General features: G+C 50.0%; 42 protein-coding genes and 2 riboswitches (1 of these 44 running past the window's edge). Of the genes, 32 read left to right on the top strand and 10 right to left on the bottom strand.

The annotated features are described in order from the left end of the window. The 4 genes from GT1_RS17150 to GT1_RS17135 form a co-directional block, all read right to left on the bottom strand. Window positions 1–2438: the 5' portion of a phosphoenolpyruvate synthase gene (locus GT1_RS17150; protein WP_188399720.1), read on the bottom strand. Its footprint begins 199 nt before the window's first position; 2438 of the gene's 2637 nt are visible here — the first part of the coding sequence; the start codon lies at window positions 2436–2438; its stop codon lies off the left edge, out of view. A gap of 376 nt (window positions 2439–2814) precedes the next feature. Beyond that, window positions 2815–5901: an efflux RND transporter permease subunit gene (locus tag GT1_RS17145; RefSeq protein ID WP_188399719.1), complete on the bottom strand. Its 3087-nt coding sequence runs from the start codon at window positions 5899–5901 to the stop codon at window positions 2815–2817. Further along, window positions 5898–7025, bottom strand: coding sequence for an efflux RND transporter periplasmic adaptor subunit (locus tag GT1_RS17140; RefSeq protein WP_188399718.1), 1128 nt, complete (start codon window positions 7023–7025; stop codon window positions 5898–5900). Before GT1_RS17140 ends, GT1_RS17145 begins: the two co-directional genes overlap by 4 nt. A 342-nt stretch (window positions 7026–7367) precedes the next feature. Continuing rightward, complete coding sequence (locus tag GT1_RS17135) at window positions 7368–7994, bottom strand: TetR/AcrR family transcriptional regulator (protein WP_188399717.1); 627 nt, start codon at window positions 7992–7994, stop codon at window positions 7368–7370. Window positions 7995–8849: 855 nt separating this feature from the next. On the opposite strand from GT1_RS17135, the gene GT1_RS17130 reads away from it, so the two are divergent. Continuing rightward, window positions 8850–9188 carry an RNA-directed DNA polymerase gene (locus tag GT1_RS17130; RefSeq protein ID WP_188399725.1) on the top strand — a complete coding sequence of 113 codons (339 nt, stop codon included), beginning with the start codon at window positions 8850–8852 and terminating at the stop codon, window positions 9186–9188. 27 nt (window positions 9189–9215) lie between these two features. On the opposite strand, the gene GT1_RS17125 is transcribed toward GT1_RS17130, so the two are convergent. After that, a protein-coding gene (locus GT1_RS17125) for an IS3 family transposase (protein WP_188399716.1) occupies window positions 9216–10567 on the bottom strand; the annotation gives its coding sequence in 2 pieces (ribosomal slippage) (window positions 9216–10111 and window positions 10111–10567; 1353 coding nt in all). Window positions 10568–10970: 403 nt separating this feature from the next. On the opposite strand from GT1_RS17125, the gene GT1_RS17120 reads away from it, so the two are divergent. The 4 genes from GT1_RS17120 to GT1_RS17105 all read left to right on the top strand — a co-directional run bounded on the left by GT1_RS17120 (window position 10971) and on the right by GT1_RS17105 (window position 18343). Next, complete coding sequence (locus GT1_RS17120) at window positions 10971–12140, top strand: efflux RND transporter periplasmic adaptor subunit (protein WP_188399715.1); 1170 nt, start codon at window positions 10971–10973, stop codon at window positions 12138–12140. A gap of 18 nt (window positions 12141–12158) precedes the next feature. Then, the gene (locus tag GT1_RS17115; protein ID WP_188399714.1) at window positions 12159–13130 is read left to right on the top strand and encodes an NHLP bacteriocin system secretion protein; all 972 of its coding nucleotides are present in this window, start codon (window positions 12159–12161) and stop codon (window positions 13128–13130) included. Between the two features lie 2 nt (window positions 13131–13132). Next, window positions 13133–15292, top strand: a complete 2160-nt coding sequence (locus GT1_RS17110) for an NHLP family bacteriocin export ABC transporter peptidase/permease/ATPase subunit (RefSeq protein ID WP_188399713.1) — start codon at window positions 13133–13135, stop codon at window positions 15290–15292. 111 nt (window positions 15293–15403) lie between these two features. Then, window positions 15404–18343: an NHLP bacteriocin export ABC transporter permease/ATPase subunit gene (locus tag GT1_RS17105; RefSeq protein WP_188399712.1), complete on the top strand. Its 2940-nt coding sequence runs from the start codon at window positions 15404–15406 to the stop codon at window positions 18341–18343. An 86-nt stretch (window positions 18344–18429) separates the two neighbouring features. Here GT1_RS17105 and GT1_RS22570 read toward each other — a convergent pair whose 3' ends face one another. Further along, window positions 18430–21543: a hypothetical protein gene (locus tag GT1_RS22570; protein WP_250729129.1), complete on the bottom strand. Its 3114-nt coding sequence runs from the start codon at window positions 21541–21543 to the stop codon at window positions 18430–18432. Between the two features lie 96 nt (window positions 21544–21639). Between GT1_RS22570 and GT1_RS22565 the strand changes: the two genes are divergently transcribed. The 5 genes from GT1_RS22565 to GT1_RS17080 all read left to right on the top strand — a co-directional run bounded on the left by GT1_RS22565 (window position 21640) and on the right by GT1_RS17080 (window position 24752). Next, window positions 21640–21765: a hypothetical protein gene (locus GT1_RS22565; RefSeq protein WP_255430460.1), complete on the top strand. Its 126-nt coding sequence runs from the start codon at window positions 21640–21642 to the stop codon at window positions 21763–21765. A gap of 89 nt (window positions 21766–21854) precedes the next feature. Further along, window positions 21855–22415, top strand: coding sequence for an RNA polymerase sigma factor (locus tag GT1_RS17095; RefSeq protein ID WP_188399711.1), 561 nt, complete (start codon window positions 21855–21857; stop codon window positions 22413–22415). Then, window positions 22415–22786 (top strand): hypothetical protein, encoded by a 372-nt coding sequence (locus GT1_RS17090; RefSeq protein WP_188399710.1) that lies wholly within the window; start codon window positions 22415–22417, stop codon window positions 22784–22786. Before GT1_RS17095 ends, GT1_RS17090 begins: the two co-directional genes overlap by 1 nt. Window positions 22787–22992: 206 nt before the next feature. After that, window positions 22993–23229, top strand: a complete 237-nt coding sequence (locus tag GT1_RS17085; RefSeq protein WP_188399709.1) for a Nif11-like leader peptide family RiPP precursor — start codon at window positions 22993–22995, stop codon at window positions 23227–23229. A 110-nt stretch (window positions 23230–23339) separates the two neighbouring features. Then, on the top strand, window positions 23340–24752 hold the full coding sequence (locus GT1_RS17080) for a radical SAM family RiPP maturation amino acid epimerase (RefSeq protein ID WP_188399708.1): 1413 nt from the start codon (window positions 23340–23342) through the stop codon (window positions 24750–24752). A 46-nt stretch (window positions 24753–24798) separates the two neighbouring features. On the opposite strand, the gene GT1_RS17075 is transcribed toward GT1_RS17080, so the two are convergent. Both GT1_RS17075 and GT1_RS17070 read right to left on the bottom strand, forming a co-directional pair. Beyond that, entirely contained in the window at window positions 24799–25701 is a 903-nt protein-coding gene (locus GT1_RS17075) for an alpha/beta hydrolase (RefSeq protein ID WP_223226329.1), read from the bottom strand. A gap of 322 nt (window positions 25702–26023) precedes the next feature. Beyond that, window positions 26024–26512 carry a PepSY domain-containing protein gene (locus tag GT1_RS17070; protein ID WP_188399706.1) on the bottom strand — a complete coding sequence of 163 codons (489 nt, stop codon included), beginning with the start codon at window positions 26510–26512 and terminating at the stop codon, window positions 26024–26026. 137 nt (window positions 26513–26649) lie between these two features. On the opposite strand from GT1_RS17070, the gene rppA reads away from it, so the two are divergent. The 8 genes from rppA (at window position 26650) to GT1_RS17030 (ending at window position 36092) form a co-directional block, all read left to right on the top strand. Next, complete coding sequence (gene rppA / locus GT1_RS17065) at window positions 26650–27324, top strand: two-component system response regulator RppA (protein ID WP_188399705.1); 675 nt, start codon at window positions 26650–26652, stop codon at window positions 27322–27324. Beyond that, window positions 27321–28691, top strand: coding sequence for a cell wall metabolism sensor histidine kinase WalK (locus tag GT1_RS17060; protein ID WP_188399704.1), 1371 nt, complete (start codon window positions 27321–27323; stop codon window positions 28689–28691). The genes rppA and GT1_RS17060 overlap by 4 nt, the downstream gene beginning before the upstream one ends. Before the next feature lie 217 nt (window positions 28692–28908). Beyond that, complete coding sequence (locus GT1_RS17055) at window positions 28909–30876, top strand: methyl-accepting chemotaxis protein (protein WP_188399703.1); 1968 nt, start codon at window positions 28909–28911, stop codon at window positions 30874–30876. Window positions 30877–31061: 185 nt separating this feature from the next. After that, entirely contained in the window at window positions 31062–32774 is a 1713-nt protein-coding gene (locus GT1_RS17050) for a glutamine--tRNA ligase/YqeY domain fusion protein (RefSeq protein ID WP_223226328.1), read from the top strand. Window positions 32775–32853: 79 nt separating this feature from the next. Beyond that, on the top strand, window positions 32854–33606 hold the full coding sequence (locus tag GT1_RS17045; RefSeq protein ID WP_188399702.1) for a YdcF family protein: 753 nt from the start codon (window positions 32854–32856) through the stop codon (window positions 33604–33606). Window positions 33607–33632: 26 nt separating this feature from the next. Further along, window positions 33633–34904: a phosphoribosylamine--glycine ligase gene (gene purD / locus GT1_RS17040; protein WP_188399701.1), complete on the top strand. Its 1272-nt coding sequence runs from the start codon at window positions 33633–33635 to the stop codon at window positions 34902–34904. 68 nt (window positions 34905–34972) lie between these two features. Beyond that, window positions 34973–35485: a DUF456 domain-containing protein gene (locus tag GT1_RS17035; RefSeq protein ID WP_188399700.1), complete on the top strand. Its 513-nt coding sequence runs from the start codon at window positions 34973–34975 to the stop codon at window positions 35483–35485. A 16-nt stretch (window positions 35486–35501) separates the two neighbouring features. After that, entirely contained in the window at window positions 35502–36092 is a 591-nt protein-coding gene (locus GT1_RS17030; RefSeq protein WP_188399699.1) for a TetR/AcrR family transcriptional regulator, read from the top strand. A gap of 47 nt (window positions 36093–36139) precedes the next feature. Here the strand turns inward: GT1_RS17030 and GT1_RS17025 are convergent, their stop codons facing one another. Beyond that, window positions 36140–36961 (bottom strand): MetQ/NlpA family ABC transporter substrate-binding protein, encoded by an 822-nt coding sequence (locus tag GT1_RS17025; RefSeq protein WP_188399698.1) that lies wholly within the window; start codon window positions 36959–36961, stop codon window positions 36140–36142. 139 nt (window positions 36962–37100) lie between these two features. Further along, a riboswitch (SAM riboswitch) is annotated at window positions 37101–37205 on the bottom strand. A 190-nt stretch (window positions 37206–37395) separates the two neighbouring features. On the opposite strand from GT1_RS17025, the gene GT1_RS17020 reads away from it, so the two are divergent. From GT1_RS17020 to GT1_RS17010, 3 genes are read left to right on the top strand one after another with little or no spacing between them, the layout of a single operon-like run. Next, window positions 37396–37701 carry a YerC/YecD family TrpR-related protein gene (locus GT1_RS17020; RefSeq protein ID WP_188399697.1) on the top strand — a complete coding sequence of 102 codons (306 nt, stop codon included), beginning with the start codon at window positions 37396–37398 and terminating at the stop codon, window positions 37699–37701. A 14-nt stretch (window positions 37702–37715) separates the two neighbouring features. Continuing rightward, entirely contained in the window at window positions 37716–38897 is a 1182-nt protein-coding gene (gene hisZ / locus GT1_RS17015) for an ATP phosphoribosyltransferase regulatory subunit (RefSeq protein ID WP_188399696.1), read from the top strand. Next, window positions 38890–39417, top strand: coding sequence for an HDOD domain-containing protein (locus GT1_RS17010; RefSeq protein ID WP_075756637.1), 528 nt, complete (start codon window positions 38890–38892; stop codon window positions 39415–39417). Before hisZ ends, GT1_RS17010 begins: the two co-directional genes overlap by 8 nt. Before the next feature lie 12 nt (window positions 39418–39429). Here GT1_RS17010 and GT1_RS17005 read toward each other — a convergent pair whose 3' ends face one another. Further along, on the bottom strand, window positions 39430–40386 hold the full coding sequence (locus GT1_RS17005; RefSeq protein WP_188399695.1) for a D-2-hydroxyacid dehydrogenase: 957 nt from the start codon (window positions 40384–40386) through the stop codon (window positions 39430–39432). A gap of 209 nt (window positions 40387–40595) precedes the next feature. On the opposite strand from GT1_RS17005, the gene hisG reads away from it, so the two are divergent. The 11 genes from hisG (at window position 40596) to GT1_RS16950 (ending at window position 57189) form a co-directional block, all read left to right on the top strand. Continuing rightward, complete coding sequence (gene hisG / locus GT1_RS17000) at window positions 40596–41261, top strand: ATP phosphoribosyltransferase (protein WP_075756639.1); 666 nt, start codon at window positions 40596–40598, stop codon at window positions 41259–41261. Further along, window positions 41258–42598 carry a histidinol dehydrogenase gene (gene hisD / locus GT1_RS16995; RefSeq protein WP_188399694.1) on the top strand — a complete coding sequence of 447 codons (1341 nt, stop codon included), beginning with the start codon at window positions 41258–41260 and terminating at the stop codon, window positions 42596–42598. Before hisG ends, hisD begins: the two co-directional genes overlap by 4 nt. A gap of 1 nt (window position 42599) precedes the next feature. Next, window positions 42600–43643, top strand: coding sequence for a histidinol-phosphate transaminase (gene hisC, locus GT1_RS16990; protein WP_188399693.1), 1044 nt, complete (start codon window positions 42600–42602; stop codon window positions 43641–43643). After that, entirely contained in the window at window positions 43640–44227 is a 588-nt protein-coding gene (hisB, locus tag GT1_RS16985) for an imidazoleglycerol-phosphate dehydratase HisB (RefSeq protein WP_188399692.1), read from the top strand. Before hisC ends, hisB begins: the two co-directional genes overlap by 4 nt. 13 nt (window positions 44228–44240) lie before the next feature. Further along, window positions 44241–44873, top strand: a complete 633-nt coding sequence (gene hisH, locus GT1_RS16980) for an imidazole glycerol phosphate synthase subunit HisH (RefSeq protein WP_188399691.1) — start codon at window positions 44241–44243, stop codon at window positions 44871–44873. Window positions 44874–44877: 4 nt separating this feature from the next. Beyond that, window positions 44878–45615 carry a 1-(5-phosphoribosyl)-5-[(5-phosphoribosylamino)methylideneamino]imidazole-4-carboxamide isomerase gene (gene hisA / locus GT1_RS16975; protein ID WP_188399690.1) on the top strand — a complete coding sequence of 246 codons (738 nt, stop codon included), beginning with the start codon at window positions 44878–44880 and terminating at the stop codon, window positions 45613–45615. Beyond that, window positions 45615–46373 (top strand): imidazole glycerol phosphate synthase subunit HisF, encoded by a 759-nt coding sequence (gene hisF / locus GT1_RS16970; protein WP_188399689.1) that lies wholly within the window; start codon window positions 45615–45617, stop codon window positions 46371–46373. Before hisA ends, hisF begins: the two co-directional genes overlap by 1 nt. Beyond that, window positions 46370–47023 (top strand): bifunctional phosphoribosyl-AMP cyclohydrolase/phosphoribosyl-ATP diphosphatase HisIE, encoded by a 654-nt coding sequence (hisIE, locus tag GT1_RS16965; protein WP_188399688.1) that lies wholly within the window; start codon window positions 46370–46372, stop codon window positions 47021–47023. The genes hisF and hisIE overlap by 4 nt, the downstream gene beginning before the upstream one ends. A 193-nt stretch (window positions 47024–47216) precedes the next feature. After that, window positions 47217–47298, top strand: a riboswitch (cyclic di-GMP riboswitch). 90 nt (window positions 47299–47388) lie between these two features. Beyond that, window positions 47389–49086, top strand: coding sequence for a ShlB/FhaC/HecB family hemolysin secretion/activation protein (locus tag GT1_RS16960; RefSeq protein WP_188399687.1), 1698 nt, complete (start codon window positions 47389–47391; stop codon window positions 49084–49086). 37 nt (window positions 49087–49123) lie between these two features. Next, window positions 49124–56527, top strand: a complete 7404-nt coding sequence (locus GT1_RS16955) for a hemagglutinin repeat-containing protein (RefSeq protein WP_188399686.1) — start codon at window positions 49124–49126, stop codon at window positions 56525–56527. An 8-nt stretch (window positions 56528–56535) separates the two neighbouring features. Beyond that, the gene (locus GT1_RS16950) at window positions 56536–57189 is read left to right on the top strand and encodes a hypothetical protein (RefSeq protein WP_188399685.1); all 654 of its coding nucleotides are present in this window, start codon (window positions 56536–56538) and stop codon (window positions 57187–57189) included. Window positions 57190–57671: the final 482 nt, after the last annotated feature.

Raw genomic sequence — 57671 nt, 5'->3', positions numbered from 1 at the left:
GTCCAGCCCGGGTCGGTATGGGGAGCGACAAGAATCTCACCGGCGTTCAACACGGCCTCCTCCGGTCTGAGAATGACGCGGGCTATCCCCTCGGCGACCCCGGCCGATACCGGGCTGCCCAGCAAGGCTCCTGCCGGAACATGATCTCTGCGTGGCGGAACTATGACAATCTCGCCTTCGCTTGTCATAACGCGCGGTGGTTTTAACTCCTGATATCGCTGGTATTTTGCCTTGCGCCGGGCAATCAATTCAGTAACCGGTTTAGCCATATTGCCTTGCAAAAGCTGGTGCAATTCGTCCAAGGTCAGGTAATAGCTATCTTCTGCCTGTTCCAGCATGCCTGTCGCCGCCATTTGCCGGGCTTCCGCCAAAATGGCTTGCTTGCATTCTCCCATGACGCTAATCAGCAGGAATTTGTGATGTTCCCTGAGTCCGCCTAAATTCCGGTATACTGTAATCAGCCGGGAAACCGGTTTCGAGGTTAATCTTCCTTCTTCGGCCTGTAAAATCCGCCGGGCGGCTTCTGCCGCTTCCTTTTCCCCCCGCGCAAACCGCTCTCTGTGTTCACCGGGCTTTAGGCTTTGGATATTGCTGAAAATAGCGGAGGTCAGGCGTGTCGGTGTTTCATACCAGCGAGGTGTGGTAATGTCAATTTCGCCGGGGCATCTCATGCCATATTTATCAATAAATACTGCAAACTCGGCTTTGCATTGTTTGCCGCCCGGCACCTCATCCAGTCCGCTAAAAAAGCTCTGGTCCTCGGCCACCTTAAGATATTCCTGAACGTCCGGCAAGTCCCGCACTTTGTCGGCCAGGTCCCCAAGCGCCAGTCCCATCTCGCTCGTGACATTGCCGGGAAGCGATTTATTTAATAGATCCACCTCGGTCTGATTGCCAAACTTACGGATGCAGATTTTTTTCAGTAAGACATTGGCAAGGAGGCCTGCCAGCAGATAAGGCCCAATGTTGGGAATCAGCTCAGTGAAAATAGAATCAAATTGTTTTTTTACCGCTTTAATCCGTTCTGCCCCCTGTACTCCGCATAGCGCCTGACGAGTATGGGCCATATGCTGTTGCATGAATTTGTCAACATGCTCTCTGCCTGCTTTCGGGTCGCCGCTGCGAAGGATGGTCCAAACCTGCTTCATGACCGGCATCAATATTTTTCCCACGGTGGAAGCGTTTACTGCATCTGCCTCCCGCAGTTGTCTTCCTTTAAGAAACTCGGGGCGTTTAACGACGGCATCAATTGCACGGCTCATGGCTTCATCGGCATTGCTCAATACCTTCGGGACAATCAGGCGGGCCAGTTTATTGTGAAGAATATCCGACAGATCAAGGAAGATTCTGCCACCCGCAGCTTTGAAGAGCCGCTGTGAGACCATGTTTTTTAATACCGACAGCCCCAACGGCTTAAAGGCATCGGTCATCATTTGGGCATGGCCGAAGGACAGCATAACACGCACCGGCTGCTGGGGCATATCCGGCAAGGGATACAGCGTGGTAATGGGCCGGCTTTGCACAATATAACATTCATTTTGGGCAACACAGAATTCGATATCCTGCGGCTGGCCATAGTGCTTTTCAATTTTTTTGCCTAATCCGGCCAAGTCAATGATTTGACTATCTGTCAGTACTTGCTGCTCTTGCTGCGCGGCTGACAGTTCTTGCGTGACGGTGCCGCCCTCCGGCACGGCATAAATGGCCAATTTCTTCCGTGCTATTTTCTTGCTGAGAATGGCATGATTTTTTACTTTATATAAATCGGCCGTTACCAGGCCGGACACCAGCGCTTCGCCCAAGCCAAAACTCGCGTCGATGGACACAACGGTCCGATTGCCGTTCACCGGGTCAGCGGTGAACATGATCCCGGAAACTTCCGGAATCACCATTTGTTGAATGACAATCGACAGATATACTTCCCGGTGGTCAAAGCCATTTTTGGCCCGGTAAACAATGGCCCGGTCGGTAAATAACGAGGCCCAGCATTTGCGGACATGTGTCAGCAGTTCTTCCTGGCCTTTAATGTTCAAATAAGTATCTTGCTGTCCGGCAAAAGAAGCGTTGGGCAAATCTTCGGCTGTCGCACTGGAACGGACGGCATAGTAATTTCCCGTCCCTGCTTTTTCCCAGGCACGGAGAATTTCAGCCGTAATTTTTTCCGGGATTGCTACCTGCTGCAAATGCTCCCGTATACCCTGGCCTATTTCCCTGACTTGATGTAAGTCGGAGGCGTCGATATTACTTAACTTCGTAAAAAATGCCTCCATTGCCGGGCTTGTGGCAACAAAGTCCCGGTACGCAAAAGTGGTAACACAAAAACCACTGGGAACAGGAAAACCAGCCTGTGTCATCTCGCCTAAATTTGATCCCTTTCCACCCACTAAAGGCAGACTGGAACGGTTAATCTGGTTAAAGAAGATTACATATTGCTGCATAGCCAATCATCCTTTGCCAAGTTTCATATCTTATGAGCGCAGTAGTTACGGTAAGCTTTTTTCCGGACATCAATTCCACCTGTAATTGAACAATGGTTCAGTTTGCTTTTAGTTTGCTATATAATCTTACATTCTATCAAAGATACTTAGCAGAACTGAAGGTTTCCGCAGTTCTTGAGTATCTTAGCGGAGAACATTCGCAGAAAAAATCATAAAAAATACAAACCATAGTTCGGAACTAGTGAATGCAATGGACGAGGAAGAATTATTCGATTCAAAGGTTTTACGATACTTTCGTAAAGCCTTTTTTATCAGCTTAAGCCGGTAGAGCGCGTGGATTTGGCGCTCCAAAATCTGATTATTGGTGAGCTGCTCTCTAGCCGTGAAGCTGCTGTTTATTCGCCGGATTATCCCGGGCAAGGACAGGCTCAGCCTTATACCAGGCTGCATACATCGTTGGCAGTACTAGTAATGTTAATATCGTTGCTCCCAATAAGCCACCAGCGATGGCTACTGCCATGGGTCCCCAGAAAATGCTGGATACCAAGGGGAGCATGCCCAAAATAGCGGCGGCTGCTGTCAGCATGATAGGGCGGAAGCGGGTAACGGTAGCATGAATAATAGACTCCCACATGGATTCACCCGCCTTTAGATGCTGCTCAATTTGATCAATGAGGATAACCGAGTTGCGCATGATGATACCGGCCAAGGCCAGCAGGCCTAATTGTACAACAAAACCAATCGCCTTACCTGTGATTAGCAGGGCTAAACTGGCACCGATGACTCCTAATGGAGCAGTTAGCAGGGTCAGAACCATTTTGGGGATATTCTGCAATTGGAACATCAGCAGTGTGACAATAATAATCACCATAACCGGCACCGGCTGCAGCAGCCAGCGAGTTGCTTTTTCACTTAATTCCGTCGTGCCGCCAATCTCAATAGTGTAGCCGGGAGGCAGGGAAGCCTTCAGTTCTTTTAATTTGTCATAGGCTTCATAGGTTGCATCGTTACCGGTAATTTTGTCGGTAATATTGGCTTGCACGGTAATGGTCGGTTTTAAATCCCGCCGCCAGATACTGCCATCTTCTGCGTCATAGCTGATCGTGGCAATTTGGTCCAGGGGAATGTATTTGCCGTTACCGGTATAAATAGTTAAGTTTTTAATTTGCTCAAGATCGCTGCGGTCATGGGCTGCAATCCGGAACACAATTCCGACAGTCTTGTCTTTTTCGCGAAACTCGGATACTTTTGTTCCCGACAGCAGGGCTTCGAGACTTGAGGCCAAGGTCTGGCTGTTCAGGCCCAGCATTCTTACCTTATCCTGATCGATAGTCAAACGCATGACTTTGCCTTTTTCCGTCCACTCCAGATTGACATCATACAAATGGGGGTTGGCCGCGAGTATTTCCTGCGCCTGCTGGGAAATGGCGCGAACCTTGTCATGGTCGTAGCCGCTGACCCGGAGCATGACCGGGTAGGGGTCGGATGGACCGGTAGTGACTACCTTGACATTGCCGCGTACATTGGGAAACTGTGTGGACAGAAGTTTTTCCGCCTTTTCCCGGAGGTGTTCGCGGGCTTTCAGATCTTTACCGACAAAAACAAATTCGGCAAAATTTGTGTCGGCGTCAGGCGGAAACGCAGTAAGCACAAACCGCGGCGCTGCTTGCCCGGTATAATAAGTAAAATTGGCTATATTGTCATCCTGGGCAAACTCTGCCGCAAAACGTTTGGCTTCTTCTTCTGTTGCTGTTAACGAAGAACCCGCTGGCAAGCGTAGCTCCACCAGCAATTCGGGACGGGTGGATGGAGGGAAGAACTCCTGCTTGATAGCAGTCATTAGAACCATGGAGCCGATAAACAGGGCGGTGGTAATTCCCAGAACCAGAGGGCGGTGCGTCAAACACCAATGTAGCACCTGTTTAAATTTCCGGTAAAATTTTGTATCGTATATATCATGACCAGGCATAGCCGGGGCGACTTTTACCAGGTGGTAGCCAAACAAGGGTGTTATCATGCCTGCTACTACCCAGGACAGTAGCAGGGCTATGGTTACTACCGAAAAGATGCTGCCTACATATTCGGAAGCGCTGCCCTTGGAAAACCCGACTGGGACAAAGCCGGCACAGGTGATAAGTGCGCCGGTCAGCCTGGGAGTAGCAGTAGAGGTGTAGGCGTGGCAGGCGGCGTCAAAACGGCTCCAGCCCTGCTCTAGTTTTACAATCATCATTTCGATGGCAATGATTGCATCGTCCACCAAAAGGCCCAGGGCAATAATCAAAGCGCCGAGAGAAATTTTGTGCAGGTCAATGCTAAATACTTTCATAAAAATGAAGGTACCTAAAATAACCAGGGGAATGCAAAAGGCGACAACCATTCCAGAACGCATTCCCAGGCTTAAAAAGCTGACGATCAGTACAATGACTACCGCTTCTGTCAGTGACTTTACGAATTCGTTAATGGATTCCTTTACAACCTTTGGCTGGTTGGAAACGGTATTCAACTCCAGACCCAGTGGCAGGTCTTTTTTGATTTGCGCGGCTGTCTTGTCTAAGTTTTCACCGAGGGTAAGAATATTGCCGCCGTTTTCCATCGACAGAGCAATGCCGATTGCCGGCTGGCCGTTGTAAAACAGTTTTGGTTCTGCCGGATCAATATAGCTGCGTTCAATTTTGGCAATATCTCCAAGCCTAAAGGTATGCCCGTTGGACCGTATCGGCAAATTTTTCAGATCGTCCATATCTTCAAAAATACCGGAAATACGCACATAGACATTGTCGGAGGCAGTTTCTATCATTCCGGAAGCAGTCATGGCATTTTGCGCCTGGACAGCACCGGTGATATCGGAAGGGGCCAGCCCCAGTTGCGATAATTTGGTGGTTTCTATTTCAATAAATATTTTTTCGGATTGAACACCAACTAAATCTGCCTTGCGGACACTGGGCACACCAAGAAAAATACGACGGATGTTCTCTGCTTTTCCCCGTAAATCTTCGTAACTGTAGTCGTCTCCGGTCAGCGCGTAAATGCAACCGAATACATCATCAAAGCGGTCATTGAAATACGGTCCCTGGACACCTTCCGGCAAAGTGGGTTTAATGTCATTGACCATATTGCGCACCTCCAGCCAGGTGGGCCTAAGCTGGGCACTGGTAACGACATCATATTTCAAATTGACGTAAATGATTGCCTTGCCTGGTCGAGAATAGCTGCGCAGAAAATCCAAGCCAGGAGTATCCTGCAACTTCTTCTCGATTTTATCCGTGACTTGTTCTTCGACTTGGCGAGCGGTCGCTCCGGGCCAATCAACAGTAACAACCATTTGGCGAATTGAAAAATCGGGGTCTTCCATGCGGCCAACATTTTGGTAGCAGAAAATTCCTCCTGCAATCAGCAGGGCAATAAAGAAATAAACAATCTGTCTATGGTGCAGTGCCCATTCTGTTAGATTAAACTGTTTCATGGAGTATTTCCCTCCATTAGTTGTACAGTCTGTCCCTCCCGCAGTTTATGTACACCTGCTGTTACGATCGTATCGCCGGGATGCAGGCCGTCGATAATCTGAACTTGCCCATTGCCGAAACGGCCGATTTGTACCGGGCGCAAAGTGGCGGTATAATTGTTGATGACCCAGACGCAGGGGGTGGTATTGGTTTGATAAATCGCCGAAAGAGGAACCATGGTTATGGACTGATTGCCTGAGCTGGGCAGATGGACGCTGGCCGTCATTCCCAGCTTGACCTGGGGAGGAGGGTCAATTAGACTGATGCGAACTTTGTAAGTGCGTGTTATTGCATCCGCCACAGGAGCGATTTCTCTGAGCTTGCCTGCTACCGTTGCCTGCGGGAGCGCCCAGAAAGTAACAGTAAGCTGGCTGGCATTGCGGATTTCCTCTATGCGATTTTCTGGTACGCTGATCGCGGCTTCCCGTTCTCCTTCCTGAACAATGGTGATGACAGGCTGACCGGCACTGACTACCTGACCGGCTTCCGCAGTAATGGCGGAAATCACGCCGTCTTTGTCGGCGTAGAGTAAACTGTAATCCAGTTGGTTGGCGCCCTGCACATGTTGAGAAGTTGCTTGGCGTAAGGCTGCCTGGGCGACCTCACAGGCATTTTCATATTGATCTAACTGTGCCCGGCTAATCGCGTTCTGTGCATATAATTGCCGATAGCGGTGCAGGTTGCTTACCGCTAGCTTAAGCTGGGATTGGGCGGAGGAGACTTGTGCAGATGTAGTGTTGACCGTTTGCTCAAGGTCGCGCGGGTCAATTTGCATAAGAACATCGCCGGCTTTTACCGTACTGCCAAGCTCTACATTGCGTCTGCTGATTTTTCCGGTTACCTGGAAAGCCAGCTGGCTTTCATAACGGCCGCGCACTTCCCCGGAATAAAGGTAGTTTTGCGAGGCATTGGCAGCGCCTATCACCGCGGTCCGCACCAGCGGAATCTCTTCCGCAACGGCTGGGGGCTGGCTGTGAAGTTTCCAGAACCCGAAGCCGATGATGCACAATCCTGCGATTGCCGCAGCCAGGCCGTAATACAATCTCTTTCCCGATAGTTTTGTAATTGGATATAATGGCGGCATAGTATTCACTCCTTGATATGATTTTTGTCTGCTCTCCCAAAAGCTATGACCGACTGATGTCATATAATAGAGTTGTAATTTCCTCGTGTGATAAAGAGGGGGACGCTTCAACAGGAATATTGTCAATGAGAAAATGACACATGGTGGTTTGCACGTTGCACCTCACAATGTTTTAAAAATTGAACTGTTCAATTAATGGATATGAAAAATCATCCAAACAGCTCGATTGGATGGGACGAAGAAGGTTTAAAAAATAATGGCAACTACTATTCTTTGAACAATTCAATTAATGGGCAAAATTTATCCAGACCGTAGTAAACGGTTGGATAATCATGTGCCGTGTCAGGCAGTAACTAAAGATAAGTGCAAGGTATTCTCAGGCACTCCCAGTGCTTTTTCCATAAGCGAGCTAGCCATTTGCAGGTGGTAGGTCATTTCTTCATCCGGAATTTTTTCACACAGCGTGTCGGCCAAACATAGCATGATAGACATGATGAACGTTAGCGCAACCGGAAGATGAGTAATAGCAAAATATTGCTTGCGGACCCCTTCCTCGATAATTCTCAACAATGAAGGCTTCAGCAAAAGGGCTGCCTGTTGAAAGATTTTATTCTTTATATGCAGATGTTTTTCGTCATGGAGAAAGTCAAGAAAAAGACCGTCCTTATAGTGTGCTGTCCGGAAAAAGGTATGTACAACGAATTCAATTTTACGGGGCGGAAGCATATCGGCAGACGATGCCATAGTGCTGATATCAGCCCAAAAATGGGCGATTTGCCGGTTGATAAGGGCTTCCAGGATTTCTTCCTTGGATTTAAAGTAATAATAGAGCAGCCCCTGTGCGCCGCCTAGCGCTTTGGCAATGTCACGGATGGTTGTTTTCCGGTAGCCGTTAGCGGCAAACAGTGGTTCGGCTACATCCAGGATTTCATCCATTTTAATCTTTGCATCTTGGGGCGGCCTGGCCAAAAAAATCACCTCATTACATTAATTGAACAATTCAAATTATATTGTGTATAGCTGATATTGTCAAGAATATAGGCAAAAAAATGATAGTTTTATACGTGGGCAGTTTTAACAGATATGATGTGGCTGTTATTGATAATAGGCAATGTGCTTAGAATTTGTGAGACGCAATCCGTTTATTGGAATATGCATATACCTTAGGGCTAGCTAGAAGCGGGAAAAATAAAAGTGCAGCTTCAGTTGACAATGAAGCCGCATTAATGTCTATTTCACTTTGGAAAAATATGTTATACTAACCTTACAGGCTGCTCGGGGGACGGTTAGCCCACACCCTTTTTAGAAAGGGGGTGGTTTTTATGACTACATATGGTGCGGACAGGCAATTGCGTTTATCTTAGTGGATGGAATCTCCACCTAACAAATCCGGTTGGGAAGTTAGTAGCGAGTCTTGGAGCGTTAGGAGTAATCCCAACGCTTAAGCGTAGACAGTCAGGTATCAGGCCTGAAAGTGATTGAGCCTCTTAATGTCATAAAACAGGGAAAGTTGACTGGGTCGTATGCCAGGAAAACAGCATCGTCTCAAACGAGGAAACACCAGCAAGGATGAGATGATTTCCCAGGGGTCTTAGAGCCAGGCATGATATACAATGGATAAACGGAAACCTGTGAGACCCTGTAGGTTCTCTGCACCGCAGAGTATGGGTAACGACGATCACAAGAAGAAACTCAAATGACCTGCAGGGGGTCGGATACCCTCATAGTATTAATGATAGCAGGTAATGCTGCTGGAGAAAAGGAGGGTACATAACATTGACTTTACCACAGGAAACACATACTGTGCACAGGAACAGAGAAAATGTGAGAACGCAATTGGTAAAGATAGCAGAAAGGTCGAAACATAAGCCCCAAGAAGCATTTACCTCACTCTATCACTTGTTAAACGAAGAAATGTTGAAGGAATGCCACCAAGAGCTACAGGCCAATAAAGCGACAGGAGTAGACCAGATTACTAAGCAAGGATATGCAGGGAATTTGGATGAAAATATAGCCGAGCTAGTCGCGAGACTGAAAAGCCATAGCTATAAGCCTCAACCGGTAAAACGGGTATTCATCCCCAAGGGCAACGGAGAGCAACGGCCTCTCGGAATTCCATCCTATGAGGACAAGCTTGTGCAAATGGGGATAAGCATGATCTGACCCCAAAAAGTTAGACAAAAATTGATATTAAGCAACTAACGAGGATTGAATCCTGTATTGTACAGGACTCAGTCCTTTTAGTTTGCTCTTAATCCGTTTGTTGTTATAGTAATCAATATATTTTTCTAGTTCAATCCTAAATTCGTCCATAGAACTGAATTCCCTCAGATAAAGCAGTTCTGATTTTAATAATCCAAAGAAGTTTTCCATTACAGAGTTATCTAAACAGTTCCCCTTTCTGGACATACTTTGCTGTATTCCCTTTTTCTTTAGGAGTAACTGGTAGTGCTTATGTTGATACTGCCATCCTTGATCGGAATGAAAAATAAGATTGGTATCATCAGGTATCTTCGCAAAGGCTTTGTCCAGCATGTCCATTACTTGGCCGATAACAGGACGTTCACTGATGTTGTAGCTTATGATTTCACCATTATACATATCCAGTATGGGCGATAAATACAACTTCGTTCCAAACAAGGCAAACTCTGTGATGTCAGTAGCCCATTTTTTGTTAGGTGCGTCCGTTTTGAAATTTCGCTGGATTACATTTGGAGCAATCTTTCCCTTTTCCCCTTTGTAGGAACGATATTTTTTGATTCTGACCATGCATTTGAAATGAAGCCTTTTCATCAGTCGTTGCACTGTTTTATGGTTGATGCGGTATCCTCGATTATGCAGTTCCAAAGTTATTCTGCGGTATCCATATCTGCCTTGATTTTCGTGGTAAATAGCAGTAATTTCTTCTTTGATTGTTTTATATTTATCAGGTTTCTTTTTCTGCTTAACGTAGTAATAATAAGTACTGCGTGGCATCTTCGCTAATTTAAGTACTGCTGCCAGTTTATATTTCTGCCTTAATTCTGTTATGACAGCTACTTTGTCGGTTTCTCTAATTTTTCCCGCTCTTGAATTAAGGCATTCAATTTTTTTAAGTATTCATTTTCCATGCGAAGCCGCTGAACTTCTGCCAACAGATCTTCATTTTCTTTCGGTTTTCTTGGCTTTTTAACTTTCATTTTGTTAGCCCTTCCTCTGCGTTCTTCACACAGAGCTTCTTTGCCTTGCTCATAATAAATACGCTCCCATTTACTTACTGTCTGTGGAGAAGGTATATTAAAATGTGCAGCTGTTTCACGGATGGAAGCTCCCTTGTTATGCATATATTCTACGACAGAAATCTTAAAATCTCCAGTATAAGTTCCATGGGTTGTACATAATCCGGAAACACCGTTTTCCCGATAAGCTGCAACCCATTTTTGTATATCTGCCTTTGAACCAATATGATATTTCTCGGCGAGCTGTTTTGCACTGACATTTCCTTGCAGATATTTTTGAACAATCTCTATTTTTAATTCCGCACTGTACATCTTTTTGGCCATAGAAAAACCCCCTTTTGTTAGACTTATTTTCGTCTAACAAAAGGGGGGCACTTCACTGCTCAAAGTGCGGCGGTTATTTTAATCCCGTAGACCTGGGCTAACCGTTTTCCGGTTAGGCAGTCTGGAAGGCTGGCGTGCTACCAACACGTCAGTCCTTTTCTTATATTATACCCATTGGAATAAAAATATGCAACGGCCAGGAATAATCCCTGTTAGGAAAAATGGTGGGCACTGCATGACAATTTTTTTGTTCTTTTACCCGCGTTATGTCCATTTACAAAAAATATTGGCAAGCGTGTAATACAAACGAATTTTCAACGTATTAACATTATGATTGATGACTAACCCGGGGCGACGCACCGTGGAGCAATAAACCGGCAATACTGTACGGGGAGAGAGGGCCGTGACGAAACGATACGCTTATGTGTTTTTTGGCAGCGCAATTGTCCTGATTGGTTTATTGGCAGGGTATGGTATTTATGTCAATGCCAGCAGCAATATTCATGTGGCGAAAATGACGGCTTCCCAGTATGTCCGGGTGAAAGGCGCTTCGGTTATGTTCCGGGACATTGTGCCGGTGGTTTACTTTCCGGTTGTAAATATCTATTCCTCAAAAATGCAGGACGTGCATTTTGAGATTGACGGCACTCTGGCCAAAGTTTTTGTCAAGCCGGGCGACCGGGTACGGACAGGGCAGCTGCTGGGAGAGATTGTTAATGATGTGCTGCCGTCGGCAGTGCTGCAGGCGGAAGGCAAAATTCGTTCCTGCGAGGCCAGTGTTGTGAAATGGGAGAATACCTTGCGGCGGTATCAGACCCTGGCGGCTCAGAATGCGATTTCCCAGCAGCAGCTGGATGAGGCGTCCACCAGCCTGAGAGCAGCCGAAGGGGAGTTAGCCTCAGCCCGGGCGTACCAGGGAGAGTTGATTACCCGGCTGAGGAAGCAACAGATCGCAGCACCCTGTGACGGTGATGTTATGCAGGTGTATCATTCGCCGGGAACGGTAGTGCGTATGGAGGATTCGCTGGTAATGCTCAGCGAACAGACCTCCCTTTATTTTCGCAGGAATATTGCCAGCGAGGTTCTGGAGCAATTGGAGCCGCTTGCGGGGAGCTTTATCCTGGCGGTGAAAAGAAACGAAGTGGCGGAGCTGGCCTATGTTTCCCCGATAAAAGGCGGGAATAGCGGCGGAGGAAATGAATTTAGCCTGCGAATTGCGGAAGTATCGCCGCCGCTGGCTACACCGGCGCCGTACCGCACCGTGGAGTATCACATCGATAATTCCGCCGGTTTGCTGGAGCCGGGCACATATTATCAAATCAGGATTTACGGCACAGGCAAACGGCAGGTATTGTCTGTGCCGCAGGAGGCCGTAATCGGTGATACCTCGCCGTTTGTGTTTGTGATCGGTCCGGACAGCCGGCTGGAACGGCGGCAGATTAAAACTGGGATACAGGATGATGAATATGTGGAGGTGCAATCCGGGGTGGCGGAAAACGAGACGGTTGTGGTGGTCGGTAAATACGCCGAGTTTGAGCCAGGAATGAAAGTACAGGTAATGCAGCAACCGTAGAAAGGAAAGAACAAAACTATGCGGCAAGAACAAACCGATGGTTTATTCCGGCAGGAAGCGCTGGAAAAGCTGCGTTCACCGGAGCAATTAGATACTTTGTTTGCCCCCGCCACACCTGTGGCCTGGATTGCCCTGGCCACAGTATTGCTGCTGGTGTTTTCCGCATTGATGTGGTCGGTTTTCGGCGTAATGGCCACCAAAGTTAACGGAAGCGGCTTGATCATTGATGCCGATGGTTTGGTTAATATCAGCTCCGATGCCGGTGGAAGGCTGGCGGAAATACGGGTGAAAGTCGGCGACCGGGTGCAGCGCGGGCAGGTTGTGGCTACGGTAGAGCAGCCGGATTTGGAGGCGCAGATTGCCCGGGTAAACCAGGAGATCAATATTGCCATGTCCCGCAAGGAAATGGCGAATCTGGTAGCCGGCCTCAATGAGCTCCAGGACAAACTGAGACGGAATAGCCAGGTGATCAGTCCGGTGGAAGGGATTGTCGCCGATTGGATAGCCGACGGGGTAGGCGATGTTTTAACACCGGGTACGCCGCTGCTCAGTGTGCGCATCGATGAAGCCGCCCGGGGTGAAATGCTGGTCTTGCTGTATGTGCCGGTGCTGGACGGCAAGAAAATCAAGCCGGGGATGATGGCGCAGATTGCGCCAGGTTCGGTGGACGTTTCGGAATATGGCAGTCTGATCGGTCAGGTGCGCACCGTATCCCATTATCCTGTTCAGGCCGACAGTATGACCAACTGGACAGGCAATAAGGAGTTGACCGCCTGGGTGCTGCAGCAAACCGGCGGCGCAGCCATGGAAGTACAGATCGATTTGATTAAGGACAATGATACTGAGACGGGGTATTTGTGGTCTTCCATTCATGGTGCGCCGGAGAAGATTACGGCAGGGACGGCTTGCACCGGCCATATTGTGGTGAAACGGCAGGCACCGATTGCCAAAGCTTTTTTGAAATTAAATCAGTGGCTGCGGAGTGATTGATCATGGCGGAAACACGACGCGTCAAAACCCCGGCGGTTTTGCAAATGGAGGCGGTGGAGTGCGGGGCTGCATCCCTGGGCATAGTCCTGGCTTATTACGGGCTGTTCCTGCCCTTGGAGCGGCTGCGGCTGGAATGCGGCGTGTCCCGCGACGGCAGCAAAGCCAGCAATATGCTGAAGGCCGCCCGGCGCCTGGGAATGGAGGGTGCCGGCTTCCGTGACAGCGCGGAGGGATTGAAGGACAGGGAATTGCCGCTGATCATTCACTGGAATTTTAACCATTTTCTCGTAGTAGAAGGCTTTACAGACAGACTGGTTTATCTGAATGATCCGGCAGCCGGCCACCGGACGGTGACCTGGGGGGAATTTACCGCGTCCTTTACCGGCATCGCGCTCCGGCTGAAGCCCGGACCGGCTTTTCAACAAGGCGGGGCACCGCAGGGGATTATCCCGGTTTTGGCCAGGCGGCTTTACGGTCAGGAAAAATCCCTGGTTTTTGCGTTGCTGACAGGTGCCGGGCTGATTGTCCCCGGACTGGCCATCCCGGTGTTCAGTCAGGTATTTTTGGATGATGTCCTGTCCTTTAAGCATGCGGACTGGATCGGCGGTTTGCTGCTGGCTATGGGATTGGCGGCAGTGCTGCAAGGGGCGCTGACCTGGCTGCGTTCCTGGTGTCTTACCCGGTGGCAGGGCGCACTCACCATCGGGGAGTCCAGCCGCTTTTTCTGGCATCTGCTTCGGCTGCCGATGGAGTTTTTTCAGCAGCGTTACGGGGGCGAAGTGGCTTCCCGGGTACAGTTCAATGAAACGGTGGCATCGGTATTGACCGGCCAGGCGGCCACCGTGATCCTGGATGTGCTGATAGCGCTGTTTTATCTGAGTCTGCTGTTTCAGTATAATGTGAGCCTGACTTTTATCGGCATTGTGTTTAGTCTGATTAATGCGGGCATTCTCCTGCTGATGTTCCGCTGGATGACCGAGCAGCAGATGAAAATCCAGCAGGATGCGGCCAAAGCCTATGGTACGGCCATCGCCGGTATTCAGACCATCGAAACCTTAAAGGCCAGCGGCAATGAAGGCGACTTTTTTAATAAATGGGCAGGCTATCAGAGTAAATTACTGGAGACACAGCAAAAAATCGAGCTTTCTTCCCAAACGCTCATGCTTGCGCCGGCATTTCTGACCGGCTTGAATACTGCCGCTATTATGGCGGTAGGCGGTTTTCAAATCATGGACGGGTTGATGACTGCCGGTATCTTTGTGGCTTTTCAGAATCTGATGGGAAGATTTCAGGAACCGCTGAACAACCTGCTCAATCTGGGCCAATCACTGCAGACGACCCAGATGCAAATGCAGCGTCTTGACGATGTGGCGCGCTATCCGGTCGATCAGGACAACTACCCTGAGGTGTCGCCCCAGGGTATCGGCAAGGCCAAGCTGTCCGGCTGTGTGGAACTGAGACAGGTAACCTTTGGTTACAGCCGGTTGGAAGCGCCGCTGCTGGAAGACTTCAGCCTGACGATTGAACCGGGGCGCTGGGTGGCGCTGGTCGGCGGCTCAGGCAGCGGCAAGTCTACGGTGGCCAAGCTGGTATGCGGCCTGTATCAGCCGTGGTTGGGAGAACTGTTGTTTGACGGCCTGCCGCGCCGTCAAATTCCCCGGGAGGTGGTTGTTAACTCTGTCGGGGCGGTGGATCAGGAGATTGTTTTGTTTGCCGGTACGGTGGCGGACAATATTTCCCTGTTTGACGCCACTCTTTCGCGGCAGGAGCTGGTGCGAGCCGCCAAGGATGCCGCAATTCACGGTGACATTACTGCGCTGCAGAATGGGTATGAGGCAAAGGTGGAAGAGGGAGGACGGAATTTCAGCGGCGGGCAGCGGCAGCGGCTGGAGCTTGCCCGGGCGCTGGCGGTGAACCCGTCGGTGCTTGTGCTTGACGAAGCGACCAGTGCCTTAGACCCGCTGACAGAACAAGCGGTAGTTGGCAATATCCGCCGCCGTGGCTGTGCCTGTCTGGTGGTTGCCCATCGCCTGAGCACAATCAGAGACTGTGATGAGATTATCGTTATGCACCACGGCAAAGTCGTACAGCGTGGCAGGCACGAAGAACTAATGGCAGCCGATGGGCCCTACCGGCAGCTGGTTGCGCATGATGCCGGCTGACAGGGGCCGATCTCCCAGGCGGCAGCAGCGCCGGAGCTCGCATAGGTGAAAGCTGACGACAGTTTGCTAATTACGGACTTCTGGTTTTAATAGTGACCGTGGAGGGGAAGCATGGACAGGGAAACGAATAGGCCCGGTGAGCGGCGGATAATAGTAAATAACAGCCGGATTGTGTGGCTGGACGATCCGGACAAAATATGGCAGGTAAGTGAAGGTACGGTGGATGTCTATGCCGTTACTGCCGCAAACAGCCGGCACTACCGGCGGCTTTTTCTGGAACAGGCCGGGGAGGGGCAATTACTGTTCGGTCTGGCCCCGGACAGCGGAGTTCGGCTTATGGTGAGCGCCGTGCAAGGGGCCGGGCTATATTGTCTGTCGCGGGCGGAGTTTTTGCAAAAGGCTTGTGACACCGGTGAATGCGGGCAGGAAAATCTAGTATCCGGGATTGAGGCCTGGCTGGGAATATTGCTCGCCGGAGTGGAAATGCAGGCAGGACCAAGGAGCTTTTTGCTGTTAGCACCGGGCGAATCTCTGACGCTGGCGGCAGGGCAGGCGGTCAGAACCGGTCGTGGCGTAACCTGGGCGCGTGCCGTGGCGGGAGAAGTCAGCTTTGGTTCCGGCACAGCAGAGTACCTGCCGCCGGCTATGGCGGTTCCGCTGCTTAACCAAACCTGGCTGGCGGCAGAAACCGATGCCGTACTCCAGGGCTTATCTACAGCCGATATTTTCTCGCCGGCGAGCAGGGAGAAGCCACAGCTGTTTTGGCAGCCTTTGGACTGCTGCCATCAATTGTTCGCAGCTTTGATGGCCGGCTGGTTTGCCGGCGAGAAGCTGCGCGACAGTGAGCGGTTGGCTGCCCGAGGGCGGCTGCGCGAACGGCTGTTGTACGGCGCCGCCAATCATCTGCTGCGTACCGATATGCCTGAATTGTCGCCGGTAGTGGCGGAGGCCGGTACTCACTCCCCTGTATTGACGGTGATAAGGGCTGTGGCCGGCCGGCTGGGCATCGCGGAGCGGCAGGTGCGCCTGCCGGCAGGCGCCGACCCGCTGCGGCAGGATATCGCCATGTTGAGAAGAGTTGTCCGCTTGTCCGGGATGCAGGCCAGGCAGGTATGTCTGGAACCGGGCTGGCAACAGCGGGATAACGGCCCGCTGATTGGTTTTCGGGGACCGGAACGACGGCTGGTGGCGTTATTGCCGGTGTCGCCGTCCCAATACCGCTTGTTTGATCCTGACAGCAAGGAAATGGTGATGGTCGGGGAAGAAACCGCCCGCAGCCTTGCTCCTATTGCCTACACCCTATATGCCGGGTTGCCCGGGAAAGCGCTTGGTTTATCCGGTTTGCTCAGCTTTATCCTCCAACAATGCCGGTCCGGTGATGTATGGTCTATTGTCTGTATCAGTATGATAGCCGGTATTATTCCGGTTTTGACACCGTTCGTCACCCAGACTATTTTTGAACACATTATTCCCATTAATGACCGCCAGGGTCTGGTTATGGTTGTGCAGGTTATGGCAGTGGCCGCTTTTGCCACAGCCGGTGTTGCCTTTGCCCGGGGTGTTGCTGTGCTGAGATGCAAAAGCCGGGCACGGCTGGTTGTCGAGGCCGCTTTGTGGCTGCGTCTCTTGTCCTTGCCGGCTGCTTTTTTCCGGCGGTATGAGGCCGGTGATTTAGCTCAGCGCATGTATAGTGTCACCCAATGGTTCGCCTTGCTTTCCCACTCGGCGGTGTCGGCTGTGTTTAATGCCGTATTTTCTTTCTGGAGCTTGCTGGTCATGCTGTATTACAGCTGGAAGCTGACTTTAGTGGCGGGGGCGGTATGGTTTGTTTACCTTGGCGTGAGTGCCTTGCTAGAGTGGCGAATGGTGGTAGCCAAACGCCGGCTGATGGCAGCGGCGGGTGATACGGCCGGTCAGATACTCCAAATATTCAACGGCCTGAGTAAATTCCGGCTGCAAGGGGCGGAAGCCCAGGCTTTTTATTTATGGTCCCGGAAGTTTGGCGAGCAATGGAAATGGAACAGGGAGTTTCGCTGGCAGTCCAATTGGCTGGAAATCGTCAATACCCTGCAGCCGGTGCTGCTAACCATGCTGATTTTCTGGCTGACGATGGACTGGTTTGACCAAGGAACCGGAGCACAAACAGCCTTCATAACCTTGCCGCAATTTATGGCCTTCTATGCGGCGCTAACCGGCTGTAACGCCACCTTGACGGGACTGGTATCGATGAGCACCAACCTGCTTGAAATTGTGCCCCAGCTGGAACGGCTGCGCCCTATTCTGGAGACTGAGCCCGAAACAAGCGAGGATAAGGCCGAGGCCGGTGAATTGAGTGGCCGGATTGAGCTCAGCAATGTTTCATTCCGTTATGACCCTGACCTGCCGCCGGTACTGCACAATATATCCATAAATGTGCTTCCGGGACAATGTATTGCCCTTGTGGGGGCTTCCGGCAGTGGAAAATCTACGTTGCTGCGGCTGCTGCTGGGGTTTGAAAAACCGGAGACAGGCTCCATTTACTATGATGGCCAGGAACTGGCAGAAGTGAATGTCGCCTCCGTGCGGGCGCAGATGGGCGTGGTGCTGCAGCACGGCCAGCTGATGGCCGGCGATATCCTCACCAATATTACCGGTTCGCTGCCGCTGACCATCGATGATGCCTGGCAGGCGGCGGAAATGGTGGGGTTGGCCGAGGACATCCGTGCTATGCCCATGGGGATGCATACCATAATCAGCGAAGGAGCTTCGAATATTTCCGGCGGTCAACGGCAGCGAATCCTGATTGCCCGTTCCATTGTCCACCGGCCGCGGATTATCCTGTTTGATGAGGCCACCAGCGCGCTCGACAACAGGACTCAGGCCATGGTGACAGAAAGTCTTAGCCGGCTGAAAGCCACTCGCATTGTTGTGGCGCACCGTCTGAGTACGGTGATAAACGCCGATGTTATTTATGTATTGGATAAGGGCAAGCTTGTGGAGCGTGGCACATATGCCGGACTGATGGCGGAAAAAGGCTTGTTTGCCGAACTTGCGCACCGGCAGATGGCATAGACAGACTGCATGGTTTAGTTGCTTAATGCACCAAAAAAGGAACTTCTGTTGAGAAGTTCCTTTTTTGGTCTAACAGAACATACAGGCTAAAGTACCGTATGACCGTGGTAGCTCAGGGCGGTACAACGCCGAAGCAGTTCCCTGGTCTTGGCCCTTTCCCCTGACGCCCGGTAGCTTGCCAGCAGGGTTTCGGCTGCTGCCAGAAAACTGTCCTCGTACTCCAGCCTGGCACTTTCGGCCCACAGTGCTTCCATATCGTCCAGATAGCGGCCGGTATAACGGTCAACCACCTTTTGGGCAGTTGCAGGCTCGGGCTGCCGACGGAATTCCGCCGCTGCCTGCCGGAACAGGTCGAGATCACAGATCATTTCCTCTACATTCAGGCGGTATAAGCCATTCTCATACATAACAGGATTGGCCGCTCCCAGACTTTCGAAAGCCCGCCGGATTTCACCCCGGCGGGTATGGAACAGATTGGCGGCATTGGCCTCGCTGTTTTCCCATACATCCCGGCAAACCTGCTCCCTGGTAACCCCCGTGCGGTGTTCCAGCAAATAGGCCAGAAGCTCCCGTGCTTTTTGTGTGCGGATCTTAACCCGGCTTTTCCTGTCATAAGCAGGAGCGATAGAGAAAGCGCCCAGCGTATGCAGATAAACCCGTTCCACCGTATAGCCGCCATAGGACAGCATTTCCTGCGTGAATTCAGGGGTAATGCCACACTCTGCCGCCAGTTTGAGGACTGGGGCGTAAAGGGGCTTGAAACGCAGGTAATAGCGGTGATCGTATTGGCGGCAAAGCTCCAAAAAGTGCCGGGTGTATTTTTGGGCTGTCTCCCTGTCTCCTTCCCGCAGGTAAATGGCTGCCAGACTGCCATAGGCGACAGCCGCGTAGGCATAGCTGCCAATGTCTTCGCCAATCCGGATGGATTGGCGGAAAAAATGCTTGCATTGCTCACCGGCCAGCCCCAGTGTATCCAAGGCATTGGCCATCCGCCCATAGGCCAGGGTCTGGAAAAAAGGTGTTGCCTTTTCCAGGAGAGTGAGGATTTCGCTGATCGACTGACTGGCTTTGTCCGGCTGTGCCAGCAGGCCGGCACAGAGCTTCCAGATGTTTATGAACAAGTAATGATCGCGGGTACTGCGGTTCAAAACGGCATATTCCTTCGCCAGGACGAGATGCCGGTCAATAATGGAAAAATCGAAGGGCAGGCCGCAATACCGTTTTAAGAGCTCTTCCGCATGAAGAATCTCCATATAAATGAGATAGTATATGCTGTATTCTTCGTACAGCCCCAGTTGTTTCAGGCGTGCCAGTTCTGCATCCAGCAAGGGCAGTGCCTTTTCTCCCTGGCCGGTAATCTGGTAAGCCTTGGCTGCGTAGGCACCTACGCTGTGGCGCATCAGCCAGTCCTGCTCCTCGCCGGGGATGGAGAGCGATTTTTCATAAGCTTGCAGACAGCTTTTATAATCTCCCAGGTAAAAATAAATAGTTGTCAAATATCGTTCAAACCATGCCTTTACCCCGACCGCTCCTGTATTCAGGCATTGCTCCACCATGGTCATAGTCAGTTCCAGCGCTGCGTTAAGCCGGGAAGTCATGGTCAGATTGTAGATTTTTTCAATGACTACAGCGTACCAATCCTGCATAGGCGCGTCCGGCGGCAAAGGCAGCAGGGCGTCAAGGCAGCGGGTGCTTTCCGCGAAAGAGACCTTGTTGCGGAGGACTCTGGCCATATGGGTCATAGCGTACCGGTAGAGGCTTTGCTCATCGCCGCTTAAATGGGGAATAGCAGCATGTAAATAGGTTTCCGCCTGATGAAAATCTCCCAGATCGGATAAAACCATGCCTTTGGCCAGCATAACCCGGGGGGATAATCCGGCAGCGTGTTTTTCCAGAAAGTCAAAGTATTTTTTCAGGCGGTGGTTGCAGTTCCAGGCAAAAGGCAGAGCCAGCATGGCGCTGATACAATTTTGAACCGCATGGCTGTCTTCCAGCAGCAGGGCATACTCGGCGGCCTGTACATAATTCCCGCCTGCGTAACAGAGGGTCAGGGCTTTCTGCAGGATTTCCTTGTCCAGTCCCTCGCTAATTTGCTGCAAAAAGGATCGGAATAAGGCGTGGTGGCAATAGATTGAGTCAGAATGGCGCGCCGTGAAAATATTGCGCAGGACAAGGCTTTCCAAGAGTTCCCGGCTGTTGCCGATGCCAAGGAGGGTATCACAAAAGGCGGGTTCCAGTACCGGCAGACCGGAAGTAGCTTTCAAAAAAAACTGGGTCTCGGCAGGCAGCTGCGTTATGATCTCCTGCAAGAGATAGCGGTAGAGGTCTTGTTCGGCATAGAGCCTTGCTGCGGGAAGGGATCTGCCGCCCTTTGCCGCCAGACGGTAGGACTGGAGGGCTAATGTCCAGCCTTCGGTAGCCTCGTAGATAGTATCATCCCAAAAACCCAGAAGATGTTCAGCCTCTTCCCGGTTGAAACATAAATCCTGCTTAGTGAATTCAGCCATTTTGCCGGTCAGCTTCAAAGGCAGCAGCCCATCCCACGGTTCATGGCGGCTGGCCATGACCAGAGAGAGGGTAGGCGGGCAAGCCGTTGCCCAGCCTGTGAGCAAGGCGGTGATGGCAGGGTTATGAAGTATATGAACATCATCTATAAGGATGGACAGTCTTCGCTGGCCGATGGCCGTCAATAGGGCGGGTAACAGGATGGCTGCTAACCGTTCGCTTTGGGCAAAGGGGATAAAGTCTGCGGCATAAAACTCAAGTTTCCCTAACTTTTCCCGCAGGGACGACTCCAGATGACACAGGAAATACGGTATATCACTGTCCCTGTCATCCAGTGACAGCCAGACCACATCATTCCGGCCCTGGGCATATTGCAGCAGCAGGGTGGTTTTTCCGTACCCTGCGCCGGCATGAATATAGGTGAGCTTGCTGCCGGGAGGGCGAAAATTCTCTACCAGGCGCGAACGGAAAATGATGCCGTCACCTGTCGGCAAAAGCGGCAGCTGGGCTTTTGGCCTAATGTGACGGCCTGATTTAATTCTGGCATCGTCCGGTTTGTTTGCTGTTGCCGGAATCAGCCAGGTCCAGCCATGGCGCTCCACACCCCTGAGCCTGCCTTCCTGGCAGAGAGTATGAACCCGGCGCTGGGATATCCCCCACTTTGCCGCCGCTTCTTTGGGCGTAATATAGTGCAACCCTGTCGCCTCCTTTACGGCCTGCGCGGCCTTCCGCTGCAAATAACTTCTTTTTTTCATTATAAGCGAACTTTCGAACAATATCGAGCCGAACTTATGGCCGGCAGGACAAATTTCCTGCTGCTTTGCGGCGGCGGTGCAGGCGGAATCGAATCCTGGCTGCGATTGCTGAAAATTGGCGGCTGGCGGCAGTTTTGGTGGCAGACGTCTTTTTATAATTAAAATATAGTCCGATAAGGTGCTTGCCGTATTCAGGGCGGAAGGATAAGCCGGTCAGGCTGGGATATTGGTTCAGGGGGAGGATTAGGAGGATGATCAGGCTGACGCAAATGGAGGACAGGGTATGCCTTAAGCCGGATGATGACACTAACCGTTTTTTTGACGAAATCTACCGGGATTACTTCTCGCGGATATACCATTATGTCCTTTACCGGGTGAACAACTATCATGACGCAGACGATTTGAGCAGTGAGATCTTTGTCAAACTTTTTGCCGGTCTGCACCGCTATCATGCACAACAGGCTCCCCTGCCGGTATGGATATTCACTATAGCCCGCAACACGGTGATTGATTATTATCGCCGGAACTCACGGTCCGCTACGCCGCTGGCGGCAATTCCCGACATTTCCGATTCCCGGCCGGGGCCTGACGACAGGGCAGCCTCACGTGAATTATGGCAGCATTTGCAGGAGGCTTTGGCTTCCTTATCCTCGCGGGAGCGGGAAATTATTGCCCTCAAGTTCTGGAGCGGTTTTTCCAACCGGGAGATTGCCGGCATGATCGGCATCAGCGAAAGCCATACAGGCGTTACCCTGTTCCGGGCCATGCGGCGGTTGCGCCTGATTCTGGAAAGCCGGGGGGTTGAGTATTGATGACAGAGGGGATTAAGGCTGAACTGTTTCTGAGCTATCTAGACCGGATTCTGGCAGGAGAAAAAGACCTTGGGCCGGTAGCGGACAGTGAGATGGCCGGACTTATCAGGCTGGCCCAAAGCATGGCTGCCGCTGATTGCCACAGCACCGGCAAAATCAGGGAACGGTTGCGGCAACAGCTTTTGGACAGACTGTCGCCGGCAGGTATCGCCAGTCTGACTGTTGTGGCTGGCACTGGCAGACCGGAGGGGGAATTGACAGAAGAAGAGTTGGACTTTGTGACTGCCGCAGGACCGGGAGCGGGAGCCATTTGCCCCCGCTGCGGGGCGAGTGGGGGCGGGATGCAGGGGAAATGCCCTTTTTGCCGCTAGCAGTGTGACAATCTTACTAAACATCCTGGGGGAAAGGCTATGTTTGTCCTGTCACACGAAAAAATATTGGTCAGCCTGTGTAATGAAAACTGCACTATAACGTATTTAATGATAGAAATGGCTGCTCCCCGGTTAGCCATTTTCCGGCAGGGTCCCGGTGGATGACATTCCTTCGACCCAAATATAAAGGAAAAGGAGAACGGATAATGAGTGAAATCCAACGCTTTAACAAAGATCTTAATGAGAACAAGGAAATGCTGGAAGAAGTAAAGAATGCCGGTAATGATCTGGCGAAAATTGTGGCTTATGCCAATGCCAAGGGCTATAATTTTACGCTTGCCGAGCTGGAAGCCAGTGCCACATCGGCTGAGTTGTCTGAAGAACAGCTGGACAAGGTGGCCGGCGGTGTTTCCATAGTTTTGGGAAAGGTAGTCGTGATTTAAAAAGACTTTGATTTTCGCGGCCCGGGCGTCAGCAGCGCCCGGGCCGGTTTGCAGATAAGAGCGGGTAGCCATTCGCTAAAGGGAAACTTACCAAGGGGTGGTGACGTAGTATGAACGAACTGTACTTTTGCGGTGATTTCAATTCCCAAATCAGTGCAGATGAAAAAAGACTGATTCCCCATATCAAACGCTTTTTCGAATGTGTTGTCGGCGATACGGAATTTTATGCGGCACTGCAGGAGGACGCCGCCGGGTGGGAAGCCCTGCTGCAAGCAAGGGGAATAGCCAATGTGAAGCCGGAACAGCTGGCGGTATTGTTTCCGGAACAGTTTATGCTGGAGGAAGTCCCAACCGCAGAATTGGCAGACAAGCCGCAGGCTCTGTTGTGGCGGCGCTATTGCGAGGCGGCTGCCGGGATGCGGGAGCTTTGGCGTCAGCAGGGGGACAAAACTCCCAGCCACCGGTTTAATGCCTGGCGCCGGCGTCAGGTAAACCGCTGCCAAAGTCAACTGGGTCAGGAGACCAATGCGGCCATTGTTCATGCGACTGCCGTGTTCGAATTGAGCAAGGGGTGTTCCCTGGGCTGCCCCTTCTGCGGCCTTGCGGCCGAACCTTTGCAGGAGGTGTTGCCGTATACTGACGAGAATGCCCGGCTATGGCAGACTGTCCTCAAGGTAGCGGCAGCGCGCCTTGGCACTGCGGCAGGGGCCGGGATGTGCTACTGGGCGACCGAACCCAGTGATAACTCTGATTATTTCAAGTTTATGGCCGATTATAGCAGGATAATGGGTGTTTACCCGCAGACCACCACGGCAGCCCCGCTGCGCAAGCCTGACTGGACACGGGAATTGCTGCGGCTCCGCCGTGAACATGTCACGGCATCGGATCGCTTTTCCATTCATTCGACAGAGCTTCTGCGCCGGGTGCATAAGGAGTTTTCTGCTGAGGATTTGGCTTTGACAGAGCTTATTCTCCAGCATTCGGACACCTGGTCCCGGCTTATGGCCCGTTCAGGCCGCAACCGCCCAAGTGTTTCAGCCGATTCTCAGGCCAAATTTGTTACTACCCATACCATTTGCTGCCTGTCCGGCTACCTGATAAATATGGTGGAGCGCTCGGTACGCCTGATCAGTCCCTGTCCGCCGTCAGAGCGCTGGCCTTTGGGCTACCGTATCCATGCTGAAGGAGATTTTGCTGATGCGGCGGAACTGGATGGCTTTATTGTTAAGACCATGGCAGCCTGCATGCCTGAGCATCTGGCGTCAGAGGATAGGCTGGCCTTCCGGCAAGATCTGGAGTTTGCTGCTTTGCCGGCAGGATTCCAGCTTCGCAGCACCTATCGGCTGCATAAGCTGACAGGAGCTCCGCACCTGGTTCCGCTTGGCCGGCTCATCGCGCAGGGAATTTTGACTTTGGGACGCGTGCTGGAGGAAACTGCGGTCCAGGGCCAGGATGTTCTGGCGGCAGCGTCCTCGATGCAAAAGCTGTTTGAACAGGGCCTGCTGGAAGAAAATTTGTTGTAAGTGGCAGACTAAAAAAAGAAGTTTTGCTGTTGCAAAGCTTCTTTTTTTATGTTTCAATTGCCTGGACAAACTTTCGCACTATTCCGCCATACTGATAGCGGTCATTAAAAATAGCAGTTACATGCCCGGCGTTTGCAAACAAATATATTTGCCGGGGACCTTTGGTGGCATGATAAAGCTCCAGCGACATGGAAGCAGGAACCAGCTTGTCAGCTTCACCATGAATGTAGAGAACCGGCGTGGTTATATTGCGTACTGACCGGATCGGGGATGCCTGACGGAAAGTAAAGCGGGCATCGAAATAGGCAACAACATTGGCGTATGGCAGTAACAGTTTTGTCAGCACTTTTCCCGGAAGATTCAGCCGCTGCTCCATTTGTAACGTTAATAACGACTCAAAATCAGAATAGGAACTATCGGCAATATAGAAAGCCACACGCTTATTGGCTTCATTGAGCTCAGCATGCATGAGCGCGGTCGCTGCGCCCATGGAAATTCCATGAACACCGATCATGCCTTTGGGAAAACGATTGCCAACCCAATCCACCCACTGATCAAGATCATATTTTTCATAATTGCCCCAGGTGACCGAGTTACCGCCGCTTTCGCCATGAGCCCGCAAGTCAATAAGCAGAAGATTAAAGCCGTAATTTAGATAAATATCCAAATAGTTTAGACCGACTGCGCGACTTTCAGTAAAGCCATGCAGGAAGATAAGGGTTTTATCTGTAGCTTGGGGATTGGGAATATACGTGGCAGACAATGGATAGCCAAAGCGGGATACAATGGTAATATCTTCCCACTTACTCTCTTGTTTGCCATTTTCTAAGATTTGCTTGAGCCTGCCGTTAGTTTCATTAAGATGGGAATGTAAGATACTTGTTTCTTTATAAATAATGTTTCCGATATAGAGTCCAGCTCCGTTTATCCCAAAAAAAACGATTAACATACTGAGCAGGACCCAGCGCCGCCAGCTCCCTTTTTTCGATAGTTGGTACTTTGTATTCGATTGCATATATCTACCTCATGAAATTTTCTGGCTGATGATTCTGGAAGTATGTTTCATATTTTACAATACAACTTTAAGCTAACTCTAAGTCAATAGGTTTTATATATTTCTGCCTGTTCCAAGGGTGCTGCCCTTATTATTAGCTTTTGGTATTTTTCGATATTCCATGCAGTGCCTCTAAAAATGTATTAGTTGGAAGAAAATCCGTTGTAACAGGTATACTAAAAAAAGGAAACTTTGCCGTAGCAAAGCTTCCTTTTTTCTAGTACTTTAATTCTCTTTCCAGAATAACGCCGGTTTCCGGATTAATTTCCAGTTCTCCCCGCATAGTGTCTGTAGTAAATTTTACTTCATATACCTGGTAGCCGTCGTCAGAAGCCAGGCGCATCTTACGGATTATCGCGTCCGGGAATTCTTTTAGCGTAATTTCGGTAATATCGTTTCTGCTCAGGCTGACGGTGTTGCTGCCATGACTGTTTGTCAGTTTTGTTTTTACCTCGGTAACTTTTTCAGTCAGTTTGTCGATTTCAATTTCATATTTTATTTTAGCGACATTATCAAAAAAGGTTACCTCATAGGCAGTAACGTCATCTTCGGTGAGGACATGGGCGGCGCCTGCCGGGATCCATTTTCGGGCTATTTCCTGTGCTGAATCAGCCGTGACCGCCGCTAAAGCCGTGGTTGCGGCGCCAAATGAAATGAGTGATGCAAGCATAACGCCCAGTATTTTTTTCTTGTTTGTTTTCATCATATATAACCCCTCCATGTTTTAATTTATATTAACTATAATAGATGAACATTAAAGTAAGATTAATTTTAAACGCCAATATGAATTTTATTGTTAAAAAATATGGTATAATTTTAACAAAATTTACTAGGGAGATTGTTATGCGTATTTTACTGGTAGAAGACGAGAGCGATTTACAGCAGCTGCTCAAAAAGCGGCTGGCACAGTCGGGGTATGCTGTCGATGCTGTTGCGGATGGGTGGGAAGCACAAGATTATCTGGCGGCGATGCAGTATGATCTTATTATCCTGGACTGGATGCTGCCCGGACTTGACGGTATTTCCTTGCTGGCCAAATTCCGCCAAACAGACCTGACAACCCCTGTTCTTTTACTTACTGCCAAAGATAATATTGAGGACCGGGTAACAGGACTTGACGCCGGTGCGGATGATTACTTGATAAAACCGTTTGCTTTTGACGAATTGCTGGCCCGGATTCGGGCTCTTATGCGCCGGCCGGGCAATGTTCGTGCAGATACACTATGTGTGGCCGATTTAACGGTAAATTTCAGCAGCCGCACAGTAACAAGGGGAGAGAAACAAATTTCCTTATCAAGCAAGGAGTTTGCCGTACTGGAGTATTTGATCCGCAATCATGGCATTGTTTTATCGAAAGAAAAGATTGAGGAACATATCTGGAATTATGATTTTTCAGGCAACTCCAATGTCATCAATGTTTATATCCGGTATTTGCGTAAAAAGATTGACGACGACTTTGACCTTAAATTAATTCATACCGTCCGGGGGGCCGGTTATGTGCTGCAGGAGAGATTATGAAACCATTATCAATAAAAGTAAAGATTACGTGCTGGTACACCGGACTGATTATTTTTATTCTCGCTGTTATTATGGCGGGAATTGTTTTTGGTACCGACAAAGTCCTGGTGCAGGGAGTGCAGCGTGAGTTGCAGGACGAAGTTTATGATGTTGCAGAGGATATCAATTATACAAATGGGTCGATAGATGTAAATGATGTTGATTTTTTTGATGATGGGGTACTCATTTCCTTGTACACTAAAGAGCAAACCCTGTTTGCCGGACAGTTGCCTGCCGGACTGCCGCCGGCGGTGCCTTTTCAATCCGAGCAAGTGCAGACAGTTAAGGTGGACGGGAATCAATGGCTGGTTTACGACCTGTATATAACAGCCAAAGGCCAGGAGGGGATATGGGTTCGCGGTGCGGTATCGTTAAGTCCGGCCTATGAGACGCGCAACCAGATTCTCTTTGTCTGTATGGTATTGTTTCCTTTTTTAGTGCTGCTTGCCGGGTACGGAGGCTGGTTGATTACCCAGAATGCTTTCCAGCCTGTCAGCCTGATCCAAAGAACAGCGGCAGAAATTGAAAGCAGCGGCGATTTATCCAGGCGTATTCACCTGACAGGAAGCCAGGATGAAATTTATCAGCTTGCGCAAACGTTTGATCATATGCTGGACCAATTGGAAACGTCGTTTAAAGCAGAACAGCAGTTTACTGCCGATGCGTCTCATGAGCTGAGAACGCCTGTTACTGTCATGATGACACACGCTGAATACGCACTGGCGCAAAAAGATAATTGGCAGGAAGCCGCTGAAGCCATACAGGTAATTTTACAGCAGGCGGAAAAAATGAATTCATTGATTTCTGCTTTGCTTTTATTGGCGCGGGCTGACCATCGTACGGACAACCTCGAATTTGAAGTGATTAACCTCGGCGAAGTGGCTGAAATGGTTGTCGAGGAAATGGAAATAGCGGCCCAAAAGCGGAATATTACTATTTGCGCCGATATTGAGTCTGACCTTACGTTAATGGCTGATCAAACTTCCATGATGCGGCTGCTGTTAAATCTTTGCCAGAATGCCATTCGTTATGGCCGCGATAACGGCTGGGTCCGGCTTACACTAAAGCGGAAAGACGGTGGGATTCAGGGGAGTGTTGCGGACAACGGCATTGGCATTGCTCCGGCAGAACAGGAAAAAATATGGAAGCGGTTTTATCAGGTAGACCCGGCGCGGCATAAAAGAGAAGACAGCGGAACCGGTCTGGGACTGCCGATTGTAAAATGGATTATTGAGCGGCACGGTGGCAGCATTGTGATAGACAGTTGTCTGAACGGCGGTACGACTGTGCGGTTCTATTTGCCGGCAAATAGGCAAAGCAAGCTGTGAAAAAATGCGCAACAACAGCTTGGCTTTTGCCTAAATAATTTGCCAAAACAGGGGAAAAAGCATCAGCAATAATAAACTACAAAAGCCAACGAAAATCTACAATAAGTTGTTTGAAATTCAGACAAATGTCCGATTGATGAAAATAAAGGCAAAGGTTATAATTATAATGCTGTATTTATATGGTGGAAGTTATCATTAATTTAGGGAGGGCGAGTTCTTGATTAGTGCGAATAGTTTGAAAGTGAGATTAATTGTCCTGTTTGTTTTGTTTGCCTTTATTCCGGTCTGTATCAGCGGGATCATCAGCGGCTACATAAATGCGCAATCCTTGAAAGAAGTAACCATGGTGTCAAATCGCAATACTGCGCAGCAGATAGGCAATGAAATTGCCCGTGTGGTGGACGACGCGAGAATTGTAAATGATATCCTGGCCGATTCTCCTACCGCAAAATCAATGGATCCTGCGGCTGTTAAAGAATTAATATTAGCGGCGCAGAAACAGAATCCAAACTATGAACTTATTGTTGTTATGGATAAGACAGGCATGCAAATTGCCAGAACTTCGGGAACCCTGGCCAATCGTGGTGACAGGCTTTATTTTAAAGAAGCCATGCGAGGCATTACTTTTATTACCGATTCGTATATTTCCGTTTTTACCAATGCACCCTGTATTACCGTTTCTTCACCGGTTAAAAATAGTGCCGGACAGATTATCGGGGTGATAGCTACCGACGTCAGCCTCAAGTCCATCTGGGACATTGCTGACAAAGTACAGATTGGTCATACCGGTTATGTAGATGTTGTCGATAATAAGGGAACCATTATTGCTCATCCTGACAAGGAGCGGGTTCTGAAAAAAGAATCCTTTGCTACCTATGATTATGTTGCCAAGGTGATTGACGGACAAAATGGCGCTCTGGAAGCCACTTCCACCCGCGGGGAAGAGTCCATTACTGTTTTTTCACCAATTGCCCAGAATAAATGGGGCGTTATTGTTCATGAGCCCATCAAAGAAGTAATGGCAGTCGTGTACAAATCGGCGGCGGCAACTGCTGCAGTTGTTTTGCTTGCCATCCTTATCGCGCTCATCGCTTCATACTATGTGGCTCGCAGTATTGCCAATCCGCTGGAAAAGCTTGGTATTGCCGCAGAATTGGTGGCTGAAGGCGATCTGGCTCACACCATCGAGGTTAGAGGTGTGAGCGAAATCAACAAACTTACCGATACCTTCAATATAATGATAGCCGCGCTGCGCACCCTTGCTGCCAAAACCTCGTCTACCGCTGAAACGGTTGCAGCCTCTTCCCAGGAACTGGCTGCCTCTTCCGGTGAAGTGGGCAAAGCTGCCGAGGAAGTTGCCATCACCATTCAAAGTGTGGCTGAAGGTGCGAATAACCAGGTAACGCTGGCCGATAACTCAGCCCATATTATCAAGGATATGGTTGAGGCCATCGTTACTACCAGCAAAGCCGCTCACTCGGTGGCAGCCGCCTCTGAGCAAAGCGAACGGGCTGCGGAAACCGGTACCGAACAAATCGGTATGGCTGTAACTAAAATGAATGAAATTCAGCATGATGTGAGCCAGGCAACCCAGAAGATTCATGCTTTGGGTGAAAAGTCCCGGCAAATTGGACAAATTGTCGACGTTATTACCGGTATTGCCGGTCAAACTAACTTACTGGCGCTTAATGCCGCCATTGAGGCCGCCCGGGCGGGTGAGCAGGGACGCGGTTTTGCCGTAGTTGCCGATGAGGTGCGTAAGCTGGCCGAACAGTCTGACGCAGCTGCCCGCGAGATTGCCGGTATTATTCAGGCCATTCAGGCCGATACTGTGGAAACCGTTACCGCTATTGACAAAAGTGGCCGTGAAGTCGCTGCCGGTGTACAAGTAGTGGAAAGTTCCGGCATTGCCTTTAAAGAAATCTACACAGCCGTGAAAAATGTCCGGGACGAAGTGGTGCGTATTGTGGCGTTGACAGAAGAACAGCAACGGCGCAGTACTCAGGTGGAAAATGCCATCCATGGCATCGCCGACGCAGCGCGCCTTAATGCTGCCGGTGCCGGACAGGTGGCGTCAGCCAGCCAGGAACAAAATGCCAGTGTTGAGGAAATTGCCGCCGCATCTGCCGGCCTGGCCCAGATGGCGTCCGAACTCCAGCAGGCTGTATTTAAATTCAAGATTTAAGTATATTTTGACGGCGAAAATCCCTAACCTGTTGCGGTTAGGGATTTTTGCTTAATGAATTACTCAAAATACCTATAAGAAACTGCAAAAAATCTCATTGTTGGCCCTTTCTCGCTTTTGGAAAGGCCGGGAATGTTGTATAATGTAAGGATATAGAATGGTGGACAACCCTAAGGAGGATCTGCATGAATACCGAAAGTAAAGATATGGACAAAGAAACTGCTGCTAATGCTGCTATGCCTGCTAATTTCATTGAAGTTATCATCAATGAAGATAATAAGACAGGTAAATACGGCAATCGGGTACATACGCGCTTTCCCCCGGAGCCCAATGGCTATCTGCATATTGGACATGCCAAATCAATCTGTTTGAATTTTGGTTTGGCGCTTAAATATGGTGGTAAATGCAACCTGCGTTTTGACGACACGAACCCGACGAAAGAGGATGTTGAGTACGTAGACTCCATCCAGGAAGACGTAAGATGGCTGGGTTTTGACTGGGATGACCGCAAATTTTACGCTTCCGACTATTTTGAGAAGATTTATGAATTAACCCTTGAGCTTATTAAAAAAGGCAAAGCCTATGTTTGTGATTTGTCTGCCGGGGAAATGAGAGAGTATCGCGGCACCCTGACAGAGCCGGGCAAAGAAAGTCCGTACCGCAACCGCAGTGTGGCAGAGAATCTTTCCTTATTCGAAAAAATGCGTTTGGGCGAATTCCCGGAAGGGAGCCGGGTGCTGCGGGCCAAGATTGATATGTCCTCTCCCAATCTTAATATGCGTGATCCGGTGCTTTACCGCATTATCCGCGCGCCTCATCACCGGACCGGCGATACATGGTGTATCTACCCCATGTACGACTATGCCCATCCAATCTCCGATTCGATTGAAGGCGTGACCCATTCCATTTGTACGCTTGAGTTTGCCGACCACCGGCCGCTGTATGACTGGACCCTGGAGGCGCTGGAAATCTATAAATGCCAGCAAATTGAATTTGCCCGGCTGAATCTGACCAATACGATTATGAGCAAACGCTATCTGCGCCGTCTGGTGGAAGAAAACTATGTCAGCGGCTGGGATGACCCGCGCATGCCGACAATTTCGGGCCTAAGGCGGCGAGGCTATACGCCGGAAGCCATCCGGGATTTCTGCGACCGGATTGGTGTGGCTAAGAGCAACAGTACGGTGGATATTGCTTTGCTGGAGCATTGCATTCGTGAAGATCTCAACACCAAAGCGCCGCGTGTTATGGCAGTGCTTAAACCGCTTAAAATTATTATTGATAATTATCCGGACGGACAAGTGGAAGAAATGACAGCCGAGAACAATCCGGAAAATCCTGAGATGGGCTCGCGGACACTGCCTTTTACCCGGGAACTGTATATTGAGCAGGACGATTTTATGGAGAATCCGCCGAAAAAATATTTCCGCCTGACACCCGGGGCGGAAGTAAGGCTCAAACATGCCTATATAATTAAATGCGAGCATGTGATCAAAGATGAGCAAACCGGCGAGATTGTGGCAGTCCATTGTACGTATGACCCGGATACCAAGAGCGGCAGCGGTACGGTAAACCGCAAGGTTAAGGGCGTGCTGCACTGGGTATCGGCAGCTCATGCCGCAAAAGCCGAGGTTCGTCTGTATGATTACCTGTTGACTGATCAGCAGGATCAGGAAGAAGAGGCTAAGGATTTTGTCGATACGCTAAACCCTGATTCCCTGGAAGTTTTGACAGCCTGCTTAGTGGAACCAAGTATCAAAACAGCTCAGCCAGGCAGTCGTTTTCAGTTTATGCGGCAGGGATATTTTGTCGTTGATCGTGATTCAACCGCCGACCTTCCCGTATTTAGCCGTATCGTCTCCCTGAAAGATTCCTGGGCCAAGCTGGAGAAGAAATAATAGCAGGAAAGACTTTTGCCAGGCACGGGTTGCCGGCAAAAGTCTTTCTGATGCCAGATGCTAGAAACGAGGTATTCCGGTGTTGGTTTTGATAAAGTTTCTATACATAACTTTTCTGCTGCCACCAGGCCTGTTTATTGCTGCGCTGGCTTTTGTCTGTGGCCGGATGTATTACCGGCACCAGCGGGGAGCAGGGCTGCTGGCGCTAATAACAGCGCTTTTGTACCTGATATCCACGCCGTTAGTGGGAGATATCTTAATCCGGTCCTTAGAGAGCCGTTACCAGCCGCCGGCAGCGATAACCGGTGATGTTATTGTCACGCTGGGAGGCGGGGCTACGGCTGATACGCCGAATGTTCATGGGCAGGGACATCTTATGGGGTCTGCTGCCAACCGGCTGTTAACGGCAGCGCAGTTACACCGTCTCACCGGCAAGCCGGTCATCGTTTCCGGGGGGCAGGTATTTGCCAATACCGGTAAGGAAGCCGAGATTGCCCGGCATATCCTGCAAGGCTTGGGCGTCGCCGATGACAACATCATTGTGGAGGGGCAGAGCCTTAATACTACCGATAACGCTAAATTTACGCAACAGATTATAGCGGAGCGTGGTTTTACCAGTCCGGTGCTGGTGACCTCGGCTTTTCACATGGAGCGGTCTGTACAGCAGTTTGCTAAATATAATATGGAAGTGACGCCATACCCAACCGACTATCAGACAAATACCCGCTTTATTTTTGAATGGCATTTGTTATGGCCCCGGGCGGACGCTTTCTATAACACCCAGTTGGCCATCAAAGAATATCTCGGCCTTATGGCAGTACGCTGGTTTTAATGTTATATATGAGGAGTAGTGATATCTTGAAAATTTTACTTATCGGCGGTGGCGGACGCGAACATGCTCTGGCCTGGAAACTGGCGCAAAGCCCCCGGGTGGAAAAAATCTATTGCGCTCCGGGTAACCCCGGCATTGCGGCTGTGGCCGAATGTGTCGACATTGATGTAAGCGACAATGCCGCTTTGGGCCAATTTGCCTTAGCCCATGCTGTCGATTTAACCGTGGTTGGCCCGGAACTGCCGCTTGCCAACGGGCTTGTCGATCATTTTGCCACATTACAGCTCAAGGCTTTTGGACCGTCCCGGCAGGCGGCCCAGCTCGAAGGCTCGAAGGCTTTTGCCAAAGAAATTATGCACAAATACAATATTCCCACCGCCGCTTCCGCGGCTTTTACCGATGCGGACAAAGCTATCGCCTATATCAAGGAGCAGGGGGCTCCCATTGTTGTTAAGGCAGACGGTTTGGCAGCCGGCAAGGGTGTTGTGGTAGCCATGACGGTGGAGGAAGCGGTTGCTGCCGTCGATATGATGATGCGGGACAAGGCTTTCGGCAGCGCCGGTAATTTGATCGTTATTGAGGAATATTTAGAGGGTGAGGAAGCCTCCCTGCTGGCCTTTACCGACGGCTTTACGGTAGCTCCCATGGTGGCGGCTCAGGACCATAAACGGATTTTTGACAATGATCAGGGGCCCAATACCGGTGGTATGGGAACCTATGCCCCGGCGCCGGTGGTAACTCAGGCTGTGCGGGAGCAGGTGACGCGCGAGGTGCTGCAGCCGGTGGTTGACGGGCTGCGTCAGGAAGGCATTATCTATAAAGGCTGTTTATACGCCGGTTTGATGATTACGGCCCAGGGGCCAAAGGTCATTGAATTTAACGCCAGGTTTGGTGACCCTGAAACACAGGTGGTATTGCCGCTGCTGGATAGTGATTTGGTGGATATCATGGAGGCCTGTGTCGGGGAGCGGTTGGCTGATGTAACCATAAATTGGCGGCAGGAAGCGGCCGTTTGTGTTGTGCTGGCGGCTGCGGGGTATCCGGGCGATTATACCAAGGGGAATGAAATTACCGGTATTGATCAGGCGGAAAAGCAGGGCGCGATGGTTTTTCATGCCGGTACCGGCAGCAAGGACAACCATATTGTTACCACCGGCGGCCGGGTGCTGGGCGTGACTGCCGTAGCCGGTGATATTCGTGCGGCGGTAGAGAAGGTATATCAGGCTGTACCTGAAATCAAATTCGCGGGAATGCAGTACCGCAAAGATATAGCCCACCGGGCGTTTAACCGCAAATAAGCTAAGAGGGAGATTGCCACGCATATTAGGCAGATTGCTGGCAACCCGCTCGCAAAGGAGTGCATGGTTTGGATGCAGGGTTAATAGCCATTAATCTACTGGTTATAGCCATCATTGCTGTTGGCATTGGTATGACGGCAATTGGCTTGCCTGGCAACTGGCTCATATTTTTTACGGCGCTGGGGTATGGCTATACAGAAGGCTTCGTGCATATGAGCAGTACCGTGCTCTTGCTGCTTTTGGGCGCATTATTGCTGGGCGAACTGGCTGAATTTATAGCAGGAGCGCTGGGGGCCACAAAAGAAAATGCATCCCGTATGGCTATCGGGTCTGCCTTTTTTGGCGGCATTGTCGGCGGTATTGCCGGCACAGGCATTATGCCGGGACTTGGCTCGATTGCGGGGGCCATCACCGGCTCTTTTGCCGCCGGTTACCTGGCGGAGTATGCCGCTACCGGCAACCGGGAGAAAGCGGGGCGGGTTGCCAAGAGTATCATGATTGGTCAGGCATTGGGATTGATTTTCAAATTAGCCATGGCTATCGGCATGGTGGTTTTGATCCTTTCCAAACTGGCTTGGTAAGGACAGGAGGAAACTTATGAAACGCCGGCAAATACTTGATGCTGCCTATACTGTTTTTTCCCGCAAAGGCTATCATCGCGCCACGGTTGACGAGATTATTGCCTTAGCCGATACCGGTAAAGGCACAGTATATAACTATTTTGTCAATAAGGAACAACTTTTTTATACCTTGATTAAGGAACGCAGTGCCGGTTTTGAAGCTGAGTTGGATACCATTGCTGCTCTTGCCGAACCGGCGCTGGATAAAACCAAGAAAGCCATTCGTGTTTTTCTGGAGTTTTATGTGCAAAATGCGGATTTGTGGCGGGTGCTCATGCATGAGATGCGCGGGTTAGGCCGTGAGGAACCGTCAAGCTTTACCGAGGCGGAGCGGGAAAAATACCGGGAAAGGTTTGTTCACACTATCGGGACATTGCAGCGGATCTTACAGGAAGGAATTGATCAAGGTACTATCCGCCAGTGTGATGTGCACAAAGCCGCCCATGGTTTGTTCAGTGTTATTGTGATGATGGTGTTTCAGGGGTTTGTTGGCGGAGAACAGGATTCTATTGATAGTACGGCCAACAGCATTGCCGATATTTTTATGTACGGGATAGTTAACCGTTAATAAAAAAAATGAGTCCGGGGATTTCCCCAGACTCATTTTTTACTTCATTAAAATGCCGGTACAATAGCACCTTGGTACTTTTCATTGATAAATTTCTTAACTTCTTCGGAGGTTAAGGCTTTGGTTAATTTTTGGATTTCCGGGCGGTTTTCATCGCCTTTGCGGACGGTAAGGATATTCACATAAGGGGAGTCTTTTTGTTCAATAAACAAGGCGTCTTTACCGGGAACCAGCTTGGCCTCCAGCGCGTAGTTGGTGTTAATGACAGCTAAAGTCAGATCATCCAGGGAACGCGGCAATTGAGCAGCTTCCAGTTCGCGGACTTTTACATTTTTGGGGTTGGCGGTAATGTCGCTGACGGTAGCGGTAACGCCTGCGCCGTCTTTAAGTTTAATAATGCCGGCCTTCTCTAGGAGTGCCAAAGCGCGGCCGCCATTGGTGGGATCGTTCGGGATGCCAATTTCTGCGCCGTTTTGCAGGTCATTCAGGTTTTTAACTTTTTTAGAATAAATCCCCATGGGTTCGATATGTACGGCAGCAGTATAGGTTAGATCCAGTTTGCGCTCGGCGCTGAACTTGGTCAGGTAGGGAATGTGCTGGAAGAAGTTAGCATCAAGTTCTTTTTCCGCAACAGCCATGTTAGGACGGACATAGTCGCTCATTTCTACCACAACCAGATTGATGCCTTCTTTTTCCAGAATGGGTTTGATGACAGCAAGAATTTCAGCATGGGGCAGAGGGGTTGCGCCTACTTTGATAGTCTTTTTCTCAGTTGCTGAAGGGGCAGGGGTTTCTTTACCGCCGCACCCGGCAAGGAGAGTGGAGAACGCCAATAAAGCGGCAAGCAATAATAAGGTAATCTTTTTCATGACATATTCCTCCTAATAGTAGTTACTTTACTAATGACACCAAGGTAAGACAATGTTCTGGCTAAAAAAAGCAGGTCAGCCTCCTCCCGTAAAAATAGTGAAAGCCATTTCGGCAGTCCGAAATGGCTTGTTGTCCAGTTCTTCATCTGCCAGGAAAGTATCCTGTGGAATTGGCACCGTTCGCAAATTGCGATGGTTGCCGCAGCGTCATCGGGCCATTCCCTCAGCCAGCTCTTGATGAACAATATGTAATTTATGAAATTTATATTAGCACCGATAGGTATGTCTGTCAATAAAAATATAATTAAATTAGTAAAAATGAGTAAAATAGTAAAAAGTTTTAATTCGATAAAGCTGGAAAGGAATAAAGAAGGAAAAAACAGGTGTGTAGCGAATAGATAGTGTAAGCAAGTATTTACAGGAGGCGTAATAGTATGACCGCAAATCCCAAATTGAAAGATGCACTTACCGACCAGCTGTTTCGGGGGATTTTATCGCTTAGCAGCGAGGAAGAGTGTTACCAGTTTTTTGAGGATGTATGCACAATCGGCGAACTTAAGGCGATGGCGCAGCGGCTGGAAGTGGCGCGGCTGTTAAAGGCAGGCGTCATTTATGACGATATTGTTGCCGCTACCGGTGCCAGTACCGCAACCATCAGCCGGGTTAAGCGCTGCCTTTATTATGGAGCCGACGGTTATAAAGCTGTGTTGGCCCATCTGGAGGAAAACAAGGCTGAGTAGAATGGAGTGTTAATATGAACAAAAATTTTGTACCGCAAATTCCGTATGGGACGCGGGACTTGCTGCCCCGGGAAGCCAAGCAGAAGCGGATTGTCGAGGGGGCACTGGCCGATCTATTTTCCTGCTGGGGCTATGACGAAATAGTAACACCGACCTTTGAATATATGGAAACACTGGCAGTGGGCACAGGCAGCAACATTCAGCAGCATGTATTTAAATTTTTTGATAAAAACAACCGGATTCTGGCACTCAAACCGGATATGACAACCCCGATTGCCCGGGTGGCGGCAACCAGACTGAAGGAAATGCCGTTGCCGCTCAGGCTGTTTTATCTTACCAATGTCTTTCGCCATGAGCAGGCGCAGGCCGGCAGACAATGCGAGTTTTATCAGGCCGGGGTGGAGCTGTTAGGTGCGCCCGGTCCGGCAGCCGATGCCGAAATTGTGGCCCTGGCGGTAGAAGCTATGCTGGAAGCCGGGCTGACCAATTTTCAAATCGGCTTAGGCCAGGTGGATTTTATCAACGGCCTGATGGCGGAAAGCCAGTTAAGCCCCGAGCGCCAGCAGCAGATCAAATCCGCCATGGTTACCCGCGATTTAGTTGGGCTTGGCGAACTGCTTTCACAGAGCGGACTTAAGCAGGCAGCGCAAGAACTGCTTAAGCAAATTCCGCTTTTGCATGGACGGGAGGATATGTTAAGCAGAGCCTACCGGTTGGTCAGCAATGACCTCAGCCGGGCGGCGCTGGATAACCTGGCCGATATTCACAAGCTGCTTGCAGGCTATGGTGTCGATCAGTATGTCAATTTTGACCTTGGCATAATTCGTGACTTTGATTACTATACCGGCATGGTATTTGAGGGCTATACGCCGGGACTGGGCTTCCCGCTGTGCGGGGGCGGGCGTTATGATACGATGCTGGCTTCACTGGGGGTTGCCAACCCGGCGACAGGTTTCGCCATGGGAATAGAACGGATGCTATTAGCTCTGGAGCGCCAGGGGATTGGCGTCAGCGTGCAGGGTAAAGATGTATATATTGCCTGGACGGAAGGTAAGCTGGCGCAGGCCATTGAAGCGGCTAACCAATGCCGGCGGCAAAGACGCCGGGCAGAACTGGCGCTTGCTGCCGAACCGCGGGCGGTGGCGGAAGCAGTGGTTCGCACCCGGGGCTATGAGGAATTGATATATATTGAGTAAACGGATAAAACAGGTTGTAGCGGCGGTCACTGCCCGGATTAGCGAAACAGACAGGCAGTTTGTGGAGCGGTATTTAGACCCGGCGGCAGCCGCCTTCTTTTGGCAGATGAACCTACCTGACCAGCGGCATGCTTTGAATGTAGCCTACACAGCCGGGGAACTTGCCGCTAAGGAAAAGGATGTTGACCAAGAATTACTGCTAACATGCGCGCTGCTTCATGATATCGGCAAGATAAAAGGGGATGTCAGCGTTGCCGATAAAATCATTACCGTAATTTTGGATACCCTTGTGCCGCGCTGGGCCAAAAGCTGGCAGCGACTGGGGCGGGGTGGCAAGGTAGCCAATCTCCGGCATGCTATGTATATCTATTATCATCATGCCGCCCGGGGAGCAGCTATGCTCGAGGCGGCCGGGCTTGACAGGCGGATAACCGGGATCGTGGCCAGGCATCATGAAGCGCCGGCAGACGGCGAACCGGTAGAGCTTACACTGCTCAGAGCGGCTGACAGCCTGAATTAGTCTCTCAAGGTACTAATAGCCTTTGACTTTGTCAACCACATTCAGCATTTCACGCCCCTGGATAAAGCGGGTAAGATTATCGGCAAACAGCTTAACGGAGCGGTCAAGATAGGCCGGTGACAGGGCGGCAACATGCGGTGTAATGATAACATTGGGCATGCTCCATAACGGACTGCTCTCAGGCAGCGGTTCACAGGCAAAGACATCCAGCCCGGCACCGGCAATGAGGTTTTGCTCCAAAGCGGTGACCAAATCATTTTCATTGACAATAGCCCCTCTGGCGATATTGAAGAAATAAGCCGAAGGCTTCATTGCCGTAAAATGCTGCAGTCTAATCCGGTTTTGCGTGCTTTCGGTCAGCGGCAGGGCGGTAACCGTGAAATCGGCCTTGGCCAGCATTTCCAGCAGACTATCATCATCCGGCGGATACAGTTTATCTACAAATAATTCTGTGGTGACCTCCTGCTTGCTGGCAAGTACCGTCATCCCCAGCGCCTTGGCCTTTTTCGCAATCTCGCGGCCGATAGAGCCTAAACCGACAATGGCGAGGGTACTCCCGTGCAATTCACCGGCGGGAATGCGTTTCCACTGCCGGGTCTCCTGCTGGCGGAGACTGACGGTAAGTCCCCGGCTGAAAGCCAGCATCATGGCCAGCACATGTTCCGATACCGGGATACCATGGATACCTTTCGCGTTTGTCAGGATGGTGTCTGCTGCCTGAATTTCAGGAAACAGCAGCTTTTCCACTCCCGCGCTTAGGGCATGAATCCATTCCAGGTGAGGAGCAGCCTGGTATAAATGACGGGTTTCCATCCAACCCCAGGTGACTAAGATATGGCAGGAGGGCATATGCTCGAGAGCATTTGCTTCATCGGTAACAAGTATAGTAACATTTGGCTCGGCAGCCAGAATAAGCTCCCTATGGCGGTCGGCAAGCGGGTTGAGCACGACAATATTCAGCGCAGACATAAAGAACCTCCTTATTGCGTTACGCTTGGTACGGTTAGTATCCTGCCAAATACTTCTACATATGCAGGCGGTTTTCCTACCTCACCCGGAAAGATTGCCGGATATCGGGAAATAAAATATAGGAGCTATTGACCTTTATAATATATCGTGTTAGTATATTATCTAATTAATACTTTAATATGATAAAGAAGGAAAATAGGAGGCATGACATGACCTCAAATGATATGGATTATCTGACAATTGCCTTGCCCAAAGGCAAGTTATTTGACCTCTCGGCCAATATGCTGGCCAAAATCGGCTATACGGCCGAAGGTCTCAGTGAGAGCTCGCGCAAACTGGTCATTACCAATGAAGCGGAAAAAATCCGGTTTATTATCACTAAGACAGCTGATTTGCCCACCTATGTGGAATATGGCGCCGCCGATATTGGCATTATTGGCAAAGACGTGCTGCTGGAAGAAAACAAGGATGTTTACGAGCTGCTGGATTTAAAGTTTGGCTTTTGCCGGATGATGGTAGCGGTGCCGCAGGCGCTCAAACAGGAGAAACTGAGCGATTACGCCCATATGCGGGTGGCCACCAAATATCCGCGGGTGGCGGAAAGCTTTTTTCATAGTATTGGCATTCAGATGGAGATTATCAAGCTGAACGGTTCGATAGAATTAGCACCCATGGTAGGCTTGGCTGAGATTATTGTGGATTTGGTGGAAACCGGCCGGACGCTGAAAGAGAATAATTTGGTGGAAGTTGCGCAGATTCAGCCGGCAACCGCCAGATTTATTGCCAACCGGGTGAGCTTTAAAATGAAATTTGACCGGATCAATAAAATGGTGGAAGGATTAAAAGAACTGGTAGAGAGTGAGGCCAAAGCATGAAAACAATATTCAGCAGTTTTTTAAGTAAAGAGGAAATGGCGGAAATATTGGAAAAACCGTCTTTTGACAAAGTAGTTTTGGGTACAGGAGCCCAAAACAGAATAAAAGAACTCTTCGGCGAAGCTCTCTCAGCCAGCCAGGTGGTGGAACGCATTGTCGAAGAGGTGCGCAGCCAGGGGGATGAAGCGGTATTAAAGTACACCAAAGTCTTTGATGGTGCCGATTTTACTGCCGATGCCCTGGAAGTAACCGCAGACGAGCTGGAGAGCGCGATGGCCGGCATTGACGGCGAGGTGCTGGCTGCGCTGGAGGCCGCAACTGTTAATATCAGGAAGTTTCATACCGAGCAATTGCCCAAATCCTGGTTTACCGAACGCGAATATGGCGCCCTGCTGGGGCAAAAGTGTACACCGCTTGACCGGGTGGGCATTTATGTTCCCGGTGGTACTGCCGCCTATCCTTCCTCGGTGCTGATGAACGCAGTACCGGCCGCTGTAGCCGGGGTAAAAGAAATTATCATGGTTGTGCCGCCAGGCAGGGACGGGCGGGTAAATCCCTATGTGCTGGCAGCTGCCAAGCTGGCCGGAGTAACAAGAATATTCAAAGCCGGTGGTGCGCAGGCAGTGGCGGCACTGGCTTTTGGCACAAGCACCATTCCCAGGGTTGACAAGATTACCGGCCCTGGCAATATTTTTGTTACTTTGGCCAAAAAAGCGGTTTATGGTCATGTGGATATTGATATGCTGGCAGGCCCGAGTGAGATTCTCATTGTGGCCGACAGCACGGCAGACCACCGCTATGTGGCGGCAGATATGCTGAGCCAGGCTGAGCATGATGTTCTGGCTTCCAGTATTCTTGTCACCGACAGCGCTGAGTTGGCGAAAGCGGTAAGTAAAGAAGTGGACAAACAACTGGCCGCCCTGCCGCGCCAGGAGATTGCCGCCCAATCCATTGAGGATAACGGTTTGATTATTGTTACGCCGACAATCCTGGAAGCCGTTGAACTGGCCAATCTTTCCGCACCCGAACACCTGGAACTCCTGACAGCAGAGCCATGGAAACTGCTCCCCCATATCCGCCATGCCGGTGCTATTTTTATGGGAGCCTACTCACCCGAGCCGCTGGGGGACTACTTTGCCGGTCCCAACCATGTCCTGCCTACCGGCGGGACGGCCCGGTTTTACTCTGTGCTCAATGTGGAAACCTTTATGAAAAAAACCAGTATTATTGCCTATACCCAAGAAGCGCTGGCCGCTGTCAGCAGTCAGGTCATTACGCTGGCAGAAGCCGAGGGACTGGATGCGCATGCCAATGCGGTTAGGCTGAGGGGGAATTAAGATGTTTACACCGCGTTTAGGGCTGGAAACCCTGAAAGCCTATTCTGTAGAAGAGAGTAACTGGCGTATCAGACTGGATGCCAATGAACGGCCCGCTGACCTGCCGCCGGCCGTTAAGGCCAAAATCCTGGAAAAACTGGCAGCCCTGCCGTTTAACCGGTATCCCGAACTAAGTGCCCAGTCGTTAAAAACTACAATTGGCAATGATTTTGGCTTATCTGCCGCTAATGTAATTATCGGCAATGGTTCCAGTGAAATTCTGGAGGCCGTATGTTATGCTTTCGGCGGCACCGGCCGCAGTGTTGTCTATCCGAGCCCCTCCTTCTCCATGTATGGTATTTATGCCAAACTGGCAGACAGCCGGCCTGTACCTGTTGAACTGACTGCCGATTACACTGTAGACGCCGATAAGCTGCTGGCAGCCGCCCGTGAAAATGCAGCCGGCATTATCCTGCTCTGCAATCCGAACAATCCTACCGGGACAGTTATGCCGCCGGAGCAGGTGGAGTACATTGTGAAGAGCACGCAAAGCCTGGTGGTTGTCGATGAAGCCTATCACGAATTTTACGGCACAAGCGCAGTCAACTTGCTGAATAAATACGCCAATCTTGCCATTACCCGCACCTTCTCCAAGGCCTATGGCCTGGCGGCAGCCCGGGTAGGCTACCTGTTGGCTGATGAAGCCATTGTCAGGACCATTGGCAAGGTATTATTGCCCTACAATGTAAACGCCTTAACCCTGACGGCAGCCGAAACAGTATTTGGCATGCGCGGGGCTTTTGCCGACAGCCTGGCGGAAAACCGCCGCGAGCGTGAGCGCCTGACAGCCGCGCTGAGTACTGTTCCCGGTATAACGGTATATCCCTCGCAAACCAATTTCCTGCTCATTAAGAGTGAACAGGCGGCAGTGCTGGCGGCCAGGCTCAGTGCCCGGGGCATCGGTATCCGTGATTTCAGCACAGTTCCCGGCCTGCTTGGCTGTATCCGCATTACTGTGGGCACACCGGCCGAAAATGATGCAGTATTGGAGGCTGTAAACTTATGAGCCGTACTGCCAGTATCGAACGGGTAACCGGTGAAACTGCCATCAAGGCGGCTTTGACGCTTGATGGCAGCGGCCAGACAGCGGTGGCTACCGGCATTGGTTTCTTTGACCATATGCTCATCTTATTTGGCAAACATGGTCTGTTTGACCTGACCGTTACGGCCAACGGTGATTTACAGGTTGACGGCCACCATACGGTAGAAGACACCGGCATTGTCCTCGGGCAGGCCCTGGCCAAAGCTTTGGGTGACAAAACCGGCATTAAGCGTTACGGCACGGCTTTTGTGCCGATGGATGAAGCTCTGGCTATGGTATCACTGGATATCAGCGGCCGTCCCTATCTGGTATTTGATGCCGTACTGCCCGGCGAACGGGTGGGGCAGTTTGACAGTGAGCTTACTGAGGAGTTTTTGCGGGCACTCAGCCTTCATGCCGGACTTACACTGCATGTGCGGCTGTTATCAGGCAAGAATACTCATCATATGATTGAAGCCATTTTCAAAGCGCTGGGGCGGGCACTGAATGAGGCCACGCGTCAGGATGACAGGATACAAGGCGTCATGTCAACTAAGGGAATGATATAGGGGAGGTTCGGCGATGGCGCTTAAAACCTTAGCAATTATCGATTATGGTATGGGCAATCTGCACAGTGTGTCCAAGGCGTTTGCCAAACTAAACGCCGAAAATGGCGGTGAGTATGCCATCGTAGTTACCAGCGATCCGGCTGTAATTCGCAGTGCCGGCAAAGTAGTGCTGCCAGGCGTGGGGGCATTTGGTGACTGTATGGCTAACCTTACCAGTTATGGTCTTATTGATAGTATTAAAGCTGTGGCCGGGAGCGGGACACCCTTTATGGGGATTTGCCTGGGGCTGCAGTTATTATTTGACGGCAGCGAGGAAGCTCCCGGCGTGCCGGGACTCGGACTCCTGCCGGGAATGGTGCGGAAGCTGGTTGCGCCGGGACTCAAAATTCCCCATATGGGCTGGAATAATCTCGAGCTTAGGACGCCCAGCCCGCTCTTTGCCAAGCTGCCGCCAGCCCCTTATGTTTATTTCGTCCACAGTTATCATGCTGTGCCTGACAATCCGGCAGTGGTTACCGCAGTGACTATGTATGGCGGTGCGGTGACGGCAGCCGTAGGCAGCGGTAATGTGCAGGCAGTGCAATTTCATCCTGAAAAATCAAGTGCGGCCGGCTTGGCTATTTTGGCTAACTTTTTAAGGAGTTGAAATTATGATCATTTATCCGGCAATCGATATTCGGGGCGGGCGATGTGTCCGGCTGACCGAAGGCCGTTTTGATAAAGAGACAGTATTTGCCGATAATCCGGTTGATATGGCGCGCCAATGGGCAGCCGCCGGCGCCGAATACCTGCATGTGGTGGATTTGGACGGTGCCTTAGCCGGTAAACCGGTTAATCTGGAAATCGTCAGTGCGATAGCCAAGGCAGTGCCTGTTCCGGTACAACTGGGTGGCGGCATTCGCACCCTGGCAAATATCGAACAAGTGCTGTCAGCCGGTGTCAGCCGGGTGATATTAGGTTCTGTCGCTGTCCGCAGCCCGGAACTGGTGCGGGAAGCCTGCCGGCAGTTTGCCAGCCGGATTGTTGTGGGCATTGATGCCCGGGACGGTCAGGCAGCCGTTGACGGCTGGGAAGTGTCCGGCGGGGTAGGGGCCGAAGAGCTGGCCGGGAAAATGGCTGCTGCCGGTGTTGCCCGGATTATTTATACCGATATCTCCCGCGACGGTACCCTGCAGGGCGTCAATGTGGCGGCAACCGCAGCGCTGGCGCAGGCGGCAGGCATTCCGGTGATTGCCTCCGGCGGCGTTAAGAGCCTTGAGGATATTACGGCGCTGAAAGCCGCCAATTTTGGCGGCGGCATTGAGGGGGTAATTGTGGGTAAAGCCATTTACACCGGTGCGCTGGACTTAGCGGCGGCGATTGCTCTTGCCAGGGAGGGGATGAGGTAATGTATACCAAACGCATCATTCCCTGTCTTGATGTGAAAGACGGACGGGTGGTAAAAGGCACTAACTTTGTTGGCCTGAGAGATGCCGGTGACCCGGTGGAATTGGCTAAGGTCTATGATGATAAGCTGGCCGACGAGCTGGTTTTTCTTGATATTACGGCTTCCTCCGACGAACGCAGGACCATGGTGGACGTAGTGGAACAGGTGGCAGCCGAAGTATTTATTCCCTTCACCGTCGGCGGCGGCATTCGTACAGCAGAGGATATCCGGACAATGCTCAAAGCCGGGGCGGACAAGGTTTCCCTGAACACGGCAGCCGTGAAAAATCCGGAGCTGTTGGCCGAAGGCGCCAAACGCTTTGGCCGTCAGTGCATTGTGCTGGCCGTGGATGCCCGCCGGTCAGGACCGGACCAATGGGAAGTGTATATTAACGGCGGACGGACGCCGACCGGCATGGATGTGCTGGCATGGGTTACCCGTGCCACTGCGCTCGGGGCCGGGGAAATTCTTTTAACAAGCATGGACAAAGACGGCACCAAGGACGGCTATGATATCCCCCTGACACGGGTGGTATCGGAAGCCGTCAAGGTGCCGGTCATTGCTTCGGGTGGCGCCGGTGAACTGGAACACTTCTATGAGGTGTTGACAGCAGGCAAGGCCGATGCCGTGCTGGCGGCGTCAGTGTTTCACTACGGCCAGTTTACCGTAGGACAGGTAAAAGACTATCTTAGATCCCGTGGAGTAGAGGTGAGACTATGAAGATAGATATGATAAAATACAACGCTGACGGCTTGGTGCCGGCCATCGTACAGGACGAGGCTTCCGGCACGGTGCTGATGCTGGCTTATATGAATGCCGAAGCCTTGCGCAAAACGCTGGCAACCGGTGTAACCTGGTTCTACAGCCGCAGCCGCCGCTCGCTCTGGCAGAAAGGCGAAACCTCCGGTCATGTGCAAACGGTAAAAGAGATGTATTATGATTGTGATGCCGATACTATCTTGGTTAAAGTAAACCAAACCGGCGCAGCCTGCCACGAGGGCACCTTCTCCTGCTTCAGCCGCAGGCTGGATGCTGAAACTGCCCAGGCGGAAACCCTGGTCGAGCCCGGCAAAATCTACAAAGAGCCGCTGGCCAATGTGATCTATGAACTGTACCATGTCATCAATGACCGCAAACATAACCCCAAAGAGGGGTCGTATACCAACTACCTGTTTGAAAAAGGCCAGGACAAAATCCTGAAAAAAGTCGGTGAAGAAGCGGCTGAGACTATCATTGGGTCGAAGAATAATGACAAAGCCGAGATATTGTATGAAATGGCCGATCTTTGGTATCACTGCCTGGTACTCCTGGCAAACCACGAGATTGCGCCAAGCGAATTAATGGCAGAATTGCAGAGCCGGAGGAAGTAATGAGAGGGAGTAGAGCGAAACGCTCTGCTCCTTTTAACTTAAATCATTCCCCGCATACAATGTAAAAATTTGTATTCCTTTTAAAGAATTAATAGCAGGAATTTACTGATATATGACGAATAATTCCAAAATCATGTAAAATAGTTAAATTATAAAAAAAATTACATCATTTGTTATGTAAATATAGTGTGTTAAATAATGAAAGTGATGAACCTTAGCCTGTATCTGGACACTTGGGTTAAGGGGAGCTGCTAGTGTAACCGGCTTTATTTTTTAGCTGACCGGTTTTTTGCCGGTCATTTTTATTTTATAAAATTGTCAATAAAGCAGGCGTGCAAAAATCAAAGTAGGAGACTATATCGCACATGGATAAGCCCAGATATTCACAAGTAATCAAGCTTAGCGCACTCATCTTGCTCATCTATTTTACCGGTATGAATCTGGCTTGGGCGGCACCAACACGCACCGATACAGAAGAACAAAACCGCAAAGCCCGTCAGGCTGAACAGGAGCGCAGCCAGCGTCAACAAGGGAACGATGTTTTCCTGCAAAAAGAAAAACGGGGTAGTGAATCTATCGTGCTGCCTGCTGAAATCCCCAGCTTCCCCATCAGTACCATCAACATAGCCGGTGATGAAGCAGGGCGTTTTCCCTGGGTACATGACATTACCAGCAAGTACCAGGGCCAGAAGATCGGCTGGCAAGGAATTAACCTCATCGTTAAAACACTTACCAACGCCTTTATCGACCGCGGCTATGTGACAACCAGAGTGCTCATTCCCCAGCAGGACATAGCAACCGGTGTGCTTACCCTGCAAGTTGTTCCCGGTACCATTAAAGACATTCAATTATCTGACCCTGCCGGCAGTGCCGACTGGAAAAGCGCCTTTCCCGCAAGATCGGGCGATATTCTTAACCTGCGCGACCTTGAGCAGGGACTGGAACAAATGAAACGCGTCCCTTCCCAGGATGCTGAGCTGCAGTTGCTGCCCGGGGACAAGCCTGGTGAATCCATCGTACAAATCACCGTTACCCGGACAAAACCCTGGAAAGTCATCCTGTCGTTAGACGACTCCGGCAGCAAAGCTACCGGTAAGCTGCAAGCGTCGGAAACCCTCTCGGTGGATAACCTGTTTGGTATCAATGATCTTTTCCACGTCTCTTTTAACAAGGATGCCGAAAAAAATGGCTATCGTTATGGAACCCGGGGAGACAGCTTCAGCTATTCCGCTCCTCACGGCTACTGGACCTATTCCCTGTCCAGCTCGGTATATAAATACCATCAGACCATTGATAATTACGGCACAGCGTTTGTTGCCTCAGGCCAGACCCGCAACCTTGAAGTAAAAGCAGAAAAATTAGTGTATCGTGACCAGACACGTAAAACCAGCCTGGCTTTCAGTGTCACCAAAGCTGCCAGCAAATCCTATATTGATGACACAGAAATTGAAATTCAGCGGCGTAAAACCACCGCCGCCAAACTGGCAATGAACCACAGGCAATACAACGGCCAGACCGTTGTTGACTATACCCTGGCCTACAAGCGGGGCGTACCCTGGTTTGGAGCCCAGGATGACCCGGCCGACAGTGCACCCGGTGAGCCTACCACCCATTATAACCTCTGGACACTGGACGCCAGTCTCATAACCCCTGTCAGCCTTGGCAAGACCAAAGCCAGCTACAATGTCGCCTTACACGGACAATATACCAAAGACCTGCTGTACGCCTCAGAATTTCTCAGTATCGGCAACCGTTATACCGTACGGGGCTTTGACGGCGAACAGACCCTGGCTGCTGAAAATGGCTGGTACCTGCGCAACGAACTCAGCATACCCATCCAAGACTCTGGTTCCGAAGTCTACCTGGCGGTAGATGCCGGTCAGATTAGTGGCCCCTCAGCCGACCAAACCTTTGGCAAAAGCTTAATGGGTTCGGCGTTAGGCCTGCGGGGCAACCTGGGCGGTGCCCTGTATGACGTATTTATCGGTACACCCATCAAACGGCCGTCCGGGATGAAAGTGCCGGAGCAAGTGCTAGGGTTTCAGCTGCTGTATCAAATCTAAAGACCTGTTTGGCATGATATTTCAAGGAGGAAATAGAATGAAGTTTTTTTCTTCAGGGAAGAGCAAACCTAAAATACTGGTGGCGTGGATTACGCTGGTGCTGTTTAGTTTACAGCCGGCTTTGACAGCAGCCCAGGTAATCGTCGACGCAAACGCACCCAACGCCCACCGGCCGACAATAGATACGGCCCAAAACGGGACAACCGTCGTGCAAATTGCCAAACCGTCGGCGGCAGGCGTATCCCGTAACCTCTATCAGCAGTTTGATATCACCCAGAGCGGCCTTATTCTTAATAACTCCTATAAACTATCCAAGACTCAACTGGCAGGCTACATCCAGGGGAATGCCAACCTCGCAGGCGGCTCCGCCCGCATCATCCTCAACGAAGTAACCGGCCATCAGATCAGTCACCTGCGCGGTTACCTGGAAGTAGCCGGTCAGCGGGCCGATGTCATCATCGCCAACCGAAACGGCATTGTCGGCAACGGCTTTGGCTTTATCAACACCAACCGGGGTGTGCTCACCACCGGTGTACCTGTATTTGGCGGCGGCGGTAGCCTCGAAGCCTTCCGCGTAACCGGCGGCCGCATCAGTGTCGAAGGCGACGGCATCAATGCCAGCGAGGCTGACCGCGTGGACCTCATCAGCCGGGCTGTCACCGTCAACGCCGGTATCTGGGCCCAGGAACTCAACGCCATCACTGGCAGCAACCAAGTCGACTACAACACCTTACACACCCACACCATCACCGGTGAAGATACCCAGCCCCTGGTGGCTCTGGACGTCAGCGCCTTAGGCGGTATGTATGCCAACAAAATTAAACTGGTAGGGACCGAACAAGGCGTTGGTGTCAACAGCCAGGGAACTCTGTCTGCCAATAGCGGCAATCTCACCCTAACCAACGACGGCAAAATTACCCTGGCCGGCGATGTCAAAGCCGGCGGCAGCATCAACATCAACGCCACCGATGCTATAACCAACAAGGGAACCCTCTTCGCGCAAAGCAGTGCCAGTATCGGCACTGCCGGCTCCCTGGCCAACAGCGGCATAATTGCTGCCACCCAAGATACCCATATCACTGCCCAAACCGTAGGCTCCACCGGCATCCTGGCTGCCGGCATACAAGCTAACGGCCAGGTCGGCGCCAGCGGCAACCTCGCCGTGACCGCCGCCGACAGCCTGGCTGCCACCGGCATCAACCGTACCGGCGGAAATTTGGACTTAACCGGTACAAGCATCGACTTAACTGGCGCTAACACCTATGCCGGCGGCGCGGCCAACCTCACCGCCACCAACGGTGACATCCATCATACCGGGGCTACTTTAACCGCCGGTGGGGTGCTAACTATGAATGCCACCGGCAACATTACCAATGAGCAAGACGGTAGTGGCGCAGCCGGACAAATCACTGCCGGTCAAGTCATGCTGACCGCCAACGACCTATCCAACCAAGGCGGCAGCATCCTGCAAACCGGTGAAGGCATTACCCGCCTTACCGCCGTTAATACCCTTGATAACAGCGGCGGCAAAATTGCCAGTAATGGCGCTGACCTTGTCCTGGCAGCCCAAAACATCAGTAACGACCAAGGAGCCATCGAGCATGCCGGCTCCGGCGCTCTGACCATACACACCACCGAAGACCTCAATAACCAGGAGGGCTCTATTGCCGGCAACGGGCTGGTTACTATCCAGGCCCGGCATACCGGCAATATCCAAGGCACTGTCTACGCCCAAAAACAACTGGCTATTCATGCCGGGACCGTAACCAACAACCAGGGAACTATGGCCGGTGGTGATAAGCTTACCCTAAACGTACAAGGCGCAGTCCATAACCAGGCAGGTCTGATACAGTCCGAGCAAGGTCTTGCTATAGAGGCTGAGTCCCTTGACAACCAAAGCGGCACGATTCTTAATCTGGACGAAAGCGAAACCCGCATTACCACAACTCATGACCTGCAGAACCATGACGGCAAAATTGCCAGCAACGGCAGTATGCATATGGCAGCCGGCAACCTCATCAATAACGGCGAGATTACTTCCTTAGGCAGTCTCGACCTTACCGTCAACCAGAATCTCGATAATGCCGAAGGGACCCTGCATGCCAAACAGGATATGACTTTGCAGGCCGGTAGTGTCAATAATACGCAAGGCAGTGTTACCGCCGGCGATTTCCTCACAATAACCGCTAATGCTGTGAACAACACCGACGGCATCATATCGACCAAGAATGACCTCACCCTAAATACCCGGCGTTTGGCAGGCAACAGCGGCCAGGCAATTGCCGGCCGGGATGTAACCCTGGTATCTGCCGGCGACTTTACCCAGGAGACCGGCAGCCAGCTTAAATCCAACCGGAATATCCTGGTTGACATTAACGGTACCCTTACTAACCAGGGGAATATCACCGCCGTTGGCGATACCACTTTGACCGCCAATAAGATTACTAATGATACAACGGGAACCGTGGCTGCTGGTATTGCATTGCAGGTTTCTGCTACTGAAGCGGTGAACAACAACGGCCGGTTGGATGGCAAGGTTGTGAATGTAGACAGCAAAGCAGTGACCAATACCGGTACCGTAACGGCCGATACGCTGACTGTAGATGCCAACAACATTATCAACGTCGGTGACGGAGCTATGCTGGCCAGTACCGGTGATATGACACTTACTGTCAAGGACGCACTGGCAAACAAAGACGGCGCTACCATTTATAGCTTGGGTGATATCACAATAGTCGGCAGCAAGCAGCGTGATGACAGTGAGCAACCGGTGGATAAAGCTAACTCGGTGTTGAATCAGTCGGCTACGATTGAGGCTGAGGGTGATATAGGTATTTATGCACAGGATATCACGAATAAGAAGCGAATATTCGAAACGCAGCAGATGGTCTTACAAAATGAAACTTATCCTTATGAGATACACCCAACAAGACTTATAGTTCCTGAAAGTTCTACATTTTTAATTGGCACAACTGTTTCAGAAACAAGAATTACTCAAGATTCACCAGCGGGAAAAATATTAGCTGGAAATGATATGGTTTTGAAAGCTAATACAGTAAATAATGATTCGAGCTGGATGTTAGCAGGAAAATCCCTTTTTTCTAATACTACTAGTCCAGTCAATAATACTAGTATAGGTTCTACCCGTATTACCACAAATCATTATTATTCAGCTACTTACTACCAGTTCGGAGGATTACATATTACAGATGAAAATTATTATGACGTTTCTACATCAGAACAACTTCCTGGAGCTATGTCACTATTTGGTGGGGGACAAGCGGTAATTATTCAAGCACCCAGCGTTAATAACATTATTAAATCCCCAGTCAATGTTACTAATGGAAATGTCTCTACTTTGCCTCGTGCGCAGCAAAATAACGAAATAAGGATAGCGAATGGATCTACATTAAATATCACTCTGCCGTCCAACAGTTTATACATTATTCATAGTGATCCCGACAGTCACTACCTCGTGGAAACAGACCCGCGGTTTGCCAATTATTCAAATTTTATTTCCAGCGATTACATGCTGAATCAGTTAGGGATTGATCCATCTAAGAAGATGAAGCAAATTGGTGATGGCTTCTATGAACAGCAGCTTATTAGGGACCAGATCGCCCAGCTTACTGGAAGGCAAATGCTAAGCGGCTACTCTTCTTCTATTGATGAATTTAAAGCTTTGATGGACAATGGTGCAAGCTACGCCAAACAATTTAATCTTACTATCGGCATTACCCTAACTGATGAACAAATGACACAATTGACGTCACCTATGATCTGGATGGAAGAACAAATTGTAGACGGGCAGAAAGTGCTTGTACCGGTAGTCTACCTTCCTAAGACGCAAGCTGGTGAACTCAAACCGAGTGGCGCTTTGATTAGTGCTGACAATGTCCAAATTAACACAACTGGGAATGTGACTAATACTGGCGTTATTAAAGCCAATAACAGTGCACAACTGACGTCAACTAATATACTCAACATGGGAGGTAATATTAATGGTGGCGCAGTAACCCAAATTACAGCTCAACAGGATTTGCTCAACCAAAGCGGCACGATTGGGGGCGGACAACTTTCGCTTGTTGCTGGTCGAGATATCAAAAATGAAACATTAACTTCAGAAAAAGATGCAGGAATAATCTCTAAAATCGAACTTCAAAAGCAGGCAAGCATAACAGCCGGACAAAGTTTAACAGTCCAAGCAGGGCGCGATGTGACTATTTCTGGTGGACAACTTTCGGCTGGGCAAGACATTTCGTTAAATGCTGGTAAAGGTATTGAAGTTGGTTCTGTGGTTGCTAAGGATCACTTTGCCTATGGTAATTACATAAAGGATGACACCACTAATTTGACCAGTAACATTCAAGCCGGCGATAACGTAAGCCTTGTGGCCCAGCAGGATACCAACCTTACTGGTGTGCAGGTAAATGCAGGTCAAGATCTTACAATTAAGTCTGTATCTGGTAATGTTAACATTGGTGCAGTTAAAGATGAGAAGATAATTGATAAAAAAATAGGTTCGCTTAGTAATTGGAAGAGAACCCGCACTGACGATGAAACCGTTATTGGCAGCACCCTGCAGGCAGGCGGCAACGTCAAGATTACCGCAGTTAACCCGGAGACTCCCACCGCTAACGGCGGCAATATCACAATTGCCGGCAGCCAGATTTACAGCGACAACGGGACAATCGCCATCGATGCTGATAAAGATGTAACCATTCAGGAAGTTAAGGAAAAACATGAGTCGCTAGTTCAGACTCATCGGAAAAAGAGAGGAACCTTCTCTTCCAAAACCACAGATACCCTTGACTATTCCTTAGTCAACGAAGTACAAGGCAGCACCATTTCTGGTGACTCGGTAACTATTAATTCCGGTAAAGACCTCACAGTTAAAGGGAGTAATGTCATTGGCACGAATGATATTATCCTTCACGCCGATGACAATATAACCCTGACTTCCGCTCAGGAAACCGGCAAAGAAGAACACTACAAACGCGTAAAAAAATCCGGTCTCTTCAGCGGTGGCGGATTTGGCTTCACCATCGGCAAGCAAACCCAGACTACAACCCTGAACGAGCAAGTCAAAGCCGAAGTCGGCAGCACCGTCGGCTCCCTTGCCGGTAATGTTGCCATCACGGCAGGCAACGATGTAAAGAGCGCAGGCACTCTGATTGCCAGCGGCAATGACACCAACATCACCGGCAAAAACGTGACCATTGACAACACTACTAACACCTATGACAGCCAATACAAGTATGAATTTAAGCAGAGTGGTTTGTCTGTATCCCTGGGAGGAACTGTCATAGACCTCGGTACAAACCTCGCCCATGACATAAACCGTGCAGGCGACGTCCAGGATAACCGCCTCCAGGCCCTCTATGGTTTCAAGGCCCAGCAGGACCTCAAGCAACTCGGAGATAAACTGGAAGGCAATTTCAAGGATGGTTTGTCCATCAACGTCAGCATTGGCACCAGTAAAACCAAGTTCGAGCAAAACACCCATGTTGAGACCGTAAACAACTCCAATATAACTGCCGGCGGCGACGTCACCATTACAGGTACAGCAGGCGATGTCAATCTAAAGGCAACCAATATTAATGCCCACGATGTAACACTTGATGCAGCAGAAAACCTCAACATAGGGTCTGCCCAAAATGTTTCACTAACCGACACTAAAACAAGCTCTTCCTCGGCTTCCCTTGGTGCCTCCTTTGGCCTGTCAGGAGCCTTCAACGGTATCACCGGCAGTATCGGCGCCAGCAAGGGCAAAGAAAATCAGTCAACTACTACCAATACCGAAAGCGTAATCAATGCTGGCGGTACTGCGACCTTAAAGTCCGGAGACGATACTAATATAATCGGCTCTCAGGTTAAAGGCGAAAAAGTGGTAGCCGAGGTTGGCGGTAATCTAAATATTATCAGCCAACAGGATAGTGAGACCTACACCGAGAAAAATAAAGGCGGCAGCATTGGTTTTGGTACAGGAAAAATTAGCGGTACCCATGGTTCTATCAGTACCGGTAAAATTAACTCTGATTACAATAGTGTTATTGATCAGGCAGGTATTTTTGCAGGTGAAGACGGATTTGATATCCATGTTGGTAAAAACACCGACCTGAAAGGCTCGGTTATTAGCAGTGAGGCTACACCGGATAAGAATAAGATTAGTACCGATACGTTGACATGGATGGATTTGCACAATAAGGCCAAATATAGCTCCAGTAGCATGGGCGTCGGCTATGCAGCAGGAAAAGATGCCAACGGAAAAGACATAGAAAAGAAAAACAAAGGGTTAACTCCCAATATTGGTGTAACGGCAAGCGGGGAAGCAGAGAGTACGACACAATCTGCTATTTCACCGGGGACCATTGAAGTACGGAGTAATCCAAATCAGGATTTGAGCGGATTAAGTCGTGATACCTGTAATACGCTAAATGCCCTGGGTAAAATATTTGATAAACAAACAGTACAAGAACAGCAGGAATTAGCAGGCTTATTTGGTGAAGAAGTATTTAAAGCAATTGGTAATCTGGGATTGCCGGAGGGGAGCCTTGAAAAAATCACACTGGACGCATTTGCCGGCGGTTTAATGGCCAAACTCGGTGGCGGTAGTTTTGCCTCAGGTGCTGCCGGGGCAGCCTTCAACCAAATCGTCATAAATGAATTGGCGAACATTAAAGATCCGGCACTAATGCAATGGGCCAGCGCGGTTCTGGGTGCTGCTGCTGCAAAAGTCGTGGGTGGTAATGCTCAAACCGGAGCAAGTACAGCAGTTAGTGAGACGAAGAATAACTATCTATCACATTGGCAAAAGGAAGAAAAAAAGCGGCAACTCGCTGAATGCGCTACCGATGAAGAGCGAAGGAATATTGAAAAATATTGGGATTCCGTCGACATAGTACAGGATGCTATAATGAGTGCTAAAGGCTATACACCACAAGACTTAAAGAATAATGATAATTTAATGCAGGAAGTAGCGGCAAGAGCACAAGAAATTTTGTCAAATCCCAATGCAACTCCCGGTGACTATGGTAATTTTAAAATTACGCCAGCAGGAGAACTATTAGTTTTAGTTGCAGGGGCATATATTGCAATTAGTTTTGACTGGAAAACGTTTACATTGGGGTCCTCTGTTTATGCAAGCGGGTCTAAAGTAAATATACAAAATTCCCAGATTGGAAAGAAGTTAGTAGACCATGCTGCTGACTATGGATTGGCTTTATCTAAGGAAGGGGCTGCAACGTATAGAAATATTACACAAAAGGTATTACAAAATGCAACAGAAGTGCGGGTAGGGAACTGGAAAACCCTTGGTGAATGTGAATTTTATATAAATGGTGCAGATGTAGCTATTGTTAAAAATGGAGAATGGGTATCGACATTTCCGTTAACTAATCCTGGTACAGTTGAGTATATAAAAAGTTTGGTAGTTAAGTAGGTGAGTGTATGGGTGACAAAATAGAATTTGTTTATCTTTCAAATCGGAGCAATAGAGATACCTTAACTGCAGTTTTGGGTTCACTTAGCCAAATAGGGTGGACATTTAACCACTCTAATGAAGGTGAATATACGTACTGGATTGATGGACCGATTTGGATGTTCGGGGATTCCAAAACTTTTAATATTAGAGAGAATAATGCATATGCAAGCATTATCGATGATTTAGCAAGCCATTTTTCTCCGTCTATAACACTGGGAGCGGACTGGTTCGGGAAAACTGTAAGAGCGAGGCTTTCAGTTATCGAAAACCATAATGAATGGAAAGAAGTAAAGTTTTCAGTTGATAGGTATGATGTACTCGATTCTTTTGATGCAAACCAAAGAGAAGAAATTATATCGTGTCTATGCAATGTCTTTACTAATATTGTATCAAGTCTTATGCCGTATTATGGAGTTGCCGCTACTGAAACAGTGGGAGTTGTTGAATCACCGAAGGCTCTCAAGGTTGCGAAAAATATTTTGGGCGACATTAATTATTTTTGTAATGAAGTAGTAAAGGAGTTAGATTTTGAAGAATTTGAACAGACTTATAAAATCGAATTCTTCGGTAACATAGGGGGAGTATTAATCAAAAAAAAGGGATTAATGGAACTAGGCTAACATAAGTAAAAGAGAGGTCCCGTGGACGTAAAAATCCACTGATCTCTCTTCCTCTCAGTTGTCGTCTGGTGAACAAACAACAACTAGTAATGACGAAGGGGACGTCAGACTGAAAAGGACAAAAGGGACGTTCCTTTTTTGTCACGCATATGATAAGATACGTGTGATAAATATAGTAAGATTCTTTTAGCGGAAACCGGCAGGACAAATACAAGCGAAGAAGAAATACGATGAAGAATAATGCAGTATACAGGCGGGCGGGAAATTCACGCAATAATAAGCTGGTCTAAAATAGAACGAGATTACGTAATTCTTCAGTTAAAAGAAAAAGAAGTTTATCTATTCGTTAAATTGAGCGGGCAACAGGAATATCATGCGTAATACCAAAAGTTGTCAAATAAGGAACGTCCCGTGCGCCAAGAAGCGCCCGGAGTAAAGCGGGAGGGAATCCCGTCTGGGAAGGCCTAGCCAGTCACCCAGTA

Origin of the sequence: Sporomusa sp. GT1, from assembly GCF_014634905.1 — a bacterium.
Lineage (GTDB): Bacteria > Bacillota > Negativicutes > Sporomusales > Sporomusaceae > Sporomusa > Sporomusa sphaeroides.
This window is presented reverse-complemented; position numbering and strand designations above follow the sequence as displayed.

Coding starts and splice junctions, on each gene's coding strand:
- GT1_RS17140 (WP_188399718.1), bottom strand. CDS start 7,025: ATGCCGCCATTATATCCAATTACAAAACTATCGGGAAAGAGATTGTAT.
- hisC (WP_188399693.1), top strand. CDS start 42,600: ATGTTTACACCGCGTTTAGGGCTGGAAACCCTGAAAGCCTATTCTGTA.
- GT1_RS17070 (WP_188399706.1), bottom strand. CDS start 26,512: ATGATGAAAACAAACAAGAAAAAAATACTGGGCGTTATGCTTGCATCA.
- GT1_RS17080 (WP_188399708.1), top strand. CDS start 23,340: ATGAACGAACTGTACTTTTGCGGTGATTTCAATTCCCAAATCAGTGCA.
- hisD (WP_188399694.1), top strand. CDS start 41,258: ATGAAAACAATATTCAGCAGTTTTTTAAGTAAAGAGGAAATGGCGGAA.
- GT1_RS17060 (WP_188399704.1), top strand. CDS start 27,321: ATGAAACCATTATCAATAAAAGTAAAGATTACGTGCTGGTACACCGGA.
- hisZ (WP_188399696.1), top strand. CDS start 37,716: ATGAACAAAAATTTTGTACCGCAAATTCCGTATGGGACGCGGGACTTG.
- hisH (WP_188399691.1), top strand. CDS start 44,241: ATGGCGCTTAAAACCTTAGCAATTATCGATTATGGTATGGGCAATCTG.
- GT1_RS17030 (WP_188399699.1), top strand. CDS start 35,502: ATGAAACGCCGGCAAATACTTGATGCTGCCTATACTGTTTTTTCCCGC.
- GT1_RS17050 (WP_223226328.1), top strand. CDS start 31,062: ATGAATACCGAAAGTAAAGATATGGACAAAGAAACTGCTGCTAATGCT.
- GT1_RS22565 (WP_255430460.1), top strand. CDS start 21,640: ATGGCCGGCAGGACAAATTTCCTGCTGCTTTGCGGCGGCGGTGCAGGC.
- GT1_RS17005 (WP_188399695.1), bottom strand. CDS start 40,386: ATGTCTGCGCTGAATATTGTCGTGCTCAACCCGCTTGCCGACCGCCAT.
- GT1_RS17020 (WP_188399697.1), top strand. CDS start 37,396: ATGACCGCAAATCCCAAATTGAAAGATGCACTTACCGACCAGCTGTTT.
- rppA (WP_188399705.1), top strand. CDS start 26,650: ATGCGTATTTTACTGGTAGAAGACGAGAGCGATTTACAGCAGCTGCTC.
- hisA (WP_188399690.1), top strand. CDS start 44,878: ATGATCATTTATCCGGCAATCGATATTCGGGGCGGGCGATGTGTCCGG.
- GT1_RS16960 (WP_188399687.1), top strand. CDS start 47,389: ATGGATAAGCCCAGATATTCACAAGTAATCAAGCTTAGCGCACTCATC.
- hisG (WP_075756639.1), top strand. CDS start 40,596: ATGACCTCAAATGATATGGATTATCTGACAATTGCCTTGCCCAAAGGC.
- GT1_RS17090 (WP_188399710.1), top strand. CDS start 22,415: ATGACAGAGGGGATTAAGGCTGAACTGTTTCTGAGCTATCTAGACCGG.
- GT1_RS17145 (WP_188399719.1), bottom strand. CDS start 5,901: ATGAAACAGTTTAATCTAACAGAATGGGCACTGCACCATAGACAGATT.
- GT1_RS16950 (WP_188399685.1), top strand. CDS start 56,536: ATGGGTGACAAAATAGAATTTGTTTATCTTTCAAATCGGAGCAATAGA.
- GT1_RS16955 (WP_188399686.1), top strand. CDS start 49,124: ATGAAGTTTTTTTCTTCAGGGAAGAGCAAACCTAAAATACTGGTGGCG.
- GT1_RS17110 (WP_188399713.1), top strand. CDS start 13,133: ATGGCGGAAACACGACGCGTCAAAACCCCGGCGGTTTTGCAAATGGAG.
- GT1_RS17115 (WP_188399714.1), top strand. CDS start 12,159: ATGCGGCAAGAACAAACCGATGGTTTATTCCGGCAGGAAGCGCTGGAA.
- hisF (WP_188399689.1), top strand. CDS start 45,615: ATGTATACCAAACGCATCATTCCCTGTCTTGATGTGAAAGACGGACGG.
- GT1_RS17085 (WP_188399709.1), top strand. CDS start 22,993: ATGAGTGAAATCCAACGCTTTAACAAAGATCTTAATGAGAACAAGGAA.
- GT1_RS17095 (WP_188399711.1), top strand. CDS start 21,855: ATGATCAGGCTGACGCAAATGGAGGACAGGGTATGCCTTAAGCCGGAT.
- GT1_RS17105 (WP_188399712.1), top strand. CDS start 15,404: ATGGACAGGGAAACGAATAGGCCCGGTGAGCGGCGGATAATAGTAAAT.
- GT1_RS17075 (WP_223226329.1), bottom strand. CDS start 25,701: ATGTTAATCGTTTTTTTTGGGATAAACGGAGCTGGACTCTATATCGGA.
- hisB (WP_188399692.1), top strand. CDS start 43,640: ATGAGCCGTACTGCCAGTATCGAACGGGTAACCGGTGAAACTGCCATC.
- hisIE (WP_188399688.1), top strand. CDS start 46,370: ATGAAGATAGATATGATAAAATACAACGCTGACGGCTTGGTGCCGGCC.
- GT1_RS17025 (WP_188399698.1), bottom strand. CDS start 36,961: ATGAAAAAGATTACCTTATTATTGCTTGCCGCTTTATTGGCGTTCTCC.